Genomic DNA, 57,671 nt, shown 5'->3' on the forward strand with positions numbered 1-57,671 from the left:
ACTATGAGTTATTACCGCAAACATCCGAGATGTTGATCTACATTGCCATGATTCGCCTGATGCTAAGGCGCTTGGTATAAAGCTTACACCTCTCACCTTTTCAAACGTCCTCTGATGGTGATGGAGGTGCGATCGCCCTTCAAGCTAACGTTGATTGACTTCATTCAAAGCTTTTTGAATGAGTTCACCACTCACACCATGACGCTTTAAGCTAGCGATCAGTGCGGAAACCGTATCGCCCTCCAAATGCTCCAAATCAGCGCGAAGTCCTTGTCCAATGTAAGCCCGCGCTAAAGGTTGATAGCCAGAAAAGCCAAGCAGCGGTGCAACCCGCTTCAAATCTTCAATCACATCTTCGGGAATGCGAATCGTGATTGTCGTCATCGGACGATTCTTATCTAACCGCTTTTTGAGTGCCTCAGCTTTCATAATATTCTCGCTCCTGGCGTGTTGCTTTTCGAGCCGAAATAATCCGAATGATGTCGTTTTCACGCTCAATGTAAACGACGTATAGGAGGTTCCAGCGTCTGTCTAAACCAATGACTGCATCTCGCGCCTCATCGTTGCGACTGGCATCAACAACCACAAGCAGCGGATCGAAAAAGGCTTCTGTCGCTTGCTGAAACATGACACCATCATGGTTGATCGGGTTGATCCTGGCTTTCTCGTCATTCCAAATGAAGGTAATGCCGTTGAGTACGAAATACACATCCATACTCTGTAGCGTAGGCAAGATGTATTTACATTGTCAATACGATCGCCTTCTCGCAAAACTCGATCGCCCCATTCCCCCTGCGGCATCTTGAATTCAGCAGAAATCAACCTTGTGTAAGAAGCCCGATCGCTCCCCACTCGATCGCAATACCAGCGTTCAGGCAGCAATCCAGATCAGAAGTTGACGAATGTGCTGGAAATTTCGATCGATTGTCGGGCGATCGTGCTGATGGTGATGGGAGTGCGATCGTCTTCACATTCAACCTTCAACTTTCGGATCCAACAGCACAAGTCAGCGGTTGAAAATAGCCTTGGACGCAGTGATGATAATGTATAAATCTACTGCACTGGTTAGTTAGGCTACTTCGTAGAACTGAGTCTGTTTGACTCAAATCGCTACCTAAATAACTTACCAATCAGAATCATTTATGTAAGCAAGTTGACCTGTTGAAGAATAAAACAGTGTGACGTTATCACCATGACTTCCTGAGTAGCATTGTCCTCCGACCAAATCTAATGGTTGCCACCAATCCTCTGGAAGAAACCAACTTGGTTCAGATAACTGTTGTCCACGTTCAGATAACAGTTGTATGCAATGGTTACTCGTAGTAGGGCTTAGTTCCATCTGCCGAGCAAACTCCTCAACATTCGATGGTTTCACGTTAAAGCGGCAGAAGTAGGAAAAACCATCTGCAACTAGTCCATTAGTGCGGCATCGGAGGTTGTGTACGGCTCCGATCAGACTCGGATACGGATATTGAATGTGAAACCCAACATAAGTTGGAACAATACGAGCTGAATTTAGCAGATATGGAACAGCGAGGTAGAAGAGACAGATCCAAATAACGAAGCAAGAAGTAGGGAAGGTAACCAAAAAAGCAATGAGTAATCGAGGTTGAATGAAACCTGGATGTCTTAGTAATCGTGCCATTGCAACTTCCTCTTCAAAATCTAGAGAACGGTGATTATTTGTCTTTTTAGCCGGATGACACCCTTCTCTCTGAAGTTACCCAGCATCCGCCAATATTGCAAACCCGATCGCCCCTCTCCCCCGTGCGGCATTCTGAACTGAGTGGTATCGTGAAGATATATAACGCTGACATTCAGAAAACCGCCACACCTGACGCGCAATGAGCAACCGGATTCTCTACGTCCGCCTTCCCTGCAATCCGATTTTTCCGATCGGCGTGGTCTACCTGGCCGATCATGTCCACAAGCTGTTTCCCGACGTGGAGCAGCGGCTATTCGACTTGGGAACCGTGCCGCCGCTGGATTTTGGGCGGGCACTCGATCGCGTCATTGACGAGTTTCAGCCGACGCTGCTGGTTTTCTCGTGGCGCGACATTCAGATTTATGCTCCGGTTGGGGGGCGCGGCGGCAATCCGCTCCAGAACGCCTTTGAGTTTTACTACGCCAGCAATCCGCTGTTGAAGCTGCGCGGCGCACTGGGCGGACTGCGAATGATGAAGGTGTATCTGGGCGAGCTTTGGCAGAATACGGGTTTGATGAAGCGCGGCATGAAGCGAGCGCGGCGGCACAATCCGAACGTGAAAACGATCGTCGGGGGTGGTGCGGTCAGCGTCTTCTATGAGCAGATGAACAAGATGCTGCCGAAGGGCACGATCGTCTCGGTCGGAGAAGGCGAAACGCTCTTAGAAAAACTGTTGCGCGGCCAAGACTTTTTGGATGAGCGCTGTTTCATTGTCCAAGAGACGGAGATTCGCGATCGCCTGATTCACGAGCAGCCCACGCCGATCGAAAAATCCGCCTGCAACTACGACTACATCGCGCAGATTTGGCCGGAGTTTGAATATTACCTGCAAGCGCAAGATTTTTATGTGGGTGTGCAGACGAAGCGCGGCTGTCCGCATAACTGCTGCTACTGCGTCTATACGGTCGTGGAAGGAAAGCAGGTGCGGATCAATCCGGCTGATGAAGTCGTGAAGGAAATGCGGCAGCTATACGATCGCGGCATTCGCAATTTCTGGTTTACCGACGCGCAGTTTATTCCCGCCCGTCGCTTCATCGATGATGCGGTTGAACTGCTGCAAAAAATCCTCGATGCGGGCATGGAAGATATTCACTGGGCGGCGTACATTCGGGCGGACAACATGACGCCGGAATTGGCCGATCTGATGGTGAAAACCGGAATGAACTATTTCGAGATCGGCATTACCAGCGGGTCGCAGGAACTCGTGCGGAAGATGCGGATGGGCTACAACCTGCGAACCGTCCTGCAAAACTGCCGCGATCTAAAATCTGCGGGATTCAACGATCTGGTTTCGGTCAACTATTCGTTTAACGTGATTGACGAAACGTTTGACACGATTCGGCAGACGATCGCCTATCACCGCGAGCTAGAGCGGATTTTCGGTGCGGATAAAGTCGAGCCTGCAATTTTCTTCATTGGCCTTCAGCCGCACACGCATCTGGAAGAACACGCCTTCAAGAACAACGTCCTCAAGCCCGGATATGACCCGCTAGCGATTCACCTGCCTTGGGTGGCGAAAAAGCTCTTGTGGAATCCGGAACCGCTCGGATCGTTCTTCGGGGAAGTTTGCCTGGAAGCTTGGCAGCGCAACGAGAATGACTTTGGCCGCGAGGTGATGCGAATTTTGGAAGAACGCTTGGGCGTCGCTCCTCTAGAGGAAGCGCTGAGTGCGCCGATCGCCCCTCCTGCCAAAACTCTCACGGGCGTCTCCTAGCAAAAAATGAGAGGATTCGAGATAATTTGAGACAATCGATCGCATCAATTAAGACAATCAAATGTTACCAGGCTCGATCTTACAGAAGCTCAAATCTGCCCACACCGACCAGCCCGGAAAGCGCCCGCTGAATTTTGGCGTTTACTACAAAAACACGCTGGTCGCCTTGTGTCACGCGCTCGAAGATGCAATTTTGGCGGAAAAACATCCAGCCTTGATGATTACTGCCTTCCAGCGGGGTAAGTGGTATCTGCAAGAGGCCGATCGCTACGGCGAAATTGCCGATCAAGCCGAACAGATTGTCATCCTCGCCGCACCCGATGCCGGATTTCTAGAGCATCCGACGAGCTTGCGATCGAATGTCTCAGTGGTCAGTTTGAATCCGGACGATCCCGTAGCGGTCGAGTGGCATTTGATCATCGTCTCACCCGACTATACGGCGATGGTGCTATGTCAGGAACTTTCCGAGGCAGACTATGGCGCGTCCGGCTTTCCTGAAGATGATCTAGAGCGAAAATTCTACGGCTTCTGGACATTTGAGCCGAGTTTGGTGGTGGAAACGGCGCGGTTGGCGATCGATCACGCCGCGCCCTACAACCCAGAATTGCATCGGCAGGTGAGCGATCGCCTCAATCAAATCGAAACCGAACTGCAAAGCGATTCCGCCCTGTGCCATCAGCCCAAAGCCGACAATTTGGGCGATGTTGTGATGCGCGTCGTCTCCTACCTCAGAACCAGCGAGGAAGAGCATACCTCCCACTCGCTCGATACGAACCTAGTTTCTAACGAACTTCAGGCATTTTTGCGGGTTGCTCAACTGATCGATCAGGCGGATGTGAGCAATCCAAATGCCGCTGCGGAAGTCGCGTCTTTGGCAGAAACGATCGGTCAACTCCTCGATCTTCCCGCTTGGCAGCTTCACCGCTTGCGACTGGCCGGACTGTTGCACCGGATGGCCTTTTTGCAGCAGCGATCGGAATTGCAGCCCGAAACCCACCGCTACAGCGACGATGCGCCAAGCGTACCCTTGACCTGTCCGCTTGTGCCGGGAACGCAAGTTTTACGGACAATGCAGCGACTCAGGGCGATCGCTACGATCGTCACGCATCAAACCGAATGGTGGAACGGCAGCGGTCAACCTGCGGGATTGGGCGGCGATGAAATTCCGATCGAATCGCGCATTTTGGGATTAGCCTCAACCTTTCAGCAAGAACTCGCTCAGCGGCGCATGGCAGACGGCGATTCGCCGGAAGCTTTGGCGGCAGCGCTATCAGTTTGTCAATCGCAGCAGGGCGATCGATTTGATCCGAAACTCGTGGAAGCCCTCGCGCTGCTGGTGAGCGGACTTCAGCAAGGCTTGAGCTTAGAGGTGGTTGTTCCAAAAATCGCGGCGGGACTGTGGCTGCTCGATTCGCGATCGGACGAAGACTTGCTTAGCGAAGTGTCAACGGCAATGGGGCGATAAATGGTGGACTTGCAGGCGGTTCGATCGGGCAAACTCAAGCATCTGGCGGGAGCCGATCTCGAAGATGAAGACTTGTCAAACGCCAACCTTAGCGGCGTCAATTTGTCGGGCGCGAACTTAGTCGGAGCCGATTTGCGTGGTGCAAAGCTTTCGGGCGCAAGACTTGACGGCGCGACTTTAATCGGCTGTCAGTTAGCGAATACGGATTTGCGGGCGAATCTGCTGGGCGCAAACTTAATGCAGGCGGATTTAACTGAGGCGGATTTGCGGGGAAGCAATCTGCGTGGCAGTAACTTAATGCAGGCGAGCTTGATGCGGACTTCGCTTGCGGGTGCGTTTCTGAGCGGGGCAAATCTGATGGGCGTGAATCTGCAAAATGTCGATTTGCGGGGAGCCGATTTGCGCGGGGCAAACCTCAGCAGCGCAAATCTGCACGGCGCGAATTTGACGCAGGCGGATTTGCAGGGCGCAATGCTGAGCGGGGCAAATTTGGAGGAAGCGGATTTGCGCGAGGCGAATTTTGCAGGCGCAAACTTGACGGGCGCAAATTTGCTGTGTGCAGATTTGGAAGGTGCAAATTTGACGGGCACGAACTTAAGCGATTGCTGTGTGGTGGGAACGGTGCTGGCGGCTGCGTAGCGATCGCTTGCGGAGGAGGTACGGCGTGCTCTGATCGGCTACGCACCTGCTTCGTGTTCTCCTGCGATCGGTGTCGCACACATCGTAATCAGTCTGCTTAGGATCGCCCAAGACAGCCACAAATTTGCTGCTGCAAAAAGAGGAGCAAATCAGCAACGGTTTCCATCGGAATTTGATCGAGGCGATCGCTCAAATCCACATTAAACTGCTGCTGAATGTCATCACACAGCGTTAGCTGCCAGTCATAGCCACAAATTTCCGTCCACTGCAAATCGGCTTCGAGGCGATCGGTTGGCAGGACATGCGCGAAATTGAGGCCAGAGCAGCGCTGCAATGCGGCATAAGCAAACTGAGCGATCGATTGGGAGATGCCAATCGGCTGACAGTCTTTGAGCCATTCCGCAATCGATCGGGCTGGACGCCGCTGCAACTGACGATTCACCTGTCGGCGCAGTCTCACATTTGGACTGAGATCGCGATAGGTTTGAACGCTGCACACTAAATTTTTGAGCCTGCCCCACATGAAGATGCCTCGGCTGAATCTGACTTCAGTATGCCCAGCAAAAGGCGCGATCGCTTTCTCAGCCCGCCCGATTGCATGAGCGATCGCGATTGGCTTTCAGCACGACTAGAAAAACCCGTTGATTTTGGAAAGCTGTTGAGCGCCATTCAGACTTTGGGCGATCGCTGTTCTTCTGCAAAAGTCGTTTGGAGGTCAGTAGAATTCGATAGCAGCCTTTTGAGGGGGTTTGATGCTGGGACATTGGCGCGATCGCTTCCGCAACTTGCACAATTTGCACTGCGACCCGATGCAGCTTGAGCAGATGCAGGCCGACCTGCTAGCTGAATCCACGCTCAACGCCCAATTTCTCATTCTCATTGTTGGCTCCTGCGCGATCGCCACGTTTGGCCTGCTGTCCAACAGTGCTGCTGTGATCATCGGCGCGATGATTGTGGCTCCGCTGATGCTGCCGATTCGCGGCGTAGCGTTCGCAGCACTCTCCGGCAATCTCCGGCTGTTTCGCAAAGGTGCAATCGCGCTTACAGTCGGCACGCTACTGGCAATTGCGATCGCCTACAGCATCGGGCGAGTGGTGCAGTTTGCCGAATATGGCAGCGAAGTGTTGGCGCGATCGCAGCCGACACTGCTCGATCTGGGCGTGGCGATCGCGGCAGGCGGCATCAGCGGCTATGCCAAGGTGGAGCCGAAAATATCGGGCAGCTTGGCAGGCACGGCGATCGCGGTTGCTCTGATGCCGCCCGTGTGCGTGATCGGCTTGGGACTAGCGCAGATGAACACATCACTCAGTCAAGGTGCAACACTGCTGTACCTGACGAACCTGCTGGGCATTGCGCTTGCGTGCATGATGGCGTTTTTGCTCACGGGCTACGCTACGTTGCATCGGGCACGACGAGCGTTGCTGCTGGCGCTGGGGTTGACTGTGGTTCTGGTTGTGCCGCTGGGTGTGAGTTTTGCCCGCTTGGTACGGCAGGCGCGACTGGAAACGAGTGTCGAACGTGCTCTGCTCGATCGCACCGTGACGTTTCAGCGGGTCGAACTGCTCAGAAGTCAAACCAACTGGCAGGCCAATCCGCCGGAAGTCCGGCTGAGCGTGCGAGCGCAAGCACCGATCACGCCGCGCCAAGTTGGGCTGCTCGAAGCCTTCATCACGCAAGAAATGGGACAGCCATTTCAGCTTGTTTTCGAGGTCGGGCAGGTTGAAGAGGTGCGATCGACCTCCCGCCCATAGCTCAGCAGCCTGCATCCAATTGTGCTGTCTTTGATTTACGCGGTACCAGGCTTCGCAAAAATCAGCTTGATGCAAATACCGCGATTTGCCTATTTGGTTTTGCATCAGAGAATTGTGACAGACAATAACCAGATTCAAGATTTGCTTGCTCAACGAGCGTCAACAGTGAGCGAGAGTTGATGCTATTGCAATTAATGCTGTCGATATTTCTCAAGGATCGACAGCGTATATTCCTGAATCGAAGGATATTCTGTGCCGTTGTAGAACTGTGGCGTGGTGGAATTGTACCAATCGGCTCGGCCACTGTACCAGCGACTTGCCACCATGCGAACGGCAATTTCTTTGTCGCCATCCGATCGATCGATCGCATCTTGCCAATATTCCGTCAGCTTGTGATTGAGAATTGCGATTTGCAGATCGGGACGTGCCAAAAATTCATCGGGCGTCAGCGTATAGCCCAGTGCTGCTTTGCTCCAGGGAGCGACATTTTCAGGCATCACTTGACCGTAGCCTAAAGCTCCACTGTCGGGATTCACCGCTCGAAAATTTCCGGCACTTTCTTGACCAACGATCGAATGCCGCAGCGCTTCAAGATCGTTTGCACTAATCGAACTTCCGTTTGCATATCGCAGCAGCGTTGGAAACACAAAGCCCAGCAAAAATACAATCAAAACACTATTGATCACAAGCTCGATCAGCGATTTTGTGCTTTTTTGAAGTTTATCCTGCATCAAAATTCAAAAGGAAACACGGTAAAGAGACGATGCTCCTATACAGTTCTATCGCAAGCTGGCTCGATCGTCTCGCGCAGCAGTTAAATTTAGTCACAAAATTCCTGCTGGATCGATCGCTGCATCGACAGAACGCCTCCTTGTCTTTTGAGTCGATCGATATGATGAAAAGGCTGTTTGCGAGCAACGCTTGAATGTTAGGACTGTTGACGATTTTGCTGTCTGCACTGCTGCTGACCTTTCACAATTTGACCGTCCGAGTTTTATATTCCGATCGCCTCGTTCTCGGCTGGGTTGAGCTAGGCGGATATGTGCAGCCAACTTTGCAAAATTCGTTTCTGCTAATGTTTTTGCGAATGCTGGTGGTTGTGCCGCTGATGGCCGCGATCGCGCCAAAAATCTATCCCGCCGCACAACAAGACTTTAAAGATTTGGTGACAGGCGATCGTCAATCTGCGCTGATTGCGTCCGCAGGCTGCGGCGTGCTGATGTTCGTTTACATTGCCATGCTTTATATCGCGATCGGGTCGATTCCCACTGGAATCGCGCTGACGCTGTTTTTTACTTATCCGGTGTTCACGGCGTTGTTTTCTTGGCGGTGGTTGGGCGATCGGCTGACGCAATTTCGCTGGCTGGTGATGGCAATTATTTTGGTAGGCTGTGCGCTGACGGTTCCGCCATCAGAAGCGGCCAGCAATTCTGGAGTGGCGATCGGCATTGCAACAAGTCTGGGTGCAGGCGTAATTTATGCGCTCTATACGGTTGCGGCTCAGCGGTGTTTTGCCCAAATTCATCCGGTTCCATTTACCTGGATTAGCTTTGCCATAACGCTGATTCTGTCGGGTTTGAGCTTGTTAATCATGCCGTTTCCAACTGTTGAATTGGCCTGGACTCCGTTGTGGATTGGTAGCATTTTTTCGGGACTCACGAGTTTTGCGGGACACAGCTTAAATAACATCGGCATCCGCATGGTTGGCGCGACCGCAACTGCAATGATTGGCTCTAGCAGTCCGGCGCTAACGGCACTGATGGCTTGGGCAACGATCGATGAATCAATTGATACCATCCAAGCGATCGGAATCGGAATTGTGACGCTGGGAATTGCTTTGCTGAGCAGCGAGAAAAAGCTGGGGCGATCGAGATAGTCGGACGCTTTTTCGAAGCGGTATTCTGCGCCAATCGTCGAATTTTTTAGCGTTGCCATCAAAAATCCGATCGATCGCGACGATTTTGCCGTCCCAGAGTCCTCTACAATAGAAACAATAAGCATTTATCGCTAGTTTTATTTTCTCACTGTGACCAAACCGTCTCCGATTTGGCGTAGAGTTGCGGCTGCCGCTGGCCGCGACGATAGTTTTCTCGCCTTTATTAAAGTCATTGAAACCTTGGTCTCGAAAGCGCTGTCGCTGGCGATGGTGGCCGTGATTTTGGTGTCGGTTGTAGATTTATTTATCTACCTCAGCCGCGAACTTTTTGTCACACCCAGCGGATTTTTTACCAAAACGCTGATCGAAGTTTTTGGCTTATTTCTGAATATTTTGGTGGCTTTAGAAATTCTAGAAAATCTCACGGCTTATCTGCGGAAGCACGTGATTCAGCTTGAACTGGTGATTGTAACTTCGCTGACAGCGATCGCCCGCAAAATCATTATTTTTGACTTCACCAAAGCAACCGGAATTGAACTGATGGGCTTAGCCATTGCCACTGTTTCTTTAGCCCTCAGCTATTGGATTGTGCGGCGCACCAATGAACGCTATGGCCCTTTATAAATTGGTCAGGTAATGTCGATCGCTACGCCATAAGCAGTTTGCAAATCGCAGGTTTGATGGTCGGCGAGGTTTGTATCGCTCAGTTCCAAATTGTAAAAGTCAATCCGGCTTTGCTCAAAATAGGGGCCAGCGTGCCAAGTGCCAACTTCCAGCTTGATAAAGCAGTCACCGGGAATTTCAAAGGCGGCGATCGATTCCAGCGCAGGTCGATCGCTGGGCGTCGGCGGCGCAACCGCAATTAGCCAAGGCTCACCGCCGAGCGAACCGAGGCACTGGGTACACTGCCGATGGCGCGTGATGCGCGAAAAGCGGCGTCCGCGCTGAGTCAGCCGCATGATGTAGAAGCGGGGCGTGCCGCGATCGAGAACAAGCTGAGCATCTTCGCGATCGAACTGCTTGCCGTCGGGAGCGGCAACAATCACCTGACCAAAGGGCCGAAATGCCTCAGCCGTCAATGGTTGAGCGCAAATCGATCGAATCGTGGGTGAAAAAGTCATTTGGGGACAGGATGAGGGATGAAGGGCGATCCGACGCATTGGATGGCTGCATTCAAAGTAGTGGCTGCGAGGAAACGCGAAACCCAGCGCGATCGAGGCAGCACTGGGTTTTGGGGACAAGCGTTTCTACGGTAGAAGGGTTCGATCGCCGCTCCAACCCGCTCACGAAGCGGCTTCCGACAAAAACTTAGTCATTGCCACATGCGACAGCACCACGTCCGGCTCAAGCTGAAGCGCTTGGCGGTATTGCTGAGTGAAGCGATTGTCTTCAGATGAGGTGAGCAAATCGCGAGCTTGATCGAGCAGCGGTTTTGCGACTTCTGCCGTTACAGGCTCATCGGCCTTGAGCGCTTCATCGATTTGGACGACCAGTTCTGAGAGCGGATGCAGCCAGCTAAACCACTCGTCGCCAATTGCAAGCTGTAGCATTCGATGATTGGAGACGCGACCGTGCGATCGCTCGTAGGCAATCCGCTCGGCATCTAATAAAGTTTTGTGCAGTCGCAGCAGACCCAGCCGCAAATTGCCTAAACGCTGGCGATCGGCATTATCGGCAAAGGCGGCAGTTCTGAGGCGCGACGGGCGATTCGGCGTCATTCGATCGACTCCTTATAACTTGAAGTTGGGGAAATCCGCTGCGGCAGCATCCGCTTGGCGGCTCCCGCTTGAGATTGGGGGTTAATCTCAGCATGGCAGAATTCTCAGCGGATAGACCTGACTCAGGGGTTGTTATTGACGCTAATTGAGCATTGTTGCGAGGTTTTTAGCGTCTTATATGACTAGTCTTATAATAGCATAGACGTATAGAAGAAGCTATCAAAGGTCTTATGTCACTTCCTCACATTATTCTGGCCTTGCTTGAGCAGCAGGAACAGACGGGCTATGACCTGAAAACAAGCTGCTTCGATCGATCGATCGCTCCGCTTTGGACGGCAGATCAAGCGCATATCTACCGAACGCTCGATCGACTGATAGAACAAAACTGCATCGACTGCACGATCGAAATTCAGCACAACCGTCCCAACCGCAAAATCTACAAAATCACACCTGCCGGACAAGCAGAACTGCATAACTGGCTGAAGCAGCCGCAGTCGTTGCCGATCGTGCGCGAGCCGTTTTTGATGCAGCTTTTTTTGGGCGCACAGCTTGCTAACGAAACGCTGCTGGAACTGTTAAACCATCAAAAATCAGCGCATGTCGATCGATTAGCTGACTGCCAAGCCGCCGCTGCTGCGCTCAATTCGGTTTCCTCTCGCGAACAAGTTCTCCAGCAGCTTGTGCTGAATTTGTTGCAAAAACGCGAGCAGCTTTATCTCGACTGGCTAGAAGAAGCGATCGCCACCGTCAATTCACTAGAACTGACGCAAACGCCGTAAAAGCAATTTCACCGTTCACAGCGCAAAACGAAATCGATTGCAACGAAAGATCAATCAGCGAAATGAACAGTTTGACATGAACACCACGCTCAAGCGCTATTTTGTTGCTCTGCTGTTGCCGGAGAGCTTGCAAGCCTACGCGATCGAAACCATCGAATTGCTGCGCGATCGCTATGGGACAGGAACGGCCAAAGCCCCGCCGCATATTACGCTGGCACCACCGTTCCACTGGTCGCCCCAAGAAGTCCATCGCCTGGAAGCGCAACTGCAAACCTTTGGGCAGGCGGAACCACCTGTGAACGTGCAGATTGCCGGATTTGCTGCGTTTGCGCCGCGTGTGCTGTATCTGAACGTGGTGCGATCGCCGAAATTGCTCGATCTGCAGGCGCGGCTGACGATCGCCCTCGAATCTCACTTGGGCATTGTGGATGCACATAAGACGCGACCGTTTGCACCACATATTACGGTGGCGTCACGCCGAATGACGCGATCGATTTTTCGGCAAGCCTGGGCGGAACTGGAGTCGCGAGCGATCGATTTTTCGTTTACGGCAGAAGCGATCGTGCTGCTGGAGCATGATGGGCGCGGCTGGCAGGTGCGGCGATCGTTCTGGCTGAGTGAGCACCGTGCAAAAAGTCAAGATTTATTGACATAGGCTGGACAAAAACTTTCAAAACAGTAACAATGAATACAGAAAATAAATTTATTACTTTAAAGCATGGCGATCGCTTCGCCTGCGAAAACTGGAGGAAAACATGAAACTCAGCTATCGTGGTGTCGATTACGAATACAATCCCAATCAGAAAGTTCGTGATCTCGACGCATACGGCACTTATCGCGGTGCAGAAGTTCACTTCACGTCTCACACTCGCACCCAGTCACGCGCCACAGGCTTGAAATATCGGGGTGCAGCCTACGATCAATAGAACATTTGGACGATCGCCAGCCTGCCTTGGCGATCGTCATTCCAGTTCAACCCGTGTTTTGGTGAAATCAGCACCCGCTTGTGGGTGCTTTTTTTTGGGTTGCAATCCTGAACAACCGCCCTTTTGGTTCCCCTTCTCCTCATCTTGGCTGCCTACTTATAGCCTTTCCATAACAGTAAAGATGCTGGTCTAAGGATGACCGGTTGGAGATCAGCGTCTTGAGTTTTATTGAAAATACGTTGCCATTTTGTAGCGTTAGAAGTTCATTCGATATTGCCGACGCAATGTTTTTAGTGGAGCGCTTCCGCCAGATCATGCCTTGATTCCAGATGATACTTTGACTGCGCTTACGCACAAAAATCTGACTCTGTCAAGCCGCCAAGTTCCTCGGTTGTGATAGAACAGATGGATATCTTTATTTATTAGGTGAACCGTCATGGAGCCGCTGAAGCTGCTGCTGATTCGTCATGCCCAATCGATCGGCAACCAGCAGCGGCGGATGCAAGGGCAAAGCGACTTTGAACTGTCGGCTGAAGGACGCGCTCAGGCAGAACGACTGGCGCGTCGCTTAGTTTCAGAAGCTCGACAGCCTGCTTATGTCTACAGCAGTCCGCTCAAGCGAGCCGCGCAAACAACCGAAATTTTGCTCGCTCACTTTTTGGCGAAACCGCTGCCGACTGTGGTGAGCGATCTGGTGGATGATGAGGAAGAAACCGAACCGCTCGATTCCGTCCCTCTGGCTGCCGAAATTCCGATCGAATATGTCGCCGACCTGCAAGAATTTCAGAACGGCATTTTTCAGGGACTCACCTGGGCAGAAGCGCGATCGCTCTATCCCGATTTGTGCAGCACCTTGGAATCTTCCCCAGACTGGATTCAAATTCCCGGAGCCGAATCGCTCAAGGCGGCTCGTGCCCGCGCTCGGCGTTTTGTGCTGATGCTGCTTGAGCGCCACAAGAACGGCGAACAAATTTGGATCATTACGCATAGCTGGATTTTGCAGCATTTAATTGCGGAACTGATGGGCTGCGATCGATCGTGGCGCGTTCATGCTCGCAACACGGCAATTTTTGAATTTTGGATCGATCGATCGCGCTGGCACAGAACCGATCAGAACCGTTTCAACACTGACCTGTGGCAAATTCGCCGCTTCAATGATTGCCGTCATCTCACCTCAAACTCGTCTGGATTGGGTTGAGGTTGCTGGTAGATAATCTTACCGATCGAAAGTGTCAGCTTTCAGTGAAGTTTCGGCAGTTGAAATTAAAGACAAAAGCGGCGATCGCGCTGATATTTTGCTACTGGGATACGCTTGCGGTATTGTAATGCTAATTCGATTGAAAGTTTGCTGAGGGTTCGCTACCGCTGCCATGAAAACCATGAAAACAATGGTCGATCCAATGGACGATATCGCCAGACAAGCTCGGCAGGGCAGCGTCGCGGCGATCATTCAAATTCTCAACGAAAAGCTTGCCAACTCTGGCGTTCGGACGCGAGCCATGTTTGCCGACGGTGCGCTCCAGCTTTTGTGCGAAGCGCCAAAAATCGAGCAGCTAGAGCAGGCCAGTCTGGTCGATCGCGTCCGGCAAATCCTCGAACGCATCAGCCCGCGCAACGTTCGTCGCGTCAATATCAACAGTCGAATTGTGCGCGAACAGCAGTTGCTTTGGCTTGAAGAGATTCAGCGCAATCCAGAAGATTTACTTTGGTCAGAAGAAATTACGCTGGCTCGCGGCAATCCCGTTCAGCGCTTTTTTGAAGACCGCAAAACGGCCAGAGCGCTCAAAGTTGTCAAGCCCACGCCTTCCCCTCGCGAAGAACGGGCGAAAAGGCAATTTTGGCGCGGCATTCTGGGCGGCGTCAGCTTCAGCGTGCTGCTGCTAATTCTGGGCGGCGTCGTTTACAAGTGGCTGCAAAATTCACAGGTGGCCGAAGTCGAGAACACGACGCAAGTAGCAAATGAGGCGGCCCTCAGGGGAGGCGGAGCCAGCGTGTCCACGTCGCCCGCTGCCACACCTGCTGCAACATCTGCGGCCAGCCCAACTCCGTCTACCGACCCGTTTGTGCAAGCGGTGCGTCTAGCTGAACAAACTGCTCGCGAAGGCAAAACGGCCAAAACTTCTGCTGACTGGCTGAATTTGGCCTCGCGCTGGCAGGAAGCATCTGATCTGATGGCGAAAGTGACGGCGCAAGATTCGCGCTACGCGACCGCACAAGATCGAATTCAAGCTTATCGACGCAACAGTGAAGCAGCACTGAAAGAAGCGCAAAGGTTGCGGTAGGCGCGATATCGTGGCGTCCCGGAACGGTCTTGAAATTATATTTGCAAAAGCCGCCAAATTCTCAGTTGATTTGGCGGCTTTTGCAGTTGTGGATGAACTGGTTAAACCGAGCCGAATGCGCGAACGGCGATCGCTGTCTGTATCAATCTCACCTGAAATCAAGCGCTGTACCTGTTTAAGATCATCGCAAAACAAATCGCGCTTGGAGGCAAAATGATTTCAGCAATTTCTCAAAAGCTATTGGCCGCCAAAAAAGCAAAAGGACTATCTTTTGCTGATTTAGAAAAGATGCTCGATCGCGATGAAGTTTGGATTGCGGCTGTATTCTACGGTCAAGCACGTGCGTCGGCAGAAGAAGCGCAGAAAATTTTGGATGCGATCGATCTCGGTTCCGAATTCATTGCCGACCTGACCGAGTTTCCCATCAAAGGCAGTCTTGATCCGGTGATTCCCACTGACCCGCTGATCTACCGCTTCTATGAAATTATGCAGGTGTATGGAATGCCGATGAAGGCAATTATTCACGAAAAGTTTGGCGACGGAATTATGAGCGCGATCGACTTCACGCTCGACATTGAAAAGGAAGAAGACCCCAAGGGCGATCGCGTCAAAGTGATTATGAACGGTAAATTTTTACCCTACAAAAAGTGGTAGAAGATGGCCGCAATTCAATATCAAACCATGAAAATAGAGCCGCCTGCTGCATGGGCGGCTCTGGCTGGCTCTGGTTTTTCAATTGAGGGAAACTACTTACAACTTTGTAGGGGCAATCTGACAGCAAATCACCCCTACAGGCTCGATCGAAACTAGCTAGCTTCGTCAATGCGATCGGGATCGGTGATGCCCTTGAGCTTGTTCCAGAGCGGATATTCCATTTCGGTTTTCGGCACGATGTATTGACCCAATTCGACGCTTTGGTTGCCCATTGCGGTGAACTCTTGGCGATCGCCCATCAGGTCAATATATTTTGCACCTTGCTCTAGTCGCGTTCCATGCGGCAGCACAATAATCTGCTTGAGTTCGTCGCTATTGTATTCACTCAGAATTTCATGTAGCTCTTTGATATCGTAGGCAGTCGGCGCATTTTTTTCAGGATGAGGCGCTTCAATACCAACATTTTGACCTGCCATCGAATTGGGATGCAGATCGCGCTCAAATTCGTCATTTTTGGCGTTTTGGGCATCGGTCGGACGACCTACTTTCTCAGTCATTTTGCAACTCCACTGATTGAATTAATCACACTCTTCAAGCACTCTTTTTAAGCTATGGGCGATCGCCTCAAAAGTGCCCTATCTGTGGGGAGAAGCTGAATTCAACTTTGTGCTGAGTCGGACGGCAGATCAAGGCTGCGCCACAAATACCACGAGGCGATCGTGCGATAGGGCTTCCAGGGTTGACCAATGCGATCGGCAGTTTTGCGATCGGGCAGATCTTCCAGAGCGTAGTACCGTCGCATGGCGGCACGGATGCCCAAATCATCGACGGGCAAAACGTCCAACCGATGCAGGCGAAACATCAAAAACATTTGCGCTGTCCAGCATCCGACACCTTTGATTTGCGTCAAAGTGCGTATGATCGTTTCGTCGTCTTGAGTTTCAAGATCGGCCAGCGTCAGAAAATCCGTTTGAACGTGAGCAGCAAGGTCTTTGAGGTAGAGAATTTTCGATCGCGACAAGCCTGCCGATCGAAAATCTTGCTCAGACGTTGCTAGAATCGCTTCGGCACTTAGCCCATCCGGATACAGCAGTAAGACCCGTCGATGAATGGCGGCGGCGGCTTTGCCGGATAGCTGCTGATAGATAATCGACTCGGTTAAGCAGTCGAGCAGGTCGCCAGTTTGCAGCGTTTCGGGCAGCGTGTAGTTGCCAACGCGATCGATAATTTCGCTCAGAATCGGGTCGGCTTGTTGCAAGGTGGCGATCGCGGTTAAATCAGTGTTCTGCACAAAACTTATGAAAGAAATGAAGCAATTTATCGAACTGTAATCATAACTTATTAATGGAGAACAATTCGTTATTTTTGTGCTGTTCTATACCTCCTATACTGCTTTGTATTCCATCTTTGTTTAGGAGAATACTCCAATGGAAAAGTGGACTTCCTGCCAATATGACGCTTCATTGAAACTGGCTAAGGTAACGGTAGTTGAAGGAGGAATGAATCCCAAGCGGCTCGTGATGTATCGATCGCAAACCTACGAGCGCGAAAACAAAGGCTGCATGGCGATCGAAGTGGAAGGCGGCGTTGAAAACTGCCCGATCGGATTGATGGCCGAAGAAGTTACCTTAAATCATTCACACCGAGGAAAGTAAGCTGCGTCTTGCTTTCCTTTTTTGTTTCAAGAGCAGTCCTTCGATCGAAGGGCTGCTTCTTGTTTAGCCAGAATCGCCCTGAAATAAATTTCGGGCTAAAAGCGAAAGTCCGTTCAAACGGACTATTACGAGGCACTTGATAGCCACGCTCGCGTTGCATTTAACCCATTGTTAATGGGTTTAAGCTTTGAGACAGGAAATTGATTTCCTGGCATTTCTCGATTTCCTGGCATTCCTCAACACAGTGCGAGATCTTGGCAGGCAAATTCTTGAACGCATCTTACGGAATAGATGCGCTGACGGTTTGCCCCCTATGATATTGGGTACTGACCTGACTCAAAGCAACCATGCTGCTTGACAATCCTGCTGCTTCTGCCAATCCTTCACGACCCGCGATCGCCTCGTTTGACCCACAGCGGCGAACGGTGCGACCGATCGGCGTGTATGCGCTTCAGGGCATTGCTGCGGCGTCAGATGGCCTGCTGGCGATCGACTCGGTGCGCGGCTATCTGCTCAAAATTGACTGCACGAACGACAATACGACCGTCCTCAATCCGCAGCAGGTTCGCAGTTTTCTCGATGCCAACAGCCTTGCGGTTTGGGAAGACACGATTTGGTTCACGCAAGGCCATCAGGTGTTTTGGTGTCAGCGCGATCGCTTGGAGCCGCAGCACTTCACGACGCTGGCATATCCGGCTGATGGCGTGGCCGTTTGGCAATCAACGGTTTACGTTTCTTGCCAGAAAGCGGGCTATATTTTGATTTTCGATCGCGCCACTGCCCGCCAGATTACGCGCTTTGCTGCTCCGGGTGTGGGGCAGGAAAATCTCACCGTCCGCGAAGAAGAGCTTTGGGTGTGCGATCGCGTCGAGCAAACCGTGTACTGCATGGATCGCGCAACGGGCGATGTCCGCTTCAGCGTCTTGACCCCGTTTGATTCCCCGACCGGACTGACGTTCTTTTCCCATCCCAGCGGCGAAGAAATTCTCTACGTCTGCTACGCCAGCGAAGAAGCCTACATTCGCGACGATCCGAATTCACCCGATCCGTATCAACTGACGTTTCGCGATCGCACCTTCATCCACCCCTTGCACTTCCACTACGACGCCGATCGCCGCCTCGCCTTATCCAACGGCTACCTGATCGAAATGTCGTATGTCGAGGAAGTTGCGCCCTTGGAAGATGTCGAGGTGGACGCGCAGGAAATCGAGTGGCGAATTGCCCTGCCTGCCGAAACCGATCGCCAAAAGGTGAAATCGATCGAAGCGATCGGCATTCCGTTCACTGAGGAAATTGAAGACGGTCAGCGCGTTGCCGTGTTCAAGATCGATCGAATTACGGCGAATTCCGGCTGGCTGTTCGGCTGGAAAGCGCTATTGGAAGTGCGAGGCATCAAGTATCAACTTACGCCTCGCGATGTCGAAAAAGCGCCCGCTTTGTCTCCGGCTTTTCAGCGGCGCTATCTGGTCGATGATGACGAGTTGGCGATGGACACGCCGACCATTCAAGAAGCCGCGCAGATTGCGATCGGCACGGAAACCAACATTTTGCGGAAAATCCTCAAGATTCGCAATTACGTTTACGATCGCCTTTCCTACGGCATCAAGCCCTACATCGATCCGCCGGATGTTGCTCTAGAGCGGGGCGTGGGTTCGTGCGGCGAATATGTCGGGATTCTCCTCGCCTTGGCACGACTGAACGGCATCGCCTGCCGGACAGTCGGACGCTACAAATGTCCGCCCTATGCCGATCGCCAAAACATTCCGCTCCAGCCGGATTTCAACCATGTTTGGATTGAATTTTACGTCCCCGGTTTCGGTTGGCTGCCGATGGAATCGAACGTGGATGATGTGGTCGAAGGTGGCCCGTATCCGACCCGATTTTTCATGGGATTGCCCTGGATTCATGCCGAAATGAGCAAAGGCATTTCCTTTGAAGGCGCAGAAACACCAAATCATTCGCTGGACGTGTCGATCGGAGAATTGGCGATCAACCACGTGCGCTTCACCATTTTGGGCGAACTGCCGCCGCCTGCCTAAGCGGAAATCTACCTTAAGACAGCGATCGATTCACTCTGCTCAATCTAGACTAGAAGGCTATCGATCGAATTTGCCGAGCAAGTTCGGTCTTGTTGCGTTGGTGTCACTTTATGGCGATCGAACGATTGGGCGATTACGCTTATCAAGCAGTCCAGAAACATTTCAAGAAATCCACAAAGCCAGAAGCGGAAGTTTTAGCCGATACTGACCCGGAAGCGCTGCATCAAATGCGCGTGGGAATGCGACGGTTGCGAACAGCGTTGATGGTGTTTGAAAGTGCGATCGATCTGCCCAAAACTGTTAGCGAAACTCGGATTAAAAAGTTTGCTCAAGTATTGGGAGCAGTGCGTGATATTGACGTGATGCAGGCGAAATTAACGGAGCGCTATCGGCCTGATCTCGATCGCAAAGAGCAAAAGCAGCTTGATAAACTGCTCGACAATATGAAGAAGCAGCGCAAACAGGCATTTGCTGACGTTGAAGACCTGCTCGAAGGCAAGCGCTATGCCGATTTCAAGCAGGGCTTTCAAGATTGGCTGGATGCACCAGAGTTTTTTGCGATCGCCGCACTGCCGATCCAGAGCGCTGTACCTGATTTGCTGCTGCCGCTGATCAGCAATTTGCTGCTGCATCCGGGCTGGCTGGTGGGGGCGGAATTAGAAAATCATTCAGTGGACGAAAAAGCGATCGCCACGCAGCTTCAAGAACAAAGCGAATCGCTGCACGATCTGCGGAAACAAATTAAGCGCGTCCGCTATCAAACTGAATTTTTCACTCAGTTTTATGGCGACGAGTTTGCTTCACAGGTTGAAGACTTTCAGAACATTCAAGAAGTCTTAGGACAAATTCAAGACTATTCGATTCTGAAAGATTTCATGGCCGATGCAATGCACACGAATTGGCACAAAGATTTGCCAATTTTGGCGCAGCGGCTTGGGCATGAACAAATTAGTTTGTGGAAAACCTGGCAGCCGATTCAGCAGCGCTATCTGGATGCGGAATTTCGATCGAGGCTGAGGGCGATCGTCTCGACGCTTCGATGGCAAGAAGCACCACAGGCCGAAAGCGCTTCCGTCAGCTAACTTCCGTCAGCTAGCAAGTATACAAGCTGTCTTTGCAAGTTTTTGATACAGTGACACACTGTAGGCAAACAAGCCTTAGTGCAATGACAGCCTTGCCATGAAAACTTTTCCGTCTTCGGAAGCGCTGCGCCGCTTGCCGTTTGGCTGGGCGGATGTCGCCGTCATTTTAGGGACGCTGGTGCTGTTGGCTTTGATCGCTCGCGTTGGGGCAGGAACGCTGGTGAGCTTTCAGCCGCCGGATGTGGTTCCGGGAGTCTCGACCGATCCGCGCAATTTGCCGTACTATGCGGCGCGATCGACGTTGCGGATGTTTGTCGCCTTGTTCTGCTCGATCGTGTTTACGCTGGTGTATGGCTACGTGGCCGCGCACAATCGGCGGGCGGAGCGCGTTTTGATTCCGCTGCTGGATATTTTGCAGTCGGTTCCCGTTTTGGGATTTCTCTCGATTACCGTCACCGGATTTATCGCCTTGTTCCCCGGTAGCCTGCTGGGACTGGAAGCCGCTTCGATTTTTGCGATTTTCACCAGTCAGGTTTGGAATATGACCTTTTCGTTTTACCAATCGTTACGGACGGTTCCCAAAGAACTTGACGAGGCTGCGACGCTGTATCGATTGTCGCGCTGGCAGCGATTTACCCGTTTGGAAGTGCCTGCGGCGATGATTGGCTTGGTGTGGAACGCGATGATGAGCTTTGGCGGCGGCTGGTTTTTCGTGGCTGCCAGTGAAGCGATCAGCGTCTTGAATCAGGAATATACGCTGCCGGGAATCGGCTCGTATGTAGCGGGTGCGATCGCCACCGAAAATCTACCTGCGCTCGGCTGGGCACTGCTCGCGATCGTGGTCGTCATCCTCCTCACCGATCAGCTATTTTGGCGACCGATCATCGCCTGGGCAGACAAATTCCGGCTGGAGCAAAGTGCGTCCTCGGATGCGCTGGAATCCTGGCTGTATGATTTGCTCAAAGCCGCTCGAATTCCGCGCATGATTGGGCGATCGCTTCAGCCGATCGGGGATCTGATCAGCCGCGCCTTGTCGAGCCTGACGCCAGCGCGATCGAGCTACGCCACTGAAGGGAATTCGCGCAGTCCGGGCGATCGAATCTACACGCTGATTCTGTTTGGGACGATCGGCGCATTGCTGATCTGGACGCTGCATTTTATTCTCACCACTGTCGGGATTGGGGAAGTCTTCAAAACCTTTGGCTTGGGCTTGCTGACGCTGATGCGCGTGATTGTGCTGCTGATTTTTGCCACGCTGGTTTGGACACCGATCGGCGTGGCGATCGGGTTTAATCCAAAGCTGGCACGGCTGCTACAGCCCGTCGTGCAGTTCCTCGCTTCATTTCCCGCCAACTTTATCTTTCCGTTTGCCACCTTGTTTTTCATCCGATCGCAGATCAGCCTCAACTGGGGCAGCATTGCGCTGATGGCGCTGGGAGCGCAGTGGTATATTTTGTTCAACTCGATCGCCGGAGCGCAAAGCATTCCCACTGACCTGCGCGAAATGGCAAACGATGTGGGGCTGCGCGGCTGGAAACGTTGGCAGCGGCTGATCATTCCCGGCATCTTTTCAGCTTGGGTGACGGGCGGCGTCACGGCCAGCGGCGGCGCTTGGAACGCCAGCATCGTCGCGGAAATCGTCACCTGGGGACAAACGACGCTGACCGCAACCGGACTGGGAGCCTACATTGCAGAGGCAACCGAAACCGGAGACTGGGCACGGATTACCTTGGGCATCAGCATGATGAGCTTGTTTGTCGTCGGCATTAACCGCTTGGTGTGGCGGCGACTGTATGGACTGGCAGAAACGAAATATCATCTGTAAGGCAAATTCTGCAAGGCAAAAAAACAAGGCAAAAAACCATCTGGGAGGCGAAAAAAGATGTTGAGCCGCGATCGCGAAACGCTAATTACCGTTGAACAGGTGAGCAAAAGCTTTCCGCTTCCCGACGGCAAAGGTGAATTTACTGTCCTCAGCGATATCAATGTTGCCGTGCAGTCCGGTGAAGTCGTTGCCCTGTTAGGACGCAGCGGCAGCGGCAAAAGTACGCTGCTGCGAATTATGGCCGGACTGATTCCGCCCAGTTCCGGACAAGTGTTCAGCAGCGGCAAACCACTCCGGGGCGCAAATGACGATGTGGCAATGGTGTTTCAAAGTTTTGCCCTTCTGCCCTGGCTGACCGTGCAGGAAAACGTTGAACTTGGCTTGGAAGCCAGAGGCATCAGCCGGATCGATCGCCAGCAGCGTGCCCTCAAAGCGATCGATCTGGTCGGGTTGGACGGCTTCGAGAGCGCCTATCCAAAAGAACTGTCCGGCGGCATGAAGCAGCGCGTCGGCTTTGCGCGGGCGTTTGTGCTGGAGCCGCAGGTGTTGTTTATGGACGAGCCGTTTAGCGCTCTGGACGTGCTGACTTCCGAGAACCTGCGCGGCGAAATTGACGATCTGTGGAACGCCAAAACCTTTCCCTCTAAAAGCATTTTGATCGTGACGCACAACATCGAAGAAGCGGTTTTTCTGGCCGATCGCGTCATCATTTTGGGATCAAAACCCGGACGAGTGCGCGGTGAAGTCGTCATCGACCTGCCGCGCCCGCACGATCGCGCTCATCCCCGCTTCAAAGCATTCGTCGATTACATCTACACCGTGATGACCAACCCGGAGATCGAAGTGACGGGGATCGCTCCGGCGAAGATCGATCGCGTCCAGTCGCCTTATGCGATGCCGCTGCCGCATGTGCGCGTCGGTGGAATTAGCGGCCTGCTGGAACTGATTGTCGATCAGCCCCAAAGCCGCGAAGATTTACCGAGACTAGCGGAACGGCTTCAGCTTGAAGTCGATGATCTGCTGCCGATCGTGGATGCTGCCGCCCTCCTGGGATTTGCCGAAGTCGCGCAGGGCGATGTGACGCTGACGCCAGCCGGACAAGATTTCGCCACGACGACGATTTTGCGAAGCAAAGATCTATTTCGCCAGCAGGCACTCCAGCGCATTCCCGTCTTCACCAGCATGATGCAAACTTTGCGCGAAAAGCCCAACGGGGCAATGCGGGCAGATTTTTTCCTGAATTTGTGGAACGAGCATTTTCCCAGTGGAGAAGTCGATCGCCAGTTTGCCACTGCGGTCGATTGGGGACGCTATGCAGAACTGTTTGAATATGACGCGAACGAAGAGCGATTGTATCTACCTGAAATTGCCATCCTCAACCCACCCGCTGAGAAAATCGATCGCTAGCCCTACAGCCAGCCGCGCAAACGGTAAATCACAATGCCAATATATTCCTTGATGGCGCGGGAAACCTGCTGGAGGCGATCGGCATCGGGAATCCAGTTGAGCAGCGTCGATTCGGTCGAGCCGCTGAGTTCGCGCATGTCCTGCTCGGTAACGAGAAAATCGGTCGGTGCGGCGATCGACTCAATGCCCTGCTTGGCGAAGATCAGGAGCGATCGCGGCATGTGCATCGCAGACGTAACAAGTAAGATGCGCCGCAGCCCTCGCTCCTGCAAGATTTTTCGCACGTTAACGGCATTTTCATAAGTGTTGAGCGAAGTCGGGTCTTGCAAGATTGCGCTTTCCGGCACACCCAACGCCGTCGCAATTTTTGCCATGTCTGCCGATTCCGCAGGGCCGCCGCCCTTCCAGTCAATCCGCCCGCCGCTGAGGATCACCAGAGGTGCTTTGCCTTCGCGAAAAAGTCGTGCGCCATAAAGAACGCGATCGCCCGCTTCTGCCACATCCACCCAAGGCCGAGGCGAAATCTGCGGCTTGATGCCACCGCCCAAAACCACGATCGCATCCGCATCGGGCAGCGGACTGGACGGCAAATTTTGCCATTCCAGCGATCGCACCAGATACGTTGCTGCTACGCCATTCCCGCCAACCAGAAGCAAAATCAGGGCGATCGCCAAACTCAACGTCGCAATTCGCGGTCGCCGCCACAGCGTCACCAGCGCCACCAGCATCAGCACACAGGCCAAGCCGAGCGGATAGACAAACAGCGGCAGGAGTTTGGAGAAAAAGAGAAACATGGGTGATCGAGTTGTGAGAATAAAGAGAATCCCAGAGAATTCAACGCAAGCGGTAATACACCTACAGCTAATGCCGATCGGGCGGTTAAGCCGCTCGTCGGGGCACGTCTGCCGTGCTGCTACACTAAGCCATTCATCTAAAAACGGCTATGGCTTGATTGAACCATGCTTGATTGAATCATTGTTTTTTCACCTGAAAAGCTGAAGTCGGAGATTGAAGAGCGAACCTGAGCGCAAATCCTGCTGCCGACCCTTGGCGGAAACAGCCTCAGTACGGATGTGCAAACTGCTGGTAGCGATTAGGTTGAATCGTTCTAGTTGAGCAGGTTCCATGATCGATTTGTACTATTGGCCGACTCCAAACGGGCACAAAATCACGATTTTTCTAGAAGAAGCCGGACTCGACTATCGCATTGTGCCGATCAACATCGGAGCAGGCGACCAGTTTCAGCCAGATTTCCTCAAAATCGCGCCCAACAATCGAATGCCTGCGATCGTCGATCACAACCCGATCGATGGCGGCGAACCTGTTTCCGTGTTTGAATCGGGCGCGATTTTGCTGTATCTCGCGGAAAAAACAGGACTGTTTCTTGCCACTAACCTACGCAACCGCAAAACCGCGATCGAATGGCTGTTTTGGCAGATGGGCGGCTTGGGGCCAATGGCCGGACAAAATCATCATTTTGTGCAGTATGCGCCAGAAAAAATTCCCTACGCGATCGATCGCTACGTCAAAGAAACGAATCGGCTCTATGGCGTTCTCGATCGCCAGTTGGCCGGACGCGATTTTCTCGCAGGCGAGTATTCGATCGCAGACATGGCAAGCTATCCCTGGATTGTGCCGTATGAACGCCAGCAGCAAAACCTGAGCGATTTTCCCAACTTGCAGCGCTGGTTTGAGGCAATTCGCGATCGTCCCGCTGTGATTCGCGCTTACGAAAAAGGCGAGCCGTTCAAAAATCAATCCGCCATGACCGAAGAAAGCAAAAAGATTCTTTTTGGTCAAACAGCCTTTGGTCAAACCGCCACCACTGAACAGAATTCCTAGCCCAACGGCGCGATCGACAGCAACCGAGGCAGGCGCACTCGCTTGATTGGGCAAATGCGGCAACAGATGGAACAGTCGAACTTGTGCCGTAGTAGCGAAGCTGAATCGTTTCAACAGCCTGAGCGTTCCCGCTAGCAAGAAACGAACCCGCTCCCGTTCCAAGAACGATCGATTTTGCGATCGAACCAGCGAACTGGAAAACGCTGAATTAAAGCTGGAACAACTTAGAAAAGAAAATCATGGCATCTGCAATAAGAAACAACAAAACTGCAAGGAGAAATTCGTCCGGCACTGACCTGACCTGTCAAATCGGGCGTTTTTCCAATAAGCTATTTTGGGAAGATTGCGTCGATCGACAATCGAGCACTAGCCCTCAGGAACGCTGGCCTTGCTTAATTTCATTTCGATCGTGATTTTCAAGGATTACCAAAGTTCATCGATCATTGCGATCCTTGAACTGTAAATTTGAGTTTTATATTATTCAAGGTTTCATATCAGTTTCATAGAAAAGATTTCTATGCTTAAACATGCTGTTTCGACAGAGGCTTCTAGTTAAAGTTTTTCAACTCTGGTGCGCCAAGCCTGACTTTTAATGAAATTGCCCGTTCTTTTCGCTGGCTGGGCTGAATTATGGCTGCAAGCGCTATTAGGATTTATTCCAATCTTAGTGGCGGTTGCAAATGTTTTATCTAAGCCGACACAGCAGTAAATTGGCAGATTCTCGCTCGGCTTGGTGATGGCGATCGTGTGTTTCGCAATTGGCATCCAGCGAAAGTTCAGGCGATGCAGAAAGTGAGAATTGGGCTGATTGTCAACATTATCATCCTGACTTTTATTAAAATTTCTTTAGATTTAGTTTTGCAATTCGATCGCTAAATATCATATTATCTCACTCAGATGCGCTCTGAAACGCTCAATCTGTCGAGATAAAATGAAGCAATTTTTGTGTAGTTGTGTTGTGCTGGTAATCTTGCTGACTGCCTGTACAACCTCAGAACCGCCAGCCGATCCGATCGCTGATCTCAAACCAATTACCCTCGATAGTACTGTCAAGATCGTTGCGGGGCAAACCGTTTATGTTCCTATTTATTCGCACATTTATACTTGGGAACGGAGCAGAACAATGGACTTAACGGCTACACTCAGCGTTCGGAATACTGACCTGGCAAACCCTATCATTCTTACCGCTGTTAATTATTACGATAGCAACGGTAAGCTTGTTCGCAACTATTTAGAACAGCCCGCAGAGATTAGTCCAATGGCTTCAACCAGTTTTGTTGTTGATCAGGCAGATGCTAGTGGCGGTTCAGGAGCCGCTTTCATCGTTGAGTGGGTGACTGAAAAGCAAGTTTCCACGCCTGTTATTGAGGCAGTTATGATTAATGCGGCTGGCAACCAAGGCGTTTCTTTTGTTAGTCCTGGACGAGTCATCAAAAGTCAGGTCGATAATAACTGAACCAGAGTAATAATAGCTAAACGGTAGTTTACTTCGATTAACTGCCATCATTTTGCTTATTCCATGAGGACACATTCAATCGGGAGATCTGCAAAACGTGGCTGACTCAGCAGTGAATCAACTTGGCGATCGAATAGGTGATTTGTTCTCCTTAAATCAGGAAGCATTTCAAACGATTATTAGCTTGCCGCAGGGACGATCGATCGCGCTGCTCGTTGTTCTGCTGGCCGGATTGTCTGTGGCGATCGGGCAGAGCATTATTCTGTTTAGCAATCGAGTTCAGCCAGTCCGATTTGTTTTTAGCTTGCTATTAAACGCCGTTTTGTTTGTTTTTGGTTTTCTGTTTCTTGTCTTGAGTACCTGGCTGATCAGTTGGCTACCCGGATTGGTGCATTTGTCGTGGCGCGATTTGGTCAGAGTGCTAGGACTGAGCTATGCGCCATTGCTGTTTAGCTTTTTGGGCGCGATGCCCTATCTGGGCGTACCCATTTTGAACCTGCTGTCGGTTTGGCATTTGCTGGCGATGGTGACAGGCATCAGCGCGATCGCTCAAATTGGCGGGGCAAGTGCGTTTGTGCAGGTGGCAGTTGGCTGGCTGATGCTGAATCTGCTGGAAGGCACAATCGGAGCGCCAATCGCCCAGCTAGGACAGCGGCTCACTCGACGAGTCGCAGGTGTGGATCTGGTCAGGCAGCGATCGGAACTGGCAAAACAGGTGGAGGCAGATTTTGGCAGACACCTTTCATCGGTCGGAGCGGATCGATCGCCTCCAGCGGAAATTGCTTCAACGGCTACAGCGCCAACGCGATCGAGAACTGCCCAGCCTGCTAGCGCCGCTTTACAGAAGCCTGTTCAGGAAGCGGATACGATCGAAGTGCGATTAGAGCATTGGTTTCAGCGCATTCCTCAAATAATTCGACTGGGATTGATTTTGCTGGGAATGCTGCTGGTGTTTGGGCTGGTTGCCTTATTGCTGCGTCCGATTCGGCTCAGCCTGTTTGGATGGTATGAGAATTTGCCTCGGCTGGTGCGCTGGATTTTTGACCTGAGTTGGATTGGCGTTGTTTCGCTCATCTTTGCCGGACTGCTGGCACCGCTAGAAACGCTGGGCTGGTGGGCGGGCTGGTACGGCGAGGAAGTCGATACGCACAGCGGCATGGCGACGGTGCGATCGAATGGCGAGTGCGATCGAGCCTCCCGCTATGTCATCTACCTGGATGGGGTCGGGCAGTCGGGAGAAGCCTACACACCGGATGTTGTCGATTTTTTAGAAGCGCTCCAGCCTGCTTTGCCGGAGGAGATGCCGCTGGTGCAAGGGCTGATGATGTATTCCGTCCGCAATCAGCCGCTCGTGGCCGATCGCCCGCTGGCCTGGGTTTGGCGACTGGCGGATAAAATGCGCTGGGAAAATCCAATGGCGCTCTTGGGACTGGCGGTGAATATCCGCAATGCCTGGGTTGTTGCGATCTCCACCGACAAACGCTATGGCCCGATCTACAACCGGGGAATTGCTCAAACGCTCTACCACAGCTTAATTGAACGTGGCTATCAACCCAAAGCGGGAACGCCAGTTACGCTGATTGGCTACAGCGGTGGCGGTCAAATGGCCGTTGCCGCCGCACCTTATCTGAAGCGGGCACTCGGAACAACGGTTGAAGTGATTTCGCTGGGCGGCGTCATGAGCGCCAATAATCCATTTCTGACGCTGGAGCATCTTTATCATCTGGTCGGTGACAAAGATGTCGTTGCCGCACTGGGACCAATTTTGTTTCCCGGACGGCGCAAGTGGTTCCCCTTGTCTTACTGGAATCGGGCGCGACGCAAAGGCAAAATTAGCGAGATTTCGCTAGGCGCAATGGGGCATCAGGTTCCGGGCGGAATCATGGACCCGAATGCGGTTTTGCCCAACGGTGAAACGCACTTGCAGCATACGATCGCCACCATTCTCTCGATCCTGCACGGTCAATTTCTCCTTACAACTCCGCCCCGCCCTCGACAAACCAGCAACTACGAAGTTTATCAGCAAGCCGACTTTAACCACTACACCGACTACCCGATCGACCAAACCGTCGATGCACGCTGGTATCGTCCGATCGCGCCCTGGATGGGTCGCCTGATTCTGCCGCAGCATTCGGAACGGCGATTGGTGCGCGGCGTTTGGTTTGAAGTGCATCATGCGGCCAAGGGTTACGAATTTCTGGTCGGGCAGCGAGTCATGCTGCGCTGGGCGATCGACCCGATCGTGAAACAGCGCGTTCGAGCCGTCACCCGCGACGTTCACTTTAGCGTCGATGCTCAATACTCTAGCCAGTACGGAGGCACAATTCACCCCGATCGCCTCAATCACTGGCAGCAGGTTGATCCGCTCGAATCGCTGGCTGGCGCTCACCCGACTGATGATGTGATTGTCATGCTGGAAGGCGCGGTCAAAGTGGGGGATCAGCAAACCGCGCTCTACATCCACCATCAGCCGATCGAAATTACCGGACGCTATTACGGCTTGGTGCAGTTTGAAGCACCGATTGCGGGAACCGATTGCTTCCGAGTGCGGCACTTCAATTCATCCTCACGCCAATTCGACGGCGAGGTAGAAAGCGTGAGACTGCCGGAAGTCGTCATGTCTCCTGGCTACGGCAGTCAGCCTTCTACCGCACACCAAATCGAACAGTCACCGCTAAATGCAGCGGGATGGTACATCTACGGTGCGAAAGATCAAACGGGCTGCTTTGTCGTCCAGGCGATCGCGCCTCGATCGCTATTTCGCCTCCAGCCCGATCGCGTCGTGTTTGGTAGCAAAGCCTCCTACCGCTACATTCGCAAAGAATCTTGGGCGAATATCGTCGCCCAAAAAGGCAAAATTTCCTCGGTTCTGTGCGTCGGGCAGCGGCACGAGCAGATTCAAGCGGCGATCGACGAATGGCAAGTGGGCGATCGTGCCCTCCTGCTGCATGTTTATGGCGGCATTGGCGGCAACAAAAAAGAGCCTGCCGCTGCCACTCCACTTTTCTTTGGTCACTTCTCCTTTGGCATCGCGACTGTGATTCACGACCCGATCAGCGATGAGCGGCGATTCGACATTTCCTACTATCAGGTGTACGCGCACAATACCGATGGCATCACATCAGGAACGCTGCACTGGTCGCGCTACATGGGCGATCGACAGTTCGGCTGGCTGGGTACTCGTCCGGTCTGCGACATTTTGATTAAGTTTGAGCCGTTCACGGGCAATTTTGATTTGAATGGAACACAGCGCTCGCCCCTCACCACAATGGTCAACCAGCTTGAAGCGATGACCGCTCGTTATCGGATTGGGGATGGTACGGGAGCAACTTACGTTGGGCCTGCAAATAACTGCGTTCAAGATTCTAATCAAGCTTTATTTGCCAGCATTCGATCGATTTCTGAGGCGATTGAAAATAATCAACCGCTGCTGCAATCCTGGCTGACCAGCAATCCCGATCAGGCGCACCGCTATCAGCAACTACTGGCTGTGAAGAACAAGCTAAATGATCAATTGCAGCCGTTTGGTTCTCCCCGTGCCGACTGGGAAGCGAATGAATTTAATCTTGGAACGACGATGGAAGATGATCCATTGCGAAATTTGTGGACGGGTTTGGGTAGTTGGCGAACGCTGCTGCCGCGCAAGGCGAGCGATACAATCGTTGAGGTTTTTCTCAAGCACGGTGCGTCCGTTTGGGTGTTGCGAACCAATCAGGTTGGAGGGCATGATCCGGATATCGAACCGATCGCACCCATGACGCTCTAAATAGGCAGAACTGACGATGCTGCACTACATTCGATCGACGCCGCGTACTCCTGACGACTAAAAAAGCTGACCTTTCTTAGAATTGAATTAGCCCTTGGAACCAAGTTCCACTGTCGCGCAATCTAGTATTACAGGAAGAGGAAATTACCAGGGCATCAAACACTCCAATATCACAAGTTCCAGTCACACTAATCACCTGCAATCCGCTCGCAGAAGATGCAAAACTTTCGACACGACCCTGCACAACGAAGCTGTATTGGAGATTCTTTCATTTTTTAGAAAATCTTCTGAATTTTCGTTCAAACAATGCAAAGATTGCGACAAATCACATTGAATTTTGATCTTTTTATTAACCTTGTTCATATGAGTTTCATATCTTCTTGTTCTACTTTAAATGCTGAATAACTTCAGCCGTACTTCGATCGATTCTTGCCTCGATCGTTTGGAGAATGATTCAGTATGAATGGACTAGCTGGAAAAACTGCTTTGGTTACAGGAGCAAATTCAGAAACTGGACAGGCGATCGCCGTTCGTCTTGCGCGAGAAGGCTGCAACGTTGTGATTAATTACGGTAGAAAAATTGAGGAAGGAAAGTATACTGAAAAGCTTGTTCTGCAAGCAGCAGATGAAGCGGGAAATAGCGTTCAAACTTTGCTAGTGCAGGGCGATATTTCAAAAGAGGATGATATCGTTCGGATGGTGAACATTGCGATCGAAAGATTTGGCAGCCTAGATGTTCTGGTGGAACAGCGTCGAAATTCATTTTGCATTTCCTTCGCATAAAATTTCAACTGACAAATTTGATCCAATACTCAATAATGTCAATCTTTGCAATGGCCTTCCAAAGCAATTTGGCTGCTGCGATTGTTCACAGGCGCTAGTTTCTTTTACACAGGTGCATTGATGATTGCGCTTCCTTGGCAGACTGGTAGTCGCGTATCTTTTGAGCTTTACTAGTTCACAGCCCAATCGATTCAGTAGATCGAGCATTCAAACTAATAGGAGACGGGCATGACCGCAGAAGAACAACGGCTTGAACAGAATCGTACTGGTAAAGCGGACTGGTATAAGTGGGGACCGTATCTGAGCGAACGCCAGTGGGGAACGGTGCGCGAAGACTACAGTTCAGATGGCAATGCATGGAGTTACTTTCCACACGATCATGCTCGATCGCGCGCTTACCGATGGGGCGAAGATGGGCTTGGCGGCATCACCGACAATCACAACTTACTGTGCTTTGCGATCGCCCTTTGGAACGGTCAAGATCCAATCTTGAAAGAGCGCTTGTTTGGATTGACCAACAGTGAAGGCAATCACGGCGAAGATGTCAAAGAGTATTACTTCTATCTCGACAGTACGCCAACCCATTCATATATGAAGTATCTCTACAAATATCCGCAAACGACATTTCCCTATGTGGATTTAGTGGAGACAAATCGCGATCGCAGTCGCTATGAATTGGAATATGAACTGCTAGATACAGGCATCTTTGATGACGATCGCTACTTTGATGTATTTGTCGAATATGCCAAGGCAGATACCGAAGATGTTTTGATTCAAATCAGCATTGCTAATCGAGGTGCAGAAGCGGCTCCAATTCATTTGCTGCCGACGCTGTGGTTTCGCAACACTTGGTCTTGGTCTGTGGGTGGTGCCAAGCCGACTTTGACAAAGATTGATGGAACGGGAAATAGTGTCGTTCATGCTCACATTACTGACACTTTGCTGGATCAATACATTAAAGACTACTATTTCTATTGCGATGGCGTAGCTCCACTGCTGTTCACCGAAAATGAAACGAACAATCAGCGGTTGTTTAACAGCCCTAGCGCCAGTCCCTATGTGAAAGATGGCATCAATAACTATGTTGTGCAGGGACAGCAGGAAGCCGTGAATCCGAGCAATGTGGGAACCAAAGTTTCCCCACATTATCAACTGATGATTGAGGCGGGCGAAACAAAGGTGCTGCGCTTTCGCCTGTCGAAATATACTCCCGCTCAAGTAGGAGAACCCTTTGGCATTTATTTTGAACAACAGTTTGCGGCTCGCTTGAAAGAAGCAGATGAATTTTATGCAGCCGTCACTCCACCCGCGGTGTTGGCCGATCGCGATCGTGCGAATGTCATGCGACAAGCGTTGGCGGGAATGATGTGGACAAAGCAGTATTTCTACTACGACGTGGATCAATGGCTGCGCGAGCGCAATGTGACACCTTGGACGCAGCCGAACGATCGCAAGCATGTCCGCAACAGCGATTGGTTTCACATGCACAATGACGACATTGTTTCAATGCCGGACAAGTGGGAATATCCCTGGTATGCGGCTTGGGATCTCGCCTTTCACGTGATTCCAATTAGTCTAATTGATCCGGATTTCGCCAAAGATCAATTGATGCTGATGCTGCGCGAAGATTATTTGCATCCCAACGGTCAAATTCCCGCTTATGAATGGAATTTTGGCGATGTAAATCCGCCCGTTCATGCGTTTGCCACTTGGGAAATTTATACACGCGATCGCGAACGCAACAGCGGCGTCGGCGACCTGAACTTTCTCAAATATGCCTTCTCAAAGCTGCTGATTAACTTTACCTGGTGGGTGAATCGCAAAGACGAAAATGGCAACAATTTATTTCAAGGAGGATTCTTAGGACTTGACAACATCAGCGTGTTCGATCGCAGTTCTCCTTTACCGACAGGTGGACATCTTGAACAGGCAGACGGCACAGCCTGGATGGTGTTTTTCAGCCAGCGAATGTTTCAAATTGCGATCGAATTGGCTCTACATGATCCGCTTTATGAAGACCTGGCGATCAAGTTCTTTGAGCATACGATGTGGATTACGGGCGCGATGGATCGAATTGGCGAATGTCATGATGAATTGTGGGACGAAGAAGATGGTTTCTTCTACGATGTACTGCAACTTCCGGGTGGCAATTCGACGCGATTGAAGGTGCGATCGCTCGTGGGTTTGTTGTCTTTGATGGCCGTTGCGGTTTTTCCAAGAGAAGCATTTGAAAAGCTGCCGCGCCTGAGAGAACGAGCGCAAACGTTCATCATGCGTCATCCAGAACTAACGCAAAATATTCACCTGCCTATTCAACCTGGTGAACGCAACCGCCTGATGCTTTCGATTTTGAATGAAGACAAATTGCGTCGCGTTTTGACTTATATGCTAGATGAATCGGAATTCCTAAGTGATTACGGCATTCGATCGCTCTCTCGCTATCACTTGGAAAATCCCTACTGCTATTATCACAATGGCATCGAGTTTAAGGTTGGCTATGTTCCAGGCGATTCCAATTCAGGCATGTTCGGCGGCAACTCGAATTGGCGCGGTCCAATTTGGATGCCTGTGAATCTTTTGCTGTTGCGATCGCTGCTGCAACTTTATAGCTACTACGGCGATGCTTTCACGATTGAATATCCAACCAGATCGGGAAATCGTCTCACGCTGTTTGAAATTACTGAGCAAATCAGCGAACGAATTGTCAGCATTTTTCTCAAGGATGAAACGGGTCGCCGTCCGCTTTATGGGGGGGCTGAAAAGTTTCAAACAGATCCGCACTGGCGCGATCTGATTTTGTTCTATGAATACTTCAATGGTGATAATGGCGCGGGCGTTGGAGCCAGCCATCAAACCGGATGGACAGGCTGCATCGCTCGGATCATTCAAGCATTAGGCTACTTCACGCCAGAAACCGTGCTGGATACAATCGCACCTGGAGAACTTGCCAAGTACCGGGTTGGAGGACACTATGAGTAAATATGAATGAAATGGTGCAATCTGTCCTGTTTGCTCGTGCTCGGTTGTCGGTTATTAAAACTAATCCGATCGCGATGCAATTTGGCATGATTCACACGGGCGATCGCATTTAGGAAACGCCGCTCATCAGCCAGCTTAACGTTGACGACCTTGTTGATGCTTTAGACGATTGGCTTGACCATGATCCGGATTTTGCCCGACGTATTTAGAACTAGAGTCGGCGGCTTCAGCGACTTGTGCGATCGCACTACGGACAAGTTCAGTCATTGAATATTGAATGCTGATATTAGATGATTCCGCTGAAGTATTGTGTATTTTTCTACGCTTCAGCTTTTTGTTTTGAGCAAAATAGTTTATGCTGCCAGTGAGTCATGTCAGACCCGAAATGATGAAAACTTCAGCGTTTCGATCCGTTTTTCAAGGAAAGAAATAGCCTTTAGATCTGATGTTCGCTTGTTTGATTCGCGCCGAAAGGGAACCTGCATAAACTTTATTTTCCAGTCAAGTAAAGGCTGATCAGGGAAAGGTGCTTCATGAAACTTCTTGTCATTGAAGACGATCAGGACACAAGCGAATTGCTTTCAGCCAAACTCTCCGCCCATCGTTATGCCGTCGATGCGATCGCAGATGGATCGGATGGCCTAGAACTTGCTTCTCAGTGGAGCTACGACCTGATCGTTTTGGATGTTTTGCTGCCGACGCTCAACGGCGTCGAAGTTTGCCGCCGCCTCCGCGCTCGCAACTGTCAAACGCCCATTCTCATGCTCACCGCCAAGGACGCCAACGAAGATATTATTGCGGGCTTGGATGCAGGTGCGGATGATTATGTCGCCAAGTCTTGTGACGACTCACAGCTACTTGCAAGAGTGCGAGCGCTTCTGCGGCGTGGGGCAAAAGTGGCCTCTTCCCCCGTACTGACTTGGGGACTGCTCAGTCTTGATCCGGCATCCGCTCAGGTGACTTATGACCAAAAATCGATCGCCCTTCGCCCGAAAGAATACGCGCTGCTAGAGCTATTTTTGCGTAATCCTCAGCGCATTTTTAGCCGTAGCGCCATCATCGATCACTTGTGGTCAATGGAAGAAACTCCGGTTGAAGGTTCTGTCACCAACTTGATTAAAGACTTACGACAGCGATTGAAAGCTGCTGGAATGAATGCCGACTTCATTGAAACCGTTTACGGATTGGGCTATCGGCTCAAAACAGCACCCGGACAAGAATCCGCTCAAGCAGGCGATCGAATTGTTCGAGAGCGGCGCGGCAAGGCAGCCATTGAACAAATTACAGTGCGATTTCGGGAATCGCTTGAGCAGCGAATCACGGTGTTGGAAGCAGCAGCGCGATCGATTCACGCAGGAAATTTTAATTTGCAGCAACAGCAAATTACTCAAAAAGAAGTCCATAAACTCGCAGGCGGATTAGGAACGTTTGGCTACAGCAAAGCATCCGAAATTGCTCAGGCGATCGAACAATTACTAGAACTCAAGACGAGTCAAAAATCGATTTTTGCGAACCAGTTCTCTCAATTGCTGAAGGAGTTGAAACAAGAGCTAGCCTTGAAAGCTTGATTGAGGCAATCAGCTTGCTGTGTCATTTACTCGCCTATCCCATGCTGAAATCAGATTGACAGATCGACAGCCGCTTATGAACTGGGCAGCTCTGATGAGGGCGATGTAGTCTGGGCAAGCGATCGCTGAATCGCGCCTTCTCCATAGCCTAAGTCGTACTGACTTGCTTGCTCTGGATCAGTTTCTGGCGGCTGTTTGGAGCGACCGAGCAAGCCATCTTCTTTACCCCGACTAAACCAATCTTCCTCAGCTTGCTTAGGATTGTTTGTGCTCATCTTTCCTATCCTCATTTGTACACAGGCAAGATTTATGTATGATTGTGCCACACAATTGTTGGGTATTGAAGCCGCAGAAGTCTACCTCTTCTCTTCACGAGCCTTGTGAGAGATTTTGTTCAATTTGCAACAGAAAATCGATCGTTTGTTTGCATGTCTTTTATTTGTTTTTGGAGAATTTGATAAAAGGCTAAATGCGTCGCAGCAGATCAGAATCTCTAGAGAAACAATCGAGTTATTGATGTTATTCGCTGCCGCGCATTTGGCTTTATTCTCATTCAGGGGGAATGCAGTCACCGCGATCGCATTTCTCTGGGCGTGTAGCGTTCAACATCTCACGTACAATGAAAACTGGAGAAAAATCAGTTCGTTCTGTCTGTACGGTGCTTGAGCCATCGCATCACTAACCAATGTCTTTATCAAGCCAAACGGATGCAGAATTATTTCAAGCACTCAGAGCGGGTCAAACAGACGCACTCAGCATTTTGTACGATCGTCATGCCGGACTAGTGTATGGATTAGCGCTCAAAGTGCTCGGCAACACCCAAGAAGCCGAAGATTTAACGCAGGATATTTTTCTTACCTTGGTGCGTGGCTGTTCCTACGATCCAAAGCGCGGTTCATTGCGAACATTTCTTGCCGTCTTAACTCGATCGCGCTCGATCGATCGGCTGCGATCGCGTCGGAGTGCACTGGCATTTTTGCATCGCTGGCGTAGCAATCCGCGTGAGACTGCATCCGATGCGCCGTTAGAATTCGTATTTCAAAATGAGCAATCTCAAGCAGTGCAAACAGCGCTATCTCAACTATCCGAAAGTCAACAGCAAATTCTAAAGCTGGCTTATTATGAAGGGCTAAGTCAGTCAGAAATTGCTCAGCGATTAGAGATTCCGCTCGGTACGGTAAAGGCTAGAGCCAGAAGAGGACTACTGCAATTACGCCAAATGCTCACCAATATTTCTCAACCGTGATTTATGGCGATGTTGCCTCCAGAACAACAGGAACTGATTGCAGGCTATGTGTTGGGCGACTTGCTACCCGAAGAAGCCGCAGAATTTGAGCAACTTCTCGCTCAAGATTCTGCGATCGCTGCTGAAGTTGCTCAAATGCAGCAGGCGCTAGAACTCGCTTATGCCCCGTCAGAAATTGCACCACCAGCACAGTTGCGATCGACCATTCTTGCAAAAGCCAACGAGCGATCTGTTGCGGCAGTGGGGCGCTTTTCTCAACGCGCAATGGCGATCGCAGCAGCTTCTTGCATTGCGGTTTTAGCAGGCAGCAATTATTGGCTGTGGCGTGGCTTGCAAACCACTCAGGTTGAGCCACAATCTGCTCCTTTAACTTATTCATTACAGCCTACAGATGCGAATCTTTCAGCAGCAGCGGCAACAGTTTCTGTTGATCCTAACCGCTTAGAAGCCACGATCGAGATGCGAAATTTGCCACCTTTGCAGGCCGATCAAGTATATGTATTGTGGACAGTATTAACGCCGAATGCGCCCTACACAACCGATGCGAAACAAGCAATTTTAACCAAAGTCTTTCAGGTGGACGATCGCGGCAATTTCACGCAAACGATCGCGGTTCCCGAAGTGTATCGCAACCGCGATTTAGTCGCTAAAGTGGCTGTGACGATCGAATCAGCAACTGCTCCCCAAAAACATACCGGATCGCCCATCTTGATTACGAATTCGTAATGGACAATCCGGTTTGAAGCGCGATCGATTGAGAGGTCAGGTTTCAAATCACCCGAAGAATTCATCATCGCTGTTTGCAGATGAATGACGGGTCGAGGCAGGTGTGATGTGCCCCGACGAGGAATCGATCGACATTGGCTGTAGTTAGGGTCTTGCAGCCAACCCAACAAAATTCAGTCGCGTGGTCAAATCTCGAACTTCGCCAATCAATGTCGCTGCACCCGTCGTTAGATTAATGGAATACAAAGACGAATTGGACAAACCAAAAGCGTTATTCACCCCACTTTGCGGAGTAACGATGTCAAACGCCGCAGACGCGCTGAAGTCAACACCCAGCGAACCGATCGCAATTTGCGTTCCGGCATTCGGCGGATTTTGCTCAAAGAGCTGATCGGTTGTGGTGTTGATGCCAAGCTGTCGGGTTGGTCGCGTCGTTGTTGCGCCTCCAAAACTTTCGGTGTAGGCAGTGGCCGCGATCGAAGTCGTTGCGCCATTCAGGTTGCCGTCTGTCTCGATGCTTGGTGTCGCCAGGTTGGAATCTACAACTGCACCCGTGTCGGGGTTCAAGCGGAGGTTTTGCCCCGCATCGCTGACCACGCGGATGCGATCGACGCTGGGATTAAAGTCGAAACCAAAGTTCGTACCATTGAGCGGCACGGCGAACGGCTGACCAATTTGCGTGGCGGCTCCGCTGCTCAGGTCAATGCTGTAAAGGCGGTTGGTGCTGCCCAGTCCAAATAGCTGACCGTTATTCGGACGAAAATCGATGCCGCGCAAGCTTTCGCCAGCTTGCAGTCCAGTAAGGGCAACTCTGGTGACGTTGGTGAGGTTGTCGCTGTTGAAAAGCGTCAAACTGTTGTCGCTGGTTAAACCCACAAACTTCGCAGTCGTGGCAGTCGGCGCCTCGATCGAACTGGCCGACAGCCGCAGCCGGTAGGCGGTTTGACCATTTTGCCGAGTCGTTTTGATGAAATAGCGACCTCGCTCCAGCGTGGTGTTGATAGCCTCATTTTGCCGATTGGGATTCCTGGAAGTGGCGATGCGCTGGCGATCGCTGTTGAACAATGTCAAATCCACATTGCTTCGGAGTCCTCTCAGCAAGCCTTGAAAGCTGCTGCGACGAGTAATGCGAAAGCTGAAAAAATCCACTTTGTCGCTGGCACTCGCCGTGTCGCGAATGACGCGATTCTGTTGCAAAACTTTGAGATTTTGGGCGCGATCGAAGCTGTTGTTTGAAGCCATGTTGAATCTTGAGTTTAATGTCAACATTTTCATTACGACTCTGAGACAGGCATTGGATGCATCAAATTGGCAACTGCAATAAACCCTGGTTTATCTGCATCCAGCCGAATCTGAAGAATTTTCTTCTATCATCTCTGTCAATTGACAGAGGTACTTTCCTCCAAAATCTGTAACGCACGCAGGAGTCAGCCAATCTGCCGCTCTATCTTATTCACCGAAAGCCAGTCAGGAGAAGCAATTCATAATTCAACCTGCATCTGCTCAAGCAAGACAGATGATGCGAGCAATTCTTATTCAACTGCCGCTTATTTCTATAAACCGAAGTGCGCTTGATAGCTAAATAAGTCATCATTGAGCTGCATTCAATCTCGATCGCTCAGGAGTTCAAAATGACTCACCTCTAAGATTCCTGAATGGATAAGCTTTGCAGCGACACAGAAGATTCTGCTTTCACAACTTCGTGAATAGTTTTGATCAGTTCTTGTGCTGTGTATGGCTTTGCTAAAAATGTTTGAATGCCCAAAGTTTCTACAGCAAGCTGATTGCTTGATGCCAAACCACTTACTGCGATGATCTTAACATTAGGATTAATCTTTCTGAGTGTGCGAATGACCGTTATTCCATCCATAATGGGCATCATAATATCAACCACAACAGCGCTAATCTCGTTTTGATGCTGGGCATAGAGCGCGATCGCTGCAATGCCATCATGCGCCGTCAAAACCTGATAATTATAGGCTTCTAGTGAGGTTTGGCTGATTTCACGAATCGACGCTTCATCATCCACAATTAATATCAGTTCTCCCTGCCCCAGCGGTATTTCAGCTTCTTGAATCTCTGCTGGTTCTGCTATATTTACGGCAGGTAGAAATACTCTGAATGTTGTGCCTTCACCGATCGCACTCGTCACATTAATGAAACCACCGTGACTTTTGACGATGCCAATGACAGTCGATAATCCTAATCCTGTTCCTTTGCCGACTTCTTTGGTTGTGAAAAACGGCTCGAAGATTCGATCGATAATCTCAGGCGAAATTCCAGTGCCCGTATCGCTTAAGATCACCACAATATAAGAACCAACTTTTGCATCCAAATTCATCCGCGCATAGTTCTCGTCCACCACAAAATTTTCGGCATGAATGCTTAATGTTCCACCGTTTGGCATCGCATCGCGGGCATTGACACACAGATTCATCAGCACCTGATGCAGTTGAGTTGCGTTCCCGGTTACTGTCCATAGATTCGCCGGAATATCAGTATAAATCTCGATCGATTTTGGAAAGGTTTCCTGAGCAATTTGCTGAATTTCTCGAATTAAATGCTTGATTTGTAAAAGCGTTTGTTTGCCTTCAACCCCACGCGCAAAAGACAGCACTTGCTTAACTAATGCAGCACCTCGTTTGGTGTTGGACTCTACAATCTCTAGCATTCGCTGAGTTCGATCGTCTATCTCAGTTAACTGCATTTTCAGTAATTGAGCAGTTGCCAAAATTGGCGTCAAAATATTGTTGAGATCGTGGGCAATGCCGCTTGCCAATGTGCCAATGCTTTCCATGCGCTGAACGCGGAGAAATTGAGCTTCTAGCTGCTTTTTCTCAGTAACATCTGAACTGACAACCAGGATTGATTTTGGTTTTTCGTCTTCGTCGCGCATCAATGTCCAGCGGCTCGCAACCAGGATTGTCCGGTTATCTTTCGTGGTTTGCTCTAGCTCCCCGTACCACTCTCCTTCGGCCATTAAGACACTGTATGCATTGCGAAATTGTCGCGAATTCGGCTTATAGAGCAACCTGCTTGCCGATCGACCTAAAACTTCTTCTGCCTTCCAACCATGAAGCCGTTCAGCCCCTTGATTCCAAAACAGAATTTTGCTTTCGAGATCGCAAACTAAAATTGCATCGGTGGCAATATCAAGTAGAGCCGCCTGTTCGCGAATACGCTGTTCGGTTCGCTTCCGTTCGATCGCATATCGGATCGATCGCACTAGTAGATCGCTGCTGACTTCTCCTTTGACCAGATAGTCTTGTGCCCCTTCCTGCACTGCTTTGATCGCGATCGTTTCGTCATCAAGTCCCGTGACAACCACGATCGGAACGGCCATTGCGCGTCGATGCAGCCGCACAAAGGTTTCAAGACCTCGACTGTCGGGCAGTGACAGATCGAGCAGAATCACATCACACTGCTCGCCAAGTGCCTGTAAGCCTTGACTCAATCGGTCAACCTGCTTAATTTGAAATTGAACCGAAGCTACTTCCTTGAGCAGTTCCCGCAGCAGTCGAGCATCGCCAGGATTGTCTTCTACAAGTAACACTTTGATGAATTGTTGTTCCATCTTTTTACTCCTGCGGCAGTTTCACAATGGTTAACCAAAACTGCTCAATTGATTTAACCACTTGAATGAACTGATCGAGGTCGATCGGTTTTGCAATGTAACAGTTGGCATGAAGATCATAGGCTTTGATGATATCTTCCTCAGCCTCCGAGGTCGTAAGAATCACGATCGGAATTCGCCTCAAGTGCGGGTCGGATTTGATCTCCTCTAAAACTTCTCGCCCGTCCTTCTTAGGAAGATTGAGATCGAGCAAAATTAAATCTGAATGTGGCGTGTTGGTATACGGTGCTTTCTTGTGAAGAAAATCAAGGGCTTGTATGCCGTCTGCAACAACGCTGAGATGGTTGTGAATCTTGCCTTCCTGCAAAACTTCCTGTGTGAGACGCACATCGCCAGGACTGTCTTCGACTAGCAAAATCTCGATCGGGCGGCCTGTCCTACTCATGATGCTTCTCCTGAGTCAGGCAGCGTAAAGCGAAAGGTAGACCCCTGAGAGGATGGCTCTACCCAAATTTTACCGCCATGCCGCTCGACAATTTTTTTGCAGACAGATAGGCCAATTCCTGTACCTGCATAGTCCGATCGACTGTGTAGTCGCTGAAAAATCACGAAAATTCGCTCGGCATATTGCGGTTCAATGCCAATGCCATTATCGCGAACGGAAAACAGCCACTCCTGCTCTTGGCGATCGACAGCAATGTCAATCACAGGCGGATCATCGCCGCGAAACTTGATGGCATTGCTGATCAGATTTTGAAATAGCTGAATCATCTGGCTGGCATCTGCGAAGACTCTGGGCAAAGTGGGGTAGGTAATTGTCGCGCCGCTTTCTTCGATCGCGATTTTGAGGTTGGCGATCGCCTGCTCAACGACAACGTTCAAATCCGTTGCCTCAAACAGTTTGCCATGTGTGCCAACTCGCGAATACATCAGCAGATCGTTGATCAGCGTCTTCATGCGGACCGCGCCGTCTACCGCAAAGCCAATGAAGTCATCTGCATCCGCATCCAGCTTGCCGCGATAGCGTCGCTGCAAAAGCTGCAAATAGCTCGTCACCATTCGCAGCGGCTCTTGCAAATCGTGCGAGGCAATGTAGGCAAACTGCTGAAGCTCAATGTTGGAGCGCAAGAGGTCTTGCCGCTGTCGTGTTTCTTGCTCTAGCAGTTGCGCTTGCGTCAAGGCAATTCCAATTTGGTCGGCCAGTTGCTTGAGCAGTTCGATTTCAAAGCTTGTCCACTGGCGGGGGCGATCGCACTGGTGAGCGATCAGCAGTCCCCAAAGTTCGGCTTTCGCCACGATTGGAACAACCAGCTTGGCTTTGACTTGAAACTGCTGCACAAACTCAACCAGACAGGGAGCAATTCCACTATCTTGCTGGATATCGGCCAGCGATTGAACTCGTCCTTGGAGGTAAAGCTGCCGATAATGTTCGGGAAACACTTCATTTGGAAAGGTTTGGCCTAAAACCGATGAAAATCCGGGTAAGACTGCTTCGGCAACGCCGCTGCCCGTGCCATCCGGCCACAAGCGATAGACCAAGACGCGATCGGCATTGAGAATTTTTTGAACTTCTGTGACCGCAGTTTGCAGAATGTCTTGAAACTGAAGCGACTGGCGAATTTTCAGCGTCACTTCCGCAAACAGTTGGGATTTGCGGAAGTGACGCTGGAGTTCTTCTTGTGCCTGGATGCGATCGGTCATGTCGGTCATGCCGCCCAGCATCCGAATCGGCTTTCCCTCCTGGTGCATCACATAGCCGCGATCGAGGACATTGGCATACGATCCATCCGCGCAACGATAGCGATATTCACCGACCCAAGCCTGTCCGCCCTGCTGAATTATGGCCTGGATGCTGGACACGACTCGCGATCGATCGTCCGGGTGAATGTGGCTTATCCACCAAGCACTGTTCGCCCCCACGTCGGCCTCAGAGTAGCCAAACAGTGTTTCGATGCCTTCGTTCCACCAGACGCGATCGTTGAGTAAATCCCAATCCCACACGGCATCATTGGTTGTTCGCGCAATCAGTTGAAATCGCTCTTCGCTTTGATGCAGCGCAGTTTCGGCCTGCTTGCGCTCAGTAATATCATCCAATACCCAGAGCCGACCGGGAACCTGACGCAGATGAATCGGAGTGCTAGACAAGCTCAAAACCTGAGTCGGCTGGCTAAAGCACCACTGCCAATCGCGAATTTCAACTTGCGGCTGTGAAAAAAACTGAGCCGCTTGAGCTGCAATTTCTTCTTGGTTGTCTGCCCGCATTCGCAGCGCAGTCATGGCCTGAGCAAATGCGGCAGGTGCGATCGCACCTTGCGGCAAATTAAGCTGCATCGCTGCCGTTTGATTGATCCAGCCCTGTTCGCCGTTCTCATCCAAAAACACAATACCTTGCGGAATCGTTTCCAGGGTGGCAATCAGCCGCGCCTGAAGCTTTTCCAAGCACAACGTTACATCTTGAAAGCGCAAGAGATTACTTAAGCTGCTCCGCAATGAGTTCACATACTGCTGCAACCGCTGCGAGAACCGGACAGGACGATACCACAGCAGCAGAATCGCTCCTTGCACCTGCTCGGATTGGCGCAGCGGAATGACCACCAGCGATTTCACACCTTGAGCTAGCAAAGTAGACGCAGGATTTGGGATGGCCGGATAGTTCGGATGGAAAAGACAGGCGTTTTGCTCGATCGCCTCGGCAAACAGCGCAGGCGTAGTCAGCCGTGAGGGAAGCACCGTTTCCGGCAGGCTCAGCAGCGTTTCCGCCGTGACACTATCAAGCTGTCGCAGGGCGATCGCCGCATCTGCATCTGTTGTCTCCCGCAGCGCAACTAATGCTTGAGCGATCGACTGCTGTGGGGTTTGCGCCGTCTCCGGCTGAAGCAAACTGGCGATCGTGCCTTGAGCAGCCCACTGCCATTCCTGCCAGCGCAGCCACTGCCGCGTTCCCAAACCGAGCAGGACAACCAAGCCGAGAATTTCAGCTTCACGCAGAGACGGGCGATCGAGTAGCCAAGGTATCGCCACCAAAATGCTAGCCGCCGCGATCGGCCAAGGCAGCAGCGTCAAGAAGCCAAACGTGATCAGCGCCAGTTGAAAAATCAGCGGTACGCCTGAAAGTGCGCCAATTGCCAGCAGCGCGATCGCCAATGCCAGAACAAAGGGAGTCGCGGTCGGCAGTCGATCGGGATGACGAAGCGACACAAAGTGCCAGCGTCGAGTCAAGCGGCGAGACATTCTTTCAAAGTTTGAGTGACCACATCCGGCGCACTGAGATGAGGAAGATGTCCTTGAGCGTTGATTTGAATCAGTTTGGACTGCGGAATGTGAGCAGCCATATACTGACCTACTTGCGGCGGAACTGCAACATCGTTGTTGGACTGGAGAATCACGACGGGAACCGTCAGCTTGGGCAGTTCGGCGCGGTGGTCAGATTGAAAGATCACTCGTGCCACCGCCTGAGCAATATCCGGACGAATGGCCGAGAGCGTTTTGGCAAACTCGATCGCCAGTTCAGGCCGTTCTGGATTTCCCATCGCGATCGGCGCAAAACCGCTCGCCCAAGCATAGTAGTTTGCCGACATTGCCGCATACAGCCCGTCGAGGTCGGCCTGCTCAAACCCGCCGATGTAGCCTGTTTCCGGCTCATTCAAATAGCGCGGCGAAGCTCCAACAAACACCAACTGCCGAAAGCGACTCGGATCAATGAGAGCAGCAAGCAGGCTGACCATGCCGCTCACCGAATGCCCCACCAGGATTACGTCAGACAGCTTGAGCGCGGCACAGAGTTCCAACAAATCTTCGGCATAGCTGTAGAGCGATCGATAGCGGAGCGGACTGTAGGCCGCCATGTCAGATTGACCTGCTCCGACATGATCGAATAGCACAATTTGGTAGGACGACTCGAAAGCGGGAACTTGGTGTCGCCAAGCCGTTTGGTCTGACCCAAAGCCATGTGCAAAGATGACGGTTTCACGTCCTCGCCCCAGCACATGCACGTTGTTGCGCTGCATGACGCTACTTTGCATCGGTTCATCTCTCTTGATGTGGATATCTCTACAGTAGACTACTCGCCTGTTGTAAATGGGCAACTGCTCCAGCTTGATGTGCTGATGTGCCCGGTGGAACAGCGCAAGCGGTCGAACCCAATCAAGTTGCTCATTGTTGATTTGTTAAGTTTCGGCAGCTACGCCATCGAGCCGCTCCCGCCAGTTGCTTTACCTGTAGGTGGAACGCTTGTCTGTGTACAAGACGATTGATTGATAGCAACAGTTCTCGCTGTGGTTGTCGTCCGCTGACTAGCACACATAGCAACCGCCGATCGTTTCAAGCTTTGGTTGCTACTCTACATCTGTATAAGCTTTTCAACCAAGCTGGTGACAAGACTCGAACTTGCGACCGGCTGATTACAAATCAGCTGCTCTACCAACTGAGCTACACCAGCAACAGCGCTAATATAGCAAATTTTTGGGCTTTTTTAGTGGCAAGGCTTGATCGATCGCTGTGCTAAATGGCTGATTTGCCTGTATGATATCTGCTAAAGTCAGTATTCCGACCGAATAACCGTAGATTCAAAAAGAGGAAGAATACGAAAATGCTACGTCAACTCAAGCTGCGCTCCTGGAAGCGCTGGATTGCTCTGTTTCTGGTTGGCTTGGGGCTAAGTACCTCATTGGCCGCTTGTGCAGGTGGCACTCAAACTGGAAATAGTGCAGATGGTGCAGCGGGTGGCAGCAATGAACCTGTTGAACTCACGCTCGTATCGTTTGCCGTGACGCAAGCAGCTTACGAAAAAATTATTCCGCTGTTTACTGAGAAATGGCAGGCAGAACACAACCAGGAGGTGACGTTTAATCCCAGCTACGGCGGATCGGGATCGCAAACTCGCGCCGTCATCGACGGCTTAGAGGCCGATGTCGTTGCCCTTGCACTTGCTTTGGACACCAACAAAATTCAAGAAGCTGGGCTGATTGAACCCGGCTGGGAGAAAGACGCGCCCAATGACGGCATTGTCACCAAATCTGTTGCTGCGCTAGTGACGCGAGAAGGCAATCCGAAAGGCGTTTCAACCTGGGCAGATTTGACAAAAGACGGCGTTCAGGTGATCACTGCCAATCCGAAAACGTCAGGCGGAGCGCGGTGGAACTTTTTGGGTCTGTGGGGTTCGGTGACGAAAACAGGCGGCACGGATGCTCAGGCTGAAGAATTCACAACCAAGGTGTTTCAAAACGTGCCTGTGCTGCCGAGAGATGCGCGGGAAGCCACTGATGTGTTTTTCAAGCAGGGTCAGGGCGACGTGCTGATCAACTACGAGAACGAAGTGCTGCTGGCGAAGCTGAACGGTCAGGAATTGCCCTACACGATTCCGACTGACGTGAATATTTCGATCGACAATCCGATCGCCGTTGTCGATGCCAACGTTGAAAAGCACGGAAATCGCGAAGTGGCCGAAGCCTTTGTCGAGTTTTTGTTTACGCCCGAAGCGCAGCGCGAATTTGCGAAAGTCGGATTTCGATCGGTTGATGCCACTGTCGAAAGCGAATTTGCTGCCGACCATCCCAAAGTGAACAACTTGTTTACTGCGGCAGACATGGGCGGCTGGGCAGAAATCCAAACGAAATTCTTTGATGACGGCGCGGTCTTCGACAAAATTCAAGCTCAGGTGGGCAAGTCGTAGTTGAGGAGGTGAGGATCGAGTGTCAGCGATCGCGATAAGCTGTTGGCTGATTGCCGATTCTTGATCCTCGTTCCCTCAACAATCAATAAACCCCCACTCCCTACCGCTGCTGCCGACACCCAACACCCGAACTCCCTATGGCTGTTTCCTCCCTTCCCACTGCTCGATCGCGCCGCCGCCGACCTTGGCTTGGATCTTGGCCTTGGCGAATCACGATCGTTTACATGAGTCTGTTGCTGCTGTTGCCATTTGCGGCATTGCTCCTCAAGTCGGCTACGGTTTCGCCTGCTGAGTTTTGGCGAATTGCAACTCAGCCAGTGGCGCTATCTAGCTATGAAGTGACGTTTGTGACCGCTTTGGTTGCTGCCCTGGTGAATGGCGTGTTTGGTCTGCTGATCGCTTGGGTGCTGGTGCGCTATGACTTTCCGCTGAAGCGATTTATTGATGCGGCGATCGATCTGCCGTTTGCCCTCCCGACTGCCGTAGCCGGAATCACGCTGGCAACGGTGTACAGCGAAAATGGCTGGATTGGGTCGCTGCTGGCTCCGTTTGGCATCAGGGTGGCGTTTACGCGCTTGGGCGTGGGACTCGCGATGCTGTTTATCACGCTGCCGTTTGTGGTGCGATCGGTTCAGCCTGTCTTGCAGGAAATGGAAAAAGAAATCGAGGAAGCGTCTTGGAGCTTGGGCGCTTCGGAATTTCAAACCTTTTGGCGCGTTGTCTTGCCGCCCTTGATGCCTGCCCTGCTGACCGGAGTGGCATTGGGCTTTGCCAGAGCGGTTGGCGAATTTGGATCAATTGTGATTGTGGCGGCAAATGTGCCGTTTCGAGATTTGATTTCTGCGGTTTTGATTTTTCAGCGGCTAGAGCAGTTTGACTATGCGGGCGCAACCGTGATTGGAACGGTTTTGCTGGTTTTGTCGCTGCTGGTTTTGCTGGTGATTAACCTGTTGCAAGCTTGGGGAAAACGCTATGAGTAGTTCGATCGCATCGGTTCCACAATCGGCGGCGACTCCAAAGGCGCGATCGATTCGCTGGTCAAAATGGGCACTGATCGGTGTGGCGCTGCTGTATTTGCTGCTGATTTTATTTATTCCGACTGTGAATGTGTTTGTGCAGGCGTTTAATCGCGGCGTTGGGCCGTTTCTGCACAACTTGAGCGAGCGCAGCTTTGTTCATGCCGCCAAGCTGACGCTGATTATTGCTTTAATCGTCGTGCCGCTAAACACGATTTTTGGCTTGTGTGCCGCCTGGGTGATTGCCCGCAATCGCTTTCGCGGACGCACACTGCTGATCAGTTTGCTGGATGTGCCGTTTGCGGTGTCTCCGGTTGTGGCGGGCTTGATGATTATTTTGCTGTATGGTCGGGTGGGTTGGTTTGGGCCATTTTTGCGATCGATCGATGTCCAGATTGTGTTTGCCACGCCTGCGATGGTGCTGGCGAGTGCGTTCATCAGCTTGCCGTTTGTGGCGCGGGAAGTAATTCCCGTCTTGGAAGAAGCCGGAACCGATCAGGAAGAAGCGGCTCGCATTTTGGGTGCAAGTGACTGGCAAACCTTTTGGCGGGTAACGCTGCCAAATATCCGCTGGGGCTTGCTGTATGGCGTGATTCTGACGAACGCTCGCGTCATGGGCGAATTTGGCGCGGTTTCAGTTGTTTCGGGCAATATTGCCGGAAAAACGCAAACCCTGCCGCTGTTTGTCGAAGAAGCCTACAAGCAGTATGAAACGCAGGCTGCTTTCTCGGCTGCCGTCTTGCTGGCGCTGCTGGCCGTTGTGACGCTGATCTTTAAGACGATTTTGGAGAACAAAACGCGCATTAAAGAGGTCGAGTAAGCGGTTGATTGCGCGATCGAACTGCGATCGAACCCTGCGATCGCAGTTTTTTTATTGCACCAATTTAGCTGAACCAGGACTGACGCAATGGCAGCCGAAAATGAATTTCCAAAGCTCAAGCCCCAAAACGGAATGAGAATGCCAACCCATTTCAATGGGTTTGAGCTTTTAGCCGGAATTTGAGTTCAGCGCATTGATCCCGGTGAATCAAAGCGATCGCCTTGATTTGAGAGAGGCGATCGCTGAGGAAGGCAAGTTGGTTTACTGCTGTTTGACGCGGTAGGTGCCGACGATCGCTTCGGCATCGTCGTTGTAGTCGTTGTAGGGCTTATCAACAGCAAACAGATTCAAGATGAAAATCGTGTCGCCACGCTGCTCAATGAAGCTGATCGCGTCGAGATCGCGGCCTTCTTTGTCGCGGCCTATCCAGTCCACGCGGACGCTGCCGTCGGGCTGAAGCTGCGTATCCTGCCAGGATACTTGCTCAAGGCGGTCTTCATAGCCCTGCTTGAGGGCGTCTTCAAGCTGTTGGGTAGACAGCCGTTTGCCTTCAGCCGAGCCATATTCCACCACGCCGCCAAAGCCGCCATCGCTTGATGAAAACGTCAAAGTGCTGTCGGTTTCGCGATAGGTGTAGCCTGCTGGAAACGAAATCTCAAACAAGCCTTGTGGCTGACGATAGGTTTGGCCGTTGCCTGCATTGGCAGGAGCCGAAGCTTGCGGACTGGGCGTGGATGCTGCTTCATCATCTGGAAGCGGAACGGGGGCACTCGGCGACGCTCCTGAGGTTGGGCTTTCGGCAGGCGCAGAAGCAGCAGGTGAAGGTGCAGTCGAATTATTGGCAACGTTGGTTCTGCCGCAAGCAGCGAGCATCAAAGTTGCGGTGACAAGTAAAGCAAAGCGAAATGAATTTTTCATCAGACTCAAAAAGAGTGGACAACCTAAAAGTTGCTTACTGGAATTTCGATCGAAACCCGGATTCAGCATTCCCATCAGAAAGGATTCGTCCCCTATCCTAACCATGAGGATTTAGAGAGCGTCTGAAATCTTTAGGTTTTGTTGCCCAATGAACTTCAGGCGATCGCCCGCCCGTTTCGCACGTCAACCCTTGATCCGATCAATCTTGTCCGATTTCTGCATCGGGCTTTTCCGGTTTCAGCAAGGGGAACGCGATCGCATCGCGAATGCTGGCGGAATCGGTCAGCAGCATCACCAGTCGATCGATCCCCATGCCCATGCCCATCGTCGGCGGCAGTCCGTACTCCAGAGCAGTCAGAAAATCTTCATCGACGCCTTGCGCTTCAAGATCTCCCGCTGCTTTGCGGGCGGCTTGCGCTTCAAATCGCGCTCGCTGGTCGATCGGATCGGTCAACTCCGAGTAGCCGTTGGCCGTTTCGCGTCCGACGATGTAAAGCTCAAAGCGTTCGACCAGTCCGGGCTGCGATCGATGCGGCTTTGCCAAAGGTGAAATTTCGATCGGATAGTCGATCACAAACGTCGGCTGAATCAGCGTTTCTTCCACCTTTTGCTCAAACGCTGAGGCCAGCAAGCGACCAGCGGAAAAAGCGCCCGTCACGTCTTTTTCGATCGCCACGCCCGCCGTCTCAAGCTGCTCCATCAGTTCCGGCGTCACGGCCTGACCGAGATGCGGCGTGAAGTCAATTCCGGTTGCTTCTTGAACCAGTTCGATCATCGTCGCTCTGCGCCAAGGCGCGGTGAGATCGATCGCACTGCCCTGATACGAAATTTGCAGCGACTCAAGAACGGCGTGTGCCGCTTCGAGAATTAGCGTTTCGGTCAAGGCCATCATGTCGAAATAATCGCCATACGCCTGATAAACCTCGATGCTGGTAAATTCTGGATTGTGGCGGGTCGAAACGCCCTCGTTGCGAAAAATCCGACCCAGTTCATACACTTTCTCAAAACCGCCGACGACAAGCCGCTTCAGGTGCAGTTCAGTGGCGATGCGGAGATACAGTTGCAGATCCAGCGTATTGTGGTGCGTGATGAACGGGCGGGCATCTGCGCCTCCCGCTTCTGATTGCAAAACGGGCGTTTCAATTTCGATGAAGCCTTGGCGATCGAGACACCGCCGAATCGCGCTGGTAATCAGCGCCCGCCGCCGAAACGTTTCGCGTGCTTCAGGATTCACAATCAAATCTACATAGCGCTGGCGATAGCGCTTCTCCACGTCCGTCAGCCCGTGCCATTTGTCCGGCAACGGCAAGAGCGACTTGGTGAGAATCTGATACTGCGCGACGTTGACCGACAGTTCGCCTTTTTCCGTGCGGCGAATCGTGCCTTTTGCGCCAAAAATATCACCCACATCCGTAAGCTGCTTCAGGTGGCCGAAAGCGTCAGGATCGATCGCGCTCATGCCATCTTGCACTTTCTGCTTGTCCAGATAAAGCTGAATCGTTCCAGTTTCGTCTTGCAGCGTGAAGAATGCGAGCTTGCCGAAGACGCGCCGCGCCATGATTCGGCCTGCGATCGACACTTCGCCTTCCACTTCTTCACCCGCAGGCAAATCGGCATATTTTGCTTGCAGCTCAGCCGCATGATGCGTAATTTCCCAGCGGTACGTGTAGGGATTGAAGCCAAGTTCGCGAAGCTGAGCAGCTTTTTCAAGGCGAGTAGCGCGGAGATCGTCAGAAGGCATGGGAGTGTGTGTAATTCGTCATTCGTCATTCGGAGTTCGGAAGTCAAAATTTAGGATTGCGAACTCCGAATTCTCTAATACCTTAGTCTTGCTGATTTGAAAATTGACGAGCGCCGATCGCACCCAGCACGATCGCAACGATCAGCAAAATTGGAATGCTGTACCAGGGAAATTCGCTCAACGGCTGGAAGACCGCAGCGCGAAGGCCGATGCTGGTGTAGGTGAGCGGCAGGAGGTAGACGATCGCTTTTAAAGCAGCAGGCAGCGTCGCGGGGTCGAAGAACGTTGCGCCTAAAAAAGACATGGGCACAATCAAAAAGTTGTTGAGCAGGCCGACGCCTTCGAGCGATTTGACGTTCAGTCCGACAATGACGCCCAGTCCAGAGAAAACGGCGCAGTTGAGGATGAGCAGCAGCAGAAATAGCGGACTCACGAACGTCCACTGGCGCGTGACAATCAAGGCAAGGATAATGACTGCGCCCGATGTCATCAGGCCGCGCACCATGCCAGCGAGCATTTTGCCGAGGAACAGGGCGATCGGATGCACGGGCAGCAGCAAAATTTCTTCAAACGTTTTGCTATAAAGGCGTTCGCCGCAAATGGAAAAGGTCGTGCCGCCAAAGCAAATGGTCATTGAAGACAAGGCGACCATGCCCGGCAGAATGAACTGCAAGTAGCTTGCGCCCGCAGTCGGACGCATGACTGAGTCGAGCGCACTGCCGAGACCCAGTCCAAAGGCAACAATATAAATAATCGGGGAGATGAGGCCGGAGGCGATCACCTGCGGCAGACGAACGCGCAAATCGAGCCAGTCGCCCCAGAAAACCGTGAGGCTGTCGGATAGGATGTTCCGGGCGATCGATCGCTTGAAGCGGCGGTTAAAACTGATCGACGGTTGAATAGAGGGCGCAGCCACAATAAAACGCAACTCAACAATTTCTTTATTGTTGCATTTTCGATCGATTCATTTAAGAATTGCAAATTAATTCTTCTAGCCTGCAATGCTGAGGTAAAACCTGACGTTCTTTCCTCCAGGTTCTACACTGGAAGAACGAAGCTGGATAACCTTGACTGCGTATCTTTAGAGCTTATGAGACGTAAACCGCCCGCTCGAACCTCTTCCCGCGATCGCGACCTTGACTATCGCGAACCGCCCGCACCCAAAACTGGCCTTGCCGCCACGCTCAATGCTGGCACAATGGCAATTTTGGCCGCTGTGCTGATGATCGGCATTGGCATCGGCATGTCGCTCAGTACGGTAGCGAGCAACACAACGGGAAATATTGCGTCGCGTGAAGCGATCGATCGCAGTGCTCCAAATGCAGAACTGTGTGTGCAGTACGGTGCCAGTGCGATCACGATGGACATGCGGGCATTTGTGACACTCAACCCGTTTAACGTGTATGTGTCGCAGCCTTCAATGCAGCCCGGATGTGTCTTACGCAGCAATAACTGGGCAATTTTGGAGCGACCGAACCTCGTCACCGATCAGCAGGTGCGCGAATGTCGGCAGCGGATGAACACCTTTGGCTACACGGGCGACATCAACGACAAATCGGCTGCACCCAAGATCGACTGCATCTATCAGAATGATGCGGCGCGTAACCTGTTCCCGCAACTGGGCAACGGCGAACTGCCTGAAACCGATCGCTTCTAGTCACAAATTGCGAATCTTCAAAGCAGCTCTACTCTAATTATTTCTGGGCTGGCTCGATCGCCAACCGCTTAGAAAGTGTTTTAACAGCTTTGCTTCGCTCCAATCCTCATTAATGAGAATTGGAGCGAAACAAGACGGCAACAAAGCGATCAGAATTCAAACATGCCCTAGATCGAGTAGTACAGCGGAAATGCTTTCGCCTCCTTTGGCTTCACGTAGACGCGCTGCTGAGGAGCAAGATTAAGTTCGTCGTAGCGATCGCGAGTCAAATGTGCGGTCACAACTTGCCCGTCGTCGAGCGTCAGTTCTGCTTGAATTTCCCAGCCGAGGTGAATCAAGCGGCTGACGCGAGCGGGAACCGTTGTGCCGTTTGGGTGAATATCCACCAGCACGTCTTGCGGACGCAGAAAAACGTTTGGGTGAGCCGACTCGAAGCCGTTCCCTTGAAAGATGTGGGAGTCACTGGGCAGCACGTTGACCGGGCCAATGAAGCTCATCACAAAAGCGCTGGCCGGATTGTCGTAGATTTCAGCAGGCGTGCCGATTTGCTCAACTCGGCCTTTGTTCATCACCACGATTTCGTCTGCAACTTCCATCGCTTCTTCCTGGTCGTGCGTCACAAATACCGTTGTGACGTGAACTTCGTCATGCAGGCGACGCAGCCAAGCGCGAAGATCTTTGCGGACTTTGGCATCAAGTGCGCCAAACGGCTCATCGAGCAGCAACACTTTCGGCTCGACGGCCAAAGCGCGAGCGAGGGCGACCCGTTGCCGCTGTCCACCAGAAAGCTGCGAGGGATAGCGATCGCCCATGCCGCCAAGCTGCACCAGTTCCAGCAGTTCTTCGACTCTAGCCTTGACGCGATTTTTCGGCGTTTTGCGAATCTCCATGCCGAACGCAATGTTCTTGCGAACGGTCAAATGCTTGAACAGGGCATAGTGCTGAAACACAAAGCCAATGTTGCGGTCTTGGACGCTGTCGTGGGTGGCATCTTTGCCCGTCAGCAAAATTCGACCTGTATCGGGCATTTCCAATCCGGCAATCAAGCGCAACAGCGTTGATTTTCCTGATCCGGATGGCCCCAGCAGGGCAACGAGCGAACCCGTTTTAATTTCTAGATCAACCTGGTCAACGGCCTGGAAGCTACCGAAATGCTTGGAAACGTTTTCAACAACAATGCCCACTGAAGTGAACCTCTAGCTAGTGATGCGATCGAACCCGACGCCGCTGGACTGAATCTACAGTTTGCAGGTGGGATTACTGTGGATCTATATTACATTGACGATGCGATCGGCTGAAGACCCAGCCTCAGTATAGGCTTCTGCCATGCCTCAACGAACAGGAGTTTGCGAAGCAGGCGTTGCCTCTCGCTGAAGCAAAATCGATCGCAGCCCCACTGCTTTCGCGCCTTCATAGTCTTCTCTGAGACTATCACCGATATGCCATGCCGCTTCCGGAGCGCAATCGTGTTTCGCCAAGGCCGTTTCAAACATTTTTGCGTCAGGTTTCGCGGCTCCCACCTCTGTTGAAATGGTCACCGAGGAAAAATATTCCGACAGGTGGAGTGCCGTCAAAACCGCATACAGACGTGAATCAAAATTCGAGATGATGCCAAGCTCGATATTTTGCTGTCGCCAATGGCTCAGCGCGGCATAGATATCCGGGTAGACAAACCAAGGTGCAGCCGTCGTGAAGTGGTCATACAAAATGGCAAAGAACGCCTCGAAATCTTTGAACTGGCTGTAAACTCCGGCCTGCTGAAAGGTTTGCGCGGCGATCGCCCACCACCAGGCATATTCGCGATCGGGCACATCGGCAGGTGAAACGCCCGGAAACGCCATTGCCGGAGCGCCCCGAAAGCTTTCCAAAAACGTGCGATCGAGAATAGCTGGATTCACCATGACGCCAAACTGCTGCGCGAGATCGCTATACACCTGTCCAACGCTGCCCCGCACGCCAAACAGCGTCCCGACGGCATCGAGAAAAATCACCTGAGGTTGCGATATCGTTCCCTCTGCGCTGCGCGATCGATCTGCCATTCATGCCACTAACGCCACAGCAGCGATTATCGCAGAAGTGCGAGTTCAAGAGGCAAGCAGTTTGCGAATCGGCTGTGCAAGCCAGTTGAGGCCGACCTTAAGCTGATGGTCAAATGTCGGCATCCGATACAGATAGGCTAACCGCCGCGCTACATACGCCAACTGCCCGTCGAGCTTGATTCCCAAGCCGCTGAACGTCGCGTCATCTGTGCCCAGCGTCATCATTTCGCCAAGATACTGATAGCGGAACGGCAGTAAAGGTCGATCGCTCAAGCTCGCCCAAACGTTCCAGCCGCAGTATTCCGCTTGCTGAAACGCCGCTTGCGCTGTGCCAGGAACAAGTTGACCGTCGGCATCTCGACATTCGGCCAAATCGCCGATCGCAAAAATGTCCAGCGCATCCACCGCTTGCAGCGTCGGTGTCACAACCACCTGTCCCCGCCGATTGTGCTTCAGCGGCAAATCTTGAACGACCTGAGCGACCTTCGTGCCGATAGTCCACAGCACGATGTCAACAGGAATTGTATCGATCTGACCTTTGTAGGAAAGTGAGATGGTGTCAGGCGCGATCGCATCGACTTCAGTTTCAAGATCGATCCAGACTTTGCGATCGTTGAGCGCTTCCATTGCTGCCTCACGGTTGAAGTCGGCGGAAGTCGCTAGAATTTTGTCGCTTTTTTCGATGATGCGGAATCTGCCCCGACTGCCGAGTCGATCGGCCAGCTTGCAGGCCAATTCTACGCCACTGTAGCCTGCCCCGACGATCGCCACGCGAATTTTGTCTTTGTCCGACTGCTCAAGCTGGCGCAAGCGTTCCTGCAAGCGATAGGCATCTTCCAAGGTGCGAAACGGAATCGCAAATTCTTCGGCTCCGGGCACAATTTCGAGGGGTGCTTCGCCGCCCAAAGCGAGGACGAGGCGATCGAACTCCAGCGTGGTTCCGGCTTCAAGCTGGACGCGCTTTCCCTCGACATCAATGCTCGACACCGCAGACTGAACAAACCGAATCCGCGTATCCGCCAGCAGTTCACCATAGGGCGGCGCAATTTCCCAGGTTTGCAGTTCGCCCGTCAGCAGTTCATACAGCAGCGGCGAGAATAAGAAGCGATCGCGCTGATCGACCAAAACGATTTCCGGCGTTTGGCTCCAAGGAAGTTCGTTCAGCCGCAAAGCCGTGTAGAGGCCACCAAAGCCTCCACCAAGAATGACAATTCGAGCGGGTTGTTGAGTCATATCTAGTCGATCGCGCTTTCCTCCAGGATAGCCGTTCTACTCAGCGGCAGTGGATGTTGGGTTGCGCCAAAACCGAATTAGGGTCGGTAACTTTCTTGGTAGTTATAGCGAACATTTCCGGTGGGGCGATCGAACACGGCATAGGCCGTCACTGAAAACGGCAGCGCGTCAAACGAGGTGCTGGGAAATGGATAGGTTCCTGGCGGCAGTCGCCGCGTGAATTGTTGCTGGGGTCGTCCGCCGTCAACGCTGCCATAGAGCGAGTAGGTCAGCGTGCCGCCGCGAACAATCAGTCGTCCAGAACTGCTAGATGCTGAAACGCCAGGTGCAAGGGTGAATTTAATCACATCTTTGCGATCGGAGCGACCAATCACACCGCTGGCACGAATCGAAGTTTGCGTCGAAAAACTCGTAAACGTTCCCAGGTCGCGAGCAGTGGCAAAGCTGTTATCGCGATTGCTAAAGCTGCGCGATCGCAGGTTTACAGCGGTGCGATCGATTTGAGATTGACGCATCAGTTACCCTATTGTGAAATCGATTTCAAGCATGATGATAAAGCTTGCGGTGCTTCGATTGCAAACTGTATTTATTTTGAATTTCTATAGAGTTTCTGTGGGCTTATAGTCACGCTTAAACAAAATGCTGCCTCGATTGAGGCAGCATTACTTAAGATTAACCCAGCGTTAATCTACTTCTTCCGCTCGTTGAGTTTTTCTTGAAACAGATCGGTTGCGATCGACAAAGCTTCTTTCAGCAGTTGACGAACGCGCCGTTCTTTTTGGGCGATCGCGGTTCCGGCTTCACCTAGTTTCGCATCCAGTTCTGCACTCTTTTGGCGAACTTGTTCAGCCGCCGCTTCGCCCTGGGGACGCGCTTTCACGTACCAGTCTTTTGCCGTATCAAGATGCTGATTGACTTCTTCAAAGCGTTCGCCATAGCGGGCAGCAAGATTGGCTTGCAAAATCGAAAGTTGGGCTTGAAGCTGGGCGTAGCGCTTTCTCAAAACAGAATCCTCATCAGTGTTTTTGAACGCATCTTTTAGCTCATTAAGAATCGATTCGATCGACGATCGCGACGAAGCTGGCGTTTCTTTTGTCGTGTCTTCAATGCCGTCAAGTG

Annotated in this window: 54 protein-coding genes and 1 tRNA gene (1 of these 55 running past the window's edge); 29 read left to right on the forward strand and 26 right to left on the reverse strand. The window is 51.6% G+C overall.

The features are described 5' to 3' along the window. Positions 1-144 precede the first annotated feature (144 nt). The 3 genes from H6F67_RS08035 to H6F67_RS27500 form a co-directional block, all read right to left on the reverse strand. Entirely contained in the window at positions 145-429 is a 285-nt protein-coding gene (locus H6F67_RS08035) for a hypothetical protein (protein WP_190765119.1), read from the reverse strand. Next, positions 419-733 carry a BrnT family toxin gene (locus tag H6F67_RS08040; RefSeq protein WP_242020557.1) on the reverse strand — a complete coding sequence of 105 codons (315 nt, stop codon included), beginning with the start codon at positions 731-733 and terminating at the stop codon, positions 419-421. Before H6F67_RS08040 ends, H6F67_RS08035 begins: the two co-directional genes overlap by 11 nt. 390 nt (positions 734-1,123) lie before the next feature. Further along, entirely contained in the window at positions 1,124-1,645 is a 522-nt protein-coding gene (locus H6F67_RS27500) for a hypothetical protein (RefSeq protein ID WP_206753898.1), read from the reverse strand. Between the two features lie 199 nt (positions 1,646-1,844). Here H6F67_RS27500 and H6F67_RS08045 point away from each other — a divergent pair, with 199 nt between their 5' ends. The 3 genes from H6F67_RS08045 (at position 1,845) to H6F67_RS08055 (ending at position 5,523) form a co-directional block, all read left to right on the forward strand. Then, positions 1,845-3,419 (forward strand): photosystem II high light acclimation radical SAM protein, encoded by a 1,575-nt coding sequence (locus tag H6F67_RS08045; protein ID WP_190765121.1) that lies wholly within the window; start codon positions 1,845-1,847, stop codon positions 3,417-3,419. Positions 3,420-3,480: 61 nt separating this feature from the next. Further along, a complete protein-coding gene (locus H6F67_RS08050; RefSeq protein ID WP_190765123.1) occupies positions 3,481-4,884 on the forward strand; it encodes a DICT sensory domain-containing protein in 1,404 nt (467 codons plus the stop codon). A gap of 3 nt (positions 4,885-4,887) precedes the next feature. Continuing rightward, on the forward strand, positions 4,888-5,523 hold the full coding sequence (locus H6F67_RS08055) for a pentapeptide repeat-containing protein (protein WP_190765236.1): 636 nt from the start codon (positions 4,888-4,890) through the stop codon (positions 5,521-5,523). A gap of 97 nt (positions 5,524-5,620) precedes the next feature. On the opposite strand, the gene H6F67_RS08060 is transcribed toward H6F67_RS08055, so the two are convergent. Beyond that, positions 5,621-6,046 (reverse strand): hypothetical protein, encoded by a 426-nt coding sequence (locus H6F67_RS08060; protein ID WP_190765125.1) that lies wholly within the window; start codon positions 6,044-6,046, stop codon positions 5,621-5,623. Between the two features lie 229 nt (positions 6,047-6,275). Here H6F67_RS08060 and H6F67_RS08065 point away from each other — a divergent pair, with 229 nt between their 5' ends. After that, entirely contained in the window at positions 6,276-7,274 is a 999-nt protein-coding gene (locus H6F67_RS08065) for a DUF389 domain-containing protein (RefSeq protein ID WP_190765127.1), read from the forward strand. A 191-nt stretch (positions 7,275-7,465) separates the two neighbouring features. Here the strand turns inward: H6F67_RS08065 and H6F67_RS08070 are convergent, their stop codons facing one another. Further along, on the reverse strand, positions 7,466-8,005 hold the full coding sequence (locus tag H6F67_RS08070) for a lytic transglycosylase domain-containing protein (protein WP_190765129.1): 540 nt from the start codon (positions 8,003-8,005) through the stop codon (positions 7,466-7,468). A 194-nt stretch (positions 8,006-8,199) separates the two neighbouring features. Here H6F67_RS08070 and H6F67_RS08075 point away from each other — a divergent pair, with 194 nt between their 5' ends. Next, on the forward strand, positions 8,200-9,150 hold the full coding sequence (locus H6F67_RS08075; protein ID WP_190765131.1) for a DMT family transporter: 951 nt from the start codon (positions 8,200-8,202) through the stop codon (positions 9,148-9,150). Positions 9,151-9,300: 150 nt separating this feature from the next. Then, the gene (locus H6F67_RS08080; RefSeq protein ID WP_190765133.1) at positions 9,301-9,774 is read left to right on the forward strand and encodes a phosphate-starvation-inducible PsiE family protein; all 474 of its coding nucleotides are present in this window, start codon (positions 9,301-9,303) and stop codon (positions 9,772-9,774) included. Between the two features lie 5 nt (positions 9,775-9,779). Here H6F67_RS08080 and H6F67_RS08085 read toward each other — a convergent pair whose 3' ends face one another. Together H6F67_RS08085 and H6F67_RS08090 are read right to left on the reverse strand one after the other, a co-directional pair. After that, positions 9,780-10,271, reverse strand: a complete 492-nt coding sequence (locus H6F67_RS08085; protein ID WP_190765135.1) for an ureidoglycolate lyase — start codon at positions 10,269-10,271, stop codon at positions 9,780-9,782. Between the two features lie 162 nt (positions 10,272-10,433). Next, entirely contained in the window at positions 10,434-10,868 is a 435-nt protein-coding gene (locus H6F67_RS08090) for a hypothetical protein (RefSeq protein WP_190765137.1), read from the reverse strand. Positions 10,869-11,098: 230 nt separating this feature from the next. Here H6F67_RS08090 and H6F67_RS08095 point away from each other — a divergent pair, with 230 nt between their 5' ends. The 6 genes from H6F67_RS08095 (at position 11,099) to cynS (ending at position 15,509) form a co-directional block, all read left to right on the forward strand. Next, positions 11,099-11,647 (forward strand): PadR family transcriptional regulator, encoded by a 549-nt coding sequence (locus H6F67_RS08095; protein ID WP_190765139.1) that lies wholly within the window; start codon positions 11,099-11,101, stop codon positions 11,645-11,647. Between the two features lie 76 nt (positions 11,648-11,723). Further along, positions 11,724-12,302 carry a 2'-5' RNA ligase family protein gene (locus tag H6F67_RS08100; protein ID WP_190765141.1) on the forward strand — a complete coding sequence of 193 codons (579 nt, stop codon included), beginning with the start codon at positions 11,724-11,726 and terminating at the stop codon, positions 12,300-12,302. Positions 12,303-12,402: 100 nt separating this feature from the next. Continuing rightward, positions 12,403-12,573, forward strand: coding sequence for a DUF4278 domain-containing protein (locus tag H6F67_RS08105; RefSeq protein ID WP_190765142.1), 171 nt, complete (start codon positions 12,403-12,405; stop codon positions 12,571-12,573). A 436-nt stretch (positions 12,574-13,009) separates the two neighbouring features. After that, positions 13,010-13,771 (forward strand): histidine phosphatase family protein, encoded by a 762-nt coding sequence (locus H6F67_RS08110; protein ID WP_190765144.1) that lies wholly within the window; start codon positions 13,010-13,012, stop codon positions 13,769-13,771. A 172-nt stretch (positions 13,772-13,943) separates the two neighbouring features. Further along, positions 13,944-14,855 (forward strand): hypothetical protein, encoded by a 912-nt coding sequence (locus tag H6F67_RS08115; protein ID WP_242020558.1) that lies wholly within the window; start codon positions 13,944-13,946, stop codon positions 14,853-14,855. Between the two features lie 213 nt (positions 14,856-15,068). Further along, complete coding sequence (gene cynS / locus H6F67_RS08120; RefSeq protein ID WP_190765146.1) at positions 15,069-15,509, forward strand: cyanase; 441 nt, start codon at positions 15,069-15,071, stop codon at positions 15,507-15,509. A 152-nt stretch (positions 15,510-15,661) separates the two neighbouring features. On the opposite strand, the gene H6F67_RS08125 is transcribed toward cynS, so the two are convergent. Both H6F67_RS08125 and H6F67_RS08130 read right to left on the reverse strand, forming a co-directional pair. Further along, positions 15,662-16,066: a hypothetical protein gene (locus tag H6F67_RS08125; protein WP_190765148.1), complete on the reverse strand. Its 405-nt coding sequence runs from the start codon at positions 16,064-16,066 to the stop codon at positions 15,662-15,664. A 101-nt stretch (positions 16,067-16,167) separates the two neighbouring features. Then, positions 16,168-16,800, reverse strand: a complete 633-nt coding sequence (locus H6F67_RS08130) for a DNA-3-methyladenine glycosylase (protein ID WP_313926785.1) — start codon at positions 16,798-16,800, stop codon at positions 16,168-16,170. A gap of 136 nt (positions 16,801-16,936) precedes the next feature. Here H6F67_RS08130 and H6F67_RS08135 point away from each other — a divergent pair, with 136 nt between their 5' ends. The 5 genes from H6F67_RS08135 (at position 16,937) to H6F67_RS08155 (ending at position 23,517) form a co-directional block, all read left to right on the forward strand. Continuing rightward, positions 16,937-17,164 (forward strand): hypothetical protein, encoded by a 228-nt coding sequence (locus H6F67_RS08135; RefSeq protein ID WP_190765151.1) that lies wholly within the window; start codon positions 16,937-16,939, stop codon positions 17,162-17,164. Between the two features lie 347 nt (positions 17,165-17,511). After that, the gene (locus H6F67_RS08140; protein ID WP_190765153.1) at positions 17,512-19,203 is read left to right on the forward strand and encodes a transglutaminase family protein; all 1,692 of its coding nucleotides are present in this window, start codon (positions 17,512-17,514) and stop codon (positions 19,201-19,203) included. A gap of 110 nt (positions 19,204-19,313) precedes the next feature. Next, positions 19,314-20,285: a CHAD domain-containing protein gene (locus H6F67_RS08145; protein WP_190765155.1), complete on the forward strand. Its 972-nt coding sequence runs from the start codon at positions 19,314-19,316 to the stop codon at positions 20,283-20,285. Positions 20,286-20,382: 97 nt separating this feature from the next. Next, positions 20,383-22,110, forward strand: coding sequence for an ABC transporter permease subunit (locus tag H6F67_RS08150; protein WP_190765157.1), 1,728 nt, complete (start codon positions 20,383-20,385; stop codon positions 22,108-22,110). A gap of 57 nt (positions 22,111-22,167) precedes the next feature. Further along, positions 22,168-23,517, forward strand: coding sequence for a nitrate/sulfonate/bicarbonate ABC transporter ATP-binding protein (locus tag H6F67_RS08155; RefSeq protein WP_190765159.1), 1,350 nt, complete (start codon positions 22,168-22,170; stop codon positions 23,515-23,517). 2 nt (positions 23,518-23,519) lie between these two features. On the opposite strand, the gene H6F67_RS08160 is transcribed toward H6F67_RS08155, so the two are convergent. After that, positions 23,520-24,311, reverse strand: coding sequence for a YdcF family protein (locus H6F67_RS08160; protein WP_190765161.1), 792 nt, complete (start codon positions 24,309-24,311; stop codon positions 23,520-23,522). A 331-nt stretch (positions 24,312-24,642) separates the two neighbouring features. Here H6F67_RS08160 and H6F67_RS08165 point away from each other — a divergent pair, with 331 nt between their 5' ends. The 5 genes from H6F67_RS08165 to H6F67_RS08185 all read left to right on the forward strand — a co-directional run bounded on the left by H6F67_RS08165 (position 24,643) and on the right by H6F67_RS08185 (position 34,343). Then, positions 24,643-25,359, forward strand: coding sequence for a glutathione binding-like protein (locus H6F67_RS08165; protein ID WP_190765163.1), 717 nt, complete (start codon positions 24,643-24,645; stop codon positions 25,357-25,359). Positions 25,360-26,290: 931 nt separating this feature from the next. Beyond that, entirely contained in the window at positions 26,291-26,815 is a 525-nt protein-coding gene (locus H6F67_RS08170; protein WP_190765165.1) for a DUF3124 domain-containing protein, read from the forward strand. 97 nt (positions 26,816-26,912) lie between these two features. After that, the gene (locus H6F67_RS08175) at positions 26,913-30,581 is read left to right on the forward strand and encodes a CAAX protease (protein ID WP_190765167.1); all 3,669 of its coding nucleotides are present in this window, start codon (positions 26,913-26,915) and stop codon (positions 30,579-30,581) included. Between the two features lie 459 nt (positions 30,582-31,040). Next, entirely contained in the window at positions 31,041-31,364 is a 324-nt protein-coding gene (locus H6F67_RS08180) for an SDR family NAD(P)-dependent oxidoreductase (RefSeq protein WP_190765169.1), read from the forward strand. A gap of 228 nt (positions 31,365-31,592) precedes the next feature. Next, positions 31,593-34,343 (forward strand): MGH1-like glycoside hydrolase domain-containing protein, encoded by a 2,751-nt coding sequence (locus H6F67_RS08185; RefSeq protein WP_190765171.1) that lies wholly within the window; start codon positions 31,593-31,595, stop codon positions 34,341-34,343. Between the two features lie 135 nt (positions 34,344-34,478). On the opposite strand, the gene H6F67_RS28085 is transcribed toward H6F67_RS08185, so the two are convergent. Beyond that, positions 34,479-34,610 (reverse strand): hypothetical protein, encoded by a 132-nt coding sequence (locus tag H6F67_RS28085; protein WP_277874570.1) that lies wholly within the window; start codon positions 34,608-34,610, stop codon positions 34,479-34,481. Between the two features lie 266 nt (positions 34,611-34,876). Between H6F67_RS28085 and H6F67_RS08190 the strand changes: the two genes are divergently transcribed. Beyond that, positions 34,877-35,911 (forward strand): response regulator, encoded by a 1,035-nt coding sequence (locus tag H6F67_RS08190; RefSeq protein ID WP_190765173.1) that lies wholly within the window; start codon positions 34,877-34,879, stop codon positions 35,909-35,911. Between the two features lie 74 nt (positions 35,912-35,985). Here the strand turns inward: H6F67_RS08190 and H6F67_RS08195 are convergent, their stop codons facing one another. Beyond that, complete coding sequence (locus H6F67_RS08195) at positions 35,986-36,186, reverse strand: hypothetical protein (RefSeq protein ID WP_190765174.1); 201 nt, start codon at positions 36,184-36,186, stop codon at positions 35,986-35,988. A gap of 410 nt (positions 36,187-36,596) precedes the next feature. Here H6F67_RS08195 and H6F67_RS08200 point away from each other — a divergent pair, with 410 nt between their 5' ends. Both H6F67_RS08200 and H6F67_RS08205 read left to right on the forward strand, forming a co-directional pair. Continuing rightward, complete coding sequence (locus H6F67_RS08200; RefSeq protein WP_190765176.1) at positions 36,597-37,157, forward strand: sigma-70 family RNA polymerase sigma factor; 561 nt, start codon at positions 36,597-36,599, stop codon at positions 37,155-37,157. Positions 37,158-37,160: 3 nt separating this feature from the next. Next, positions 37,161-37,883, forward strand: a complete 723-nt coding sequence (locus H6F67_RS08205; RefSeq protein ID WP_190765178.1) for an anti-sigma factor domain-containing protein — start codon at positions 37,161-37,163, stop codon at positions 37,881-37,883. A 144-nt stretch (positions 37,884-38,027) separates the two neighbouring features. Here the strand turns inward: H6F67_RS08205 and H6F67_RS08210 are convergent, their stop codons facing one another. The 6 genes from H6F67_RS08210 to H6F67_RS08235 form a co-directional block, all read right to left on the reverse strand. Next, positions 38,028-39,125, reverse strand: coding sequence for a DUF4394 domain-containing protein (locus H6F67_RS08210; RefSeq protein WP_190765180.1), 1,098 nt, complete (start codon positions 39,123-39,125; stop codon positions 38,028-38,030). 400 nt (positions 39,126-39,525) lie between these two features. Then, positions 39,526-41,457, reverse strand: coding sequence for a response regulator (locus H6F67_RS08215; protein ID WP_190765182.1), 1,932 nt, complete (start codon positions 41,455-41,457; stop codon positions 39,526-39,528). Between the two features lie 4 nt (positions 41,458-41,461). Next, entirely contained in the window at positions 41,462-41,902 is a 441-nt protein-coding gene (locus H6F67_RS08220; protein ID WP_190765184.1) for a response regulator, read from the reverse strand. Then, positions 41,899-44,688, reverse strand: coding sequence for an ATP-binding protein (locus H6F67_RS08225; protein WP_190765186.1), 2,790 nt, complete (start codon positions 44,686-44,688; stop codon positions 41,899-41,901). Before H6F67_RS08225 ends, H6F67_RS08220 begins: the two co-directional genes overlap by 4 nt. Next, positions 44,673-45,479, reverse strand: coding sequence for an alpha/beta fold hydrolase (locus H6F67_RS08230; protein WP_190765188.1), 807 nt, complete (start codon positions 45,477-45,479; stop codon positions 44,673-44,675). The genes H6F67_RS08225 and H6F67_RS08230 overlap by 16 nt, the downstream gene beginning before the upstream one ends. A 343-nt stretch (positions 45,480-45,822) precedes the next feature. Further along, positions 45,823-45,895: transfer RNA gene (locus tag H6F67_RS08235), tRNA-Thr, on the reverse strand. 150 nt (positions 45,896-46,045) lie between these two features. Between H6F67_RS08235 and H6F67_RS08240 the strand changes: the two genes are divergently transcribed. From H6F67_RS08240 to cysW, 3 genes are all read left to right on the forward strand, one after another. Beyond that, entirely contained in the window at positions 46,046-47,128 is a 1,083-nt protein-coding gene (locus H6F67_RS08240; RefSeq protein WP_190765190.1) for a sulfate ABC transporter substrate-binding protein, read from the forward strand. Positions 47,129-47,265: 137 nt separating this feature from the next. Beyond that, positions 47,266-48,108: a sulfate ABC transporter permease subunit CysT gene (cysT, locus tag H6F67_RS08245; RefSeq protein WP_190765192.1), complete on the forward strand. Its 843-nt coding sequence runs from the start codon at positions 47,266-47,268 to the stop codon at positions 48,106-48,108. Continuing rightward, positions 48,101-48,964, forward strand: a complete 864-nt coding sequence (cysW, locus tag H6F67_RS08250; RefSeq protein WP_190765194.1) for a sulfate ABC transporter permease subunit CysW — start codon at positions 48,101-48,103, stop codon at positions 48,962-48,964. The genes cysT and cysW overlap by 8 nt, the downstream gene beginning before the upstream one ends. Positions 48,965-49,225: 261 nt before the next feature. Here cysW and H6F67_RS08255 read toward each other — a convergent pair whose 3' ends face one another. From H6F67_RS08255 to H6F67_RS08265, 3 genes are all read right to left on the reverse strand, one after another. After that, on the reverse strand, positions 49,226-49,882 hold the full coding sequence (locus tag H6F67_RS08255) for a lipoprotein (RefSeq protein ID WP_190765196.1): 657 nt from the start codon (positions 49,880-49,882) through the stop codon (positions 49,226-49,228). Between the two features lie 199 nt (positions 49,883-50,081). Beyond that, complete coding sequence (lysS, locus tag H6F67_RS08260) at positions 50,082-51,623, reverse strand: lysine--tRNA ligase (RefSeq protein WP_190765198.1); 1,542 nt, start codon at positions 51,621-51,623, stop codon at positions 50,082-50,084. A gap of 82 nt (positions 51,624-51,705) precedes the next feature. Then, positions 51,706-52,512: an ABC transporter permease gene (locus tag H6F67_RS08265; protein WP_313926786.1), complete on the reverse strand. Its 807-nt coding sequence runs from the start codon at positions 52,510-52,512 to the stop codon at positions 51,706-51,708. Positions 52,513-52,713: 201 nt separating this feature from the next. Here H6F67_RS08265 and H6F67_RS08270 point away from each other — a divergent pair, with 201 nt between their 5' ends. Next, entirely contained in the window at positions 52,714-53,280 is a 567-nt protein-coding gene (locus H6F67_RS08270; RefSeq protein ID WP_190765200.1) for a DUF3172 domain-containing protein, read from the forward strand. A gap of 167 nt (positions 53,281-53,447) precedes the next feature. Here H6F67_RS08270 and H6F67_RS08275 read toward each other — a convergent pair whose 3' ends face one another. The 5 genes from H6F67_RS08275 to H6F67_RS08295 form a co-directional block, all read right to left on the reverse strand. Further along, positions 53,448-54,464: a TOBE-like domain-containing protein gene (locus H6F67_RS08275; RefSeq protein ID WP_190765202.1), complete on the reverse strand. Its 1,017-nt coding sequence runs from the start codon at positions 54,462-54,464 to the stop codon at positions 53,448-53,450. Positions 54,465-54,611: 147 nt separating this feature from the next. Then, positions 54,612-55,319 (reverse strand): HAD family hydrolase, encoded by a 708-nt coding sequence (locus H6F67_RS08280; protein ID WP_199304305.1) that lies wholly within the window; start codon positions 55,317-55,319, stop codon positions 54,612-54,614. Between the two features lie 45 nt (positions 55,320-55,364). Beyond that, positions 55,365-56,552: an NAD(P)/FAD-dependent oxidoreductase gene (locus H6F67_RS08285; protein WP_190765204.1), complete on the reverse strand. Its 1,188-nt coding sequence runs from the start codon at positions 56,550-56,552 to the stop codon at positions 55,365-55,367. A gap of 77 nt (positions 56,553-56,629) precedes the next feature. Beyond that, the gene (locus H6F67_RS08290) at positions 56,630-57,067 is read right to left on the reverse strand and encodes a hypothetical protein (RefSeq protein ID WP_190765206.1); all 438 of its coding nucleotides are present in this window, start codon (positions 57,065-57,067) and stop codon (positions 56,630-56,632) included. A 173-nt stretch (positions 57,068-57,240) separates the two neighbouring features. Beyond that, on the reverse strand, positions 57,241-57,671 hold the 3' portion of the coding sequence (locus H6F67_RS08295) for a histidine kinase (RefSeq protein WP_190765208.1). Its footprint extends 364 nt past the window's final position; the window shows 431 of its 795 coding nt (coding positions 365-795); the start codon falls outside the window, past its right edge; its stop codon occupies positions 57,241-57,243.

The organism is Microcoleus sp. FACHB-1515 (assembly GCF_014696105.1).
Classification (GTDB): Bacteria; Cyanobacteriota; Cyanobacteriia; order Elainellales; family Elainellaceae; genus JAAUTJ01.

Coding starts and splice junctions, on each gene's coding strand:
- H6F67_RS08065 (WP_190765127.1), top strand. CDS start 6,276: ATGCTGGGACATTGGCGCGATCGCTTCCGCAACTTGCACAATTTGCAC.
- H6F67_RS08240 (WP_190765190.1), top strand. CDS start 46,046: ATGCTACGTCAACTCAAGCTGCGCTCCTGGAAGCGCTGGATTGCTCTG.
- H6F67_RS08270 (WP_190765200.1), top strand. CDS start 52,714: ATGAGACGTAAACCGCCCGCTCGAACCTCTTCCCGCGATCGCGACCTT.
- H6F67_RS08180 (WP_190765169.1), top strand. CDS start 31,041: ATGAATGGACTAGCTGGAAAAACTGCTTTGGTTACAGGAGCAAATTCA.
- H6F67_RS08210 (WP_190765180.1), bottom strand. CDS start 39,125: ATGGCTTCAAACAACAGCTTCGATCGCGCCCAAAATCTCAAAGTTTTG.
- H6F67_RS08220 (WP_190765184.1), bottom strand. CDS start 41,902: ATGAGTAGGACAGGCCGCCCGATCGAGATTTTGCTAGTCGAAGACAGT.
- H6F67_RS08195 (WP_190765174.1), bottom strand. CDS start 36,186: ATGAGCACAAACAATCCTAAGCAAGCTGAGGAAGATTGGTTTAGTCGG.
- H6F67_RS28085 (WP_277874570.1), bottom strand. CDS start 34,610: ATGACTGAACTTGTCCGTAGTGCGATCGCACAAGTCGCTGAAGCCGCC.
- H6F67_RS08230 (WP_190765188.1), bottom strand. CDS start 45,479: ATGCAAAGTAGCGTCATGCAGCGCAACAACGTGCATGTGCTGGGGCGA.
- H6F67_RS08145 (WP_190765155.1), top strand. CDS start 19,314: ATGGCGATCGAACGATTGGGCGATTACGCTTATCAAGCAGTCCAGAAA.
- H6F67_RS08100 (WP_190765141.1), top strand. CDS start 11,724: ATGAACACCACGCTCAAGCGCTATTTTGTTGCTCTGCTGTTGCCGGAG.
- H6F67_RS08280 (WP_199304305.1), bottom strand. CDS start 55,319: ATGGCAGATCGATCGCGCAGCGCAGAGGGAACGATATCGCAACCTCAG.
- H6F67_RS08285 (WP_190765204.1), bottom strand. CDS start 56,552: ATGACTCAACAACCCGCTCGAATTGTCATTCTTGGTGGAGGCTTTGGT.
- H6F67_RS08200 (WP_190765176.1), top strand. CDS start 36,597: ATGTCTTTATCAAGCCAAACGGATGCAGAATTATTTCAAGCACTCAGA.
- H6F67_RS08185 (WP_190765171.1), top strand. CDS start 31,593: ATGACCGCAGAAGAACAACGGCTTGAACAGAATCGTACTGGTAAAGCG.
- H6F67_RS08190 (WP_190765173.1), top strand. CDS start 34,877: ATGAAACTTCTTGTCATTGAAGACGATCAGGACACAAGCGAATTGCTT.
- H6F67_RS08255 (WP_190765196.1), bottom strand. CDS start 49,882: ATGAAAAATTCATTTCGCTTTGCTTTACTTGTCACCGCAACTTTGATG.
- H6F67_RS08115 (WP_242020558.1), top strand. CDS start 13,944: ATGAAAACCATGAAAACAATGGTCGATCCAATGGACGATATCGCCAGA.
- cynS (WP_190765146.1), top strand. CDS start 15,069: ATGATTTCAGCAATTTCTCAAAAGCTATTGGCCGCCAAAAAAGCAAAA.
- H6F67_RS08225 (WP_190765186.1), bottom strand. CDS start 44,688: ATGTCTCGCCGCTTGACTCGACGCTGGCACTTTGTGTCGCTTCGTCAT.
- H6F67_RS08150 (WP_190765157.1), top strand. CDS start 20,383: ATGAAAACTTTTCCGTCTTCGGAAGCGCTGCGCCGCTTGCCGTTTGGC.
- H6F67_RS08110 (WP_190765144.1), top strand. CDS start 13,010: ATGGAGCCGCTGAAGCTGCTGCTGATTCGTCATGCCCAATCGATCGGC.
- H6F67_RS08095 (WP_190765139.1), top strand. CDS start 11,099: ATGTCACTTCCTCACATTATTCTGGCCTTGCTTGAGCAGCAGGAACAG.
- cysT (WP_190765192.1), top strand. CDS start 47,266: ATGGCTGTTTCCTCCCTTCCCACTGCTCGATCGCGCCGCCGCCGACCT.
- H6F67_RS08050 (WP_190765123.1), top strand. CDS start 3,481: ATGTTACCAGGCTCGATCTTACAGAAGCTCAAATCTGCCCACACCGAC.
- H6F67_RS08160 (WP_190765161.1), bottom strand. CDS start 24,311: ATGTTTCTCTTTTTCTCCAAACTCCTGCCGCTGTTTGTCTATCCGCTC.
- H6F67_RS08290 (WP_190765206.1), bottom strand. CDS start 57,067: ATGCGTCAATCTCAAATCGATCGCACCGCTGTAAACCTGCGATCGCGC.
- H6F67_RS08105 (WP_190765142.1), top strand. CDS start 12,403: ATGAAACTCAGCTATCGTGGTGTCGATTACGAATACAATCCCAATCAG.
- H6F67_RS08215 (WP_190765182.1), bottom strand. CDS start 41,457: ATGGAACAACAATTCATCAAAGTGTTACTTGTAGAAGACAATCCTGGC.
- H6F67_RS08060 (WP_190765125.1), bottom strand. CDS start 6,046: ATGTGGGGCAGGCTCAAAAATTTAGTGTGCAGCGTTCAAACCTATCGC.
- H6F67_RS08070 (WP_190765129.1), bottom strand. CDS start 8,005: ATGCAGGATAAACTTCAAAAAAGCACAAAATCGCTGATCGAGCTTGTG.
- H6F67_RS27500 (WP_206753898.1), bottom strand. CDS start 1,645: ATGGCACGATTACTAAGACATCCAGGTTTCATTCAACCTCGATTACTC.
- H6F67_RS08170 (WP_190765165.1), top strand. CDS start 26,291: ATGAAGCAATTTTTGTGTAGTTGTGTTGTGCTGGTAATCTTGCTGACT.
- H6F67_RS08045 (WP_190765121.1), top strand. CDS start 1,845: ATGAGCAACCGGATTCTCTACGTCCGCCTTCCCTGCAATCCGATTTTT.
- H6F67_RS08085 (WP_190765135.1), bottom strand. CDS start 10,271: ATGACTTTTTCACCCACGATTCGATCGATTTGCGCTCAACCATTGACG.
- H6F67_RS08135 (WP_190765151.1), top strand. CDS start 16,937: ATGGAAAAGTGGACTTCCTGCCAATATGACGCTTCATTGAAACTGGCT.
- H6F67_RS08205 (WP_190765178.1), top strand. CDS start 37,161: ATGGCGATGTTGCCTCCAGAACAACAGGAACTGATTGCAGGCTATGTG.
- H6F67_RS08165 (WP_190765163.1), top strand. CDS start 24,643: ATGATCGATTTGTACTATTGGCCGACTCCAAACGGGCACAAAATCACG.
- H6F67_RS08140 (WP_190765153.1), top strand. CDS start 17,512: ATGCTGCTTGACAATCCTGCTGCTTCTGCCAATCCTTCACGACCCGCG.
- H6F67_RS08090 (WP_190765137.1), bottom strand. CDS start 10,868: ATGACGCCGAATCGCCCGTCGCGCCTCAGAACTGCCGCCTTTGCCGAT.
- cysW (WP_190765194.1), top strand. CDS start 48,101: ATGAGTAGTTCGATCGCATCGGTTCCACAATCGGCGGCGACTCCAAAG.
- lysS (WP_190765198.1), bottom strand. CDS start 51,623: ATGCCTTCTGACGATCTCCGCGCTACTCGCCTTGAAAAAGCTGCTCAG.
- H6F67_RS08155 (WP_190765159.1), top strand. CDS start 22,168: ATGTTGAGCCGCGATCGCGAAACGCTAATTACCGTTGAACAGGTGAGC.
- H6F67_RS08075 (WP_190765131.1), top strand. CDS start 8,200: ATGTTAGGACTGTTGACGATTTTGCTGTCTGCACTGCTGCTGACCTTT.
- H6F67_RS08035 (WP_190765119.1), bottom strand. CDS start 429: ATGAAAGCTGAGGCACTCAAAAAGCGGTTAGATAAGAATCGTCCGATG.
- H6F67_RS08125 (WP_190765148.1), bottom strand. CDS start 16,066: ATGACTGAGAAAGTAGGTCGTCCGACCGATGCCCAAAACGCCAAAAAT.